24 protein-coding genes and 1 pseudogene (1 of these 25 only partly in view) are annotated in these 57671 nt (G+C 43.7%); 3 read left to right on the forward strand and 22 right to left on the reverse strand.

The features are described from left to right. Positions 1 to 106: 106 nt before the first annotated feature. The 14 genes from G7035_RS03585 to G7035_RS03650 all read right to left on the reverse strand — a co-directional run bounded on the left by G7035_RS03585 (position 107) and on the right by G7035_RS03650 (position 14534). On the reverse strand, positions 107 to 1207 hold the full coding sequence (locus tag G7035_RS03585; protein ID WP_016821463.1) for a toxic anion resistance protein: 1101 nt from the start codon (positions 1205 to 1207) through the stop codon (positions 107 to 109). A 97-nt stretch (positions 1208 to 1304) separates the two neighbouring features. Continuing rightward, complete coding sequence (locus G7035_RS03590) at positions 1305 to 1985, reverse strand: hypothetical protein (protein WP_019686275.1); 681 nt, start codon at positions 1983 to 1985, stop codon at positions 1305 to 1307. 58 nt (positions 1986 to 2043) lie between these two features. Further along, complete coding sequence (locus G7035_RS03595; protein WP_019686274.1) at positions 2044 to 3075, reverse strand: ATP-grasp domain-containing protein; 1032 nt, start codon at positions 3073 to 3075, stop codon at positions 2044 to 2046. 25 nt (positions 3076 to 3100) lie between these two features. Then, entirely contained in the window at positions 3101 to 3928 is an 828-nt protein-coding gene (locus G7035_RS03600) for an HAD family hydrolase (RefSeq protein ID WP_019686273.1), read from the reverse strand. Further along, a complete protein-coding gene (locus G7035_RS03605; RefSeq protein WP_019686272.1) occupies positions 3925 to 5076 on the reverse strand; it encodes a cysteine protease StiP family protein in 1152 nt (383 codons plus the stop codon). Before G7035_RS03605 ends, G7035_RS03600 begins: the two co-directional genes overlap by 4 nt. Then, a complete protein-coding gene (locus G7035_RS03610; protein WP_029514865.1) occupies positions 5073 to 6419 on the reverse strand; it encodes a phosphoribosyltransferase family protein in 1347 nt (448 codons plus the stop codon). Before G7035_RS03610 ends, G7035_RS03605 begins: the two co-directional genes overlap by 4 nt. 52 nt (positions 6420 to 6471) lie before the next feature. Beyond that, positions 6472 to 7659 (reverse strand): HpcH/HpaI aldolase/citrate lyase family protein, encoded by a 1188-nt coding sequence (locus G7035_RS03615; RefSeq protein ID WP_019686270.1) that lies wholly within the window; start codon positions 7657 to 7659, stop codon positions 6472 to 6474. 167 nt (positions 7660 to 7826) lie between these two features. Further along, on the reverse strand, positions 7827 to 8561 hold the full coding sequence (locus tag G7035_RS03620) for a TerC family protein (protein ID WP_013369621.1): 735 nt from the start codon (positions 8559 to 8561) through the stop codon (positions 7827 to 7829). A gap of 26 nt (positions 8562 to 8587) precedes the next feature. Beyond that, complete coding sequence (locus tag G7035_RS03625; RefSeq protein ID WP_019686269.1) at positions 8588 to 9853, reverse strand: TerD family protein; 1266 nt, start codon at positions 9851 to 9853, stop codon at positions 8588 to 8590. Positions 9854 to 9955: 102 nt separating this feature from the next. Next, on the reverse strand, positions 9956 to 10537 hold the full coding sequence (locus G7035_RS03630; protein WP_013369619.1) for a TerD family protein: 582 nt from the start codon (positions 10535 to 10537) through the stop codon (positions 9956 to 9958). 31 nt (positions 10538 to 10568) lie between these two features. After that, positions 10569 to 11144, reverse strand: coding sequence for a TerD family protein (locus tag G7035_RS03635; RefSeq protein WP_016821472.1), 576 nt, complete (start codon positions 11142 to 11144; stop codon positions 10569 to 10571). 46 nt (positions 11145 to 11190) lie between these two features. Continuing rightward, positions 11191 to 11784, reverse strand: a complete 594-nt coding sequence (locus tag G7035_RS03640; protein ID WP_016821473.1) for a TerD family protein — start codon at positions 11782 to 11784, stop codon at positions 11191 to 11193. Between the two features lie 28 nt (positions 11785 to 11812). After that, positions 11813 to 12259, reverse strand: a complete 447-nt coding sequence (locus G7035_RS03645; RefSeq protein ID WP_013369616.1) for a tellurite resistance TerB family protein — start codon at positions 12257 to 12259, stop codon at positions 11813 to 11815. Between the two features lie 490 nt (positions 12260 to 12749). Next, positions 12750 to 14534 (reverse strand): helix-turn-helix transcriptional regulator, encoded by a 1785-nt coding sequence (locus G7035_RS03650; RefSeq protein ID WP_029514859.1) that lies wholly within the window; start codon positions 14532 to 14534, stop codon positions 12750 to 12752. Between the two features lie 146 nt (positions 14535 to 14680). Here G7035_RS03650 and G7035_RS03655 point away from each other — a divergent pair, with 146 nt between their 5' ends. From G7035_RS03655 to G7035_RS03665, 3 genes are read left to right on the forward strand one after another with little or no spacing between them, the layout of a single operon-like run. Then, positions 14681 to 15592 (forward strand): ABC transporter ATP-binding protein, encoded by a 912-nt coding sequence (locus tag G7035_RS03655; RefSeq protein ID WP_017426300.1) that lies wholly within the window; start codon positions 14681 to 14683, stop codon positions 15590 to 15592. Next, positions 15589 to 16524, forward strand: coding sequence for an ABC transporter permease (locus G7035_RS03660; protein WP_017426299.1), 936 nt, complete (start codon positions 15589 to 15591; stop codon positions 16522 to 16524). Before G7035_RS03655 ends, G7035_RS03660 begins: the two co-directional genes overlap by 4 nt. A 35-nt stretch (positions 16525 to 16559) precedes the next feature. Further along, positions 16560 to 17258 carry a DUF4097 family beta strand repeat-containing protein gene (locus tag G7035_RS03665; protein ID WP_019686268.1) on the forward strand — a complete coding sequence of 233 codons (699 nt, stop codon included), beginning with the start codon at positions 16560 to 16562 and terminating at the stop codon, positions 17256 to 17258. Between the two features lie 84 nt (positions 17259 to 17342). Here G7035_RS03665 and G7035_RS03670 read toward each other — a convergent pair whose 3' ends face one another. From G7035_RS03670 to G7035_RS03695, 8 genes and pseudogenes are all read right to left on the reverse strand, one after another. Beyond that, positions 17343 to 18650: an MFS transporter gene (locus G7035_RS03670; RefSeq protein ID WP_019686267.1), complete on the reverse strand. Its 1308-nt coding sequence runs from the start codon at positions 18648 to 18650 to the stop codon at positions 17343 to 17345. Between the two features lie 29 nt (positions 18651 to 18679). After that, positions 18680 to 28666, reverse strand: coding sequence for a non-ribosomal peptide synthetase (locus tag G7035_RS03675; RefSeq protein ID WP_230877821.1), 9987 nt, complete (start codon positions 28664 to 28666; stop codon positions 18680 to 18682). After that, positions 28588 to 31221: a non-ribosomal peptide synthetase gene (locus tag G7035_RS27195; RefSeq protein WP_230877822.1), complete on the reverse strand. Its 2634-nt coding sequence runs from the start codon at positions 31219 to 31221 to the stop codon at positions 28588 to 28590. Before G7035_RS27195 ends, G7035_RS03675 begins: the two co-directional genes overlap by 79 nt. Positions 31222 to 31231: 10 nt before the next feature. Then, positions 31232 to 37705, reverse strand: coding sequence for a non-ribosomal peptide synthetase (locus G7035_RS03680; RefSeq protein ID WP_230877448.1), 6474 nt, complete (start codon positions 37703 to 37705; stop codon positions 31232 to 31234). 9 nt (positions 37706 to 37714) lie between these two features. After that, positions 37715 to 39001, reverse strand: a pseudogene (locus tag G7035_RS27200) (condensation domain-containing protein); the annotation flags it as partial. Positions 39002 to 39017: 16 nt separating this feature from the next. Beyond that, positions 39018 to 54767: a non-ribosomal peptide synthetase gene (locus tag G7035_RS03685; protein ID WP_029514857.1), complete on the reverse strand. Its 15750-nt coding sequence runs from the start codon at positions 54765 to 54767 to the stop codon at positions 39018 to 39020. Between the two features lie 81 nt (positions 54768 to 54848). Then, the gene (gene fabD, locus G7035_RS03690) at positions 54849 to 56060 is read right to left on the reverse strand and encodes an ACP S-malonyltransferase (RefSeq protein WP_019686265.1); all 1212 of its coding nucleotides are present in this window, start codon (positions 56058 to 56060) and stop codon (positions 54849 to 54851) included. A 796-nt stretch (positions 56061 to 56856) separates the two neighbouring features. Beyond that, positions 56857 to 57671, reverse strand: partial view of a WXG100 family type VII secretion target gene (locus G7035_RS03695; RefSeq protein ID WP_016819919.1) — the 3' portion only. Its footprint extends 205 nt past the window's final position; the window shows 815 of its 1020 coding nt (coding positions 206–1020); the start codon falls outside the window, past its right edge — the gene reads right to left on this strand; its stop codon occupies positions 56857 to 56859.

The raw sequence follows: 57671 nt of genomic DNA on the forward strand, positions 1-57671 counted from the left end.
GTTCATCATGTCCTTTATGCTCCGCTGCCAAACCAAAGAAAGACGCCTTTTGGAATCACCCTGGCGTCTTTTTTCATAGATTATTGTGTTTATTGAGTATTAGTTATCAGTTCAAAAACGAACTTAGCCCCTCAGAAGAATGGTTGTCCTTCAGTGGTTTGGATTGTTCTTTCCCTTCGATGCCCAAACGCTGGCTAAGATTGGCATTGATTGCTGTCATTTTACTTGTATAATCGTGGCAACTTTCAATAATTCGACGGTTCGATTTTTCAGACAGATCCAAAGCAGATACCAAATCACCAATCGCCTGATTCACAGCCTCCAATGACATAGAAGGCTTGCTAAGCAGATCCGTTGTTCTCTCGGTCGTCGTTTTGAGAAGCTTCGCATTTTCCTTGAATTGATCCTCAATCGTACGGTTAGTCGCATCAACGGCCGAAATAATTTTATCTTGATCCGCCAGTGCCATCGCGATCATAGCCGATACGGTGATCAGATTCGATGTTTTATCAATCGCATTATTAACGGAATCAATCAGTTTATCATTGTTATCATTAATAATATCCGTTGCTGCAATCGCCTGATTGTATAACAAAATCATTTCAGTCATCGACTGTGTGCGAGTAACCACTTTGCGCAATCCCCGCTCCAGATGAGGCTTACGATTTTCATTTTCCGGCTTGGCAATCTCGGTTTCGAACAGCTCTTTCAAGCGATTACCAAAGGCAATTTTCGTCTGTAAATTGTAGATTTCTTCAATGGAAGCCTTCTTCAACTGTCTCATGCTGACGATATTCTCTTCCAGATTATCCTTACCATCTCTCAAGGCAGTAATGATTTTCTCGATGTTCGTCTTCACCGACTGATACTTGTAGATATAGTTTTTCAACGGGCTTTTACGCAGGAGCTTGCCAAAAAAACCTACATCTTTACTCTGCTGGAGCGTTTCGCATTCATCCCGGAGTTTTAAGATCATATTTGAAACCTCAGCCCGATCACCGGACATGAGGTCGTTTACCGGACGATCCAACATTTTAAGGGTTTGTCCCGCCCGTTCCTGCGTTTTAACCCCCAGCTTGCCAATGTCATCCATTAAGGTATCCAGACTCATAACATCGCTTTGCGATACCTTTTGAATCAGCTGTGAAGCCTCCTCAGTCACCTTTTGTTCATCTTCTTTTTTCAATTCAGCCCATGGGGTCGCCATCATGCTAACCTCCTATTCTGAAAACAACTGTTGCTGAAAGCTAATAGTTATTATTCAGAGCAGCTATGCTGCTGATTTTTTATTCTATTAAAATAACCTACAATTCGGAGCTGCTGTACCGCTGGTGAATAAGCTCTGCTTTGCTCTGTAATTCCATCAGGTCCTTATGCTCCACCGTGGATACAATTACAGATATTTTGCTATCCACATCTCGCAATCCGTTTAGTAGCGTCCTGCGGTTGGTCCGTTTCGCGTCGCCACTGAGCCGAAGAAACGGGTTAATCAGTCCGTTCAAGTCCTTCAAAATCAATCTCCGAACCGTGTGATTCACTTCACTATTGTTCAATTCATGCAAAAGCGGGATGACCCGCTGCAAACGTGCAAATAGAGCCAGCGCCTTCTCGACAATCTCGTTATCAAGCGCATCTTTCTGTCCCTCGGAGATCACCATATCCTCCAGTACATCCAAATACTCCATGACCTGAACAAATTCACTGGTCATCTGGTCCGGCAAACGTGCTTGTCCTGTGATAGACTCTCGCAGAGCGGTAGTTTCCTTTTCATGTTGCTGTGCCTGATCAGCCTGCTCCTGCATCACCGGAATCACGGAACCGGTCAGATTAGGACGAGGATGGCGAACAGCCATGACAGCACTGTATCCTCCGATACAAATGATCGGGATTGCCAGACACACAAACAACGGCAACCAATAACTTAGTAAAAGCGCAATCAGGTAGCTGACCACAGCAATCGTGGCACCCCACATTTTAGAAGTCATAGCTTATACCTCCTGACGTAAACCCTTACCATATTGTAGAAAACAATATTTGCCTATGTCAATGTAAGGATTTGCGTATCGTGATTGGCTGCTCGATGTGACTGGCTAGAATGTCGTATTGCGGGTGTAGTGGACCGATTTCATAACCCAAAGCCGATTTCACTGCCAGATAAGGAAAATTGATACCAGACAAGCACGATACATGAAGTCCTCCAGACATCCGCGGATTGATCTCTAGCAACTTGGCCTGCTCGCCGTTATATTTCACTTGAATGTTATAATTGTACGGAATGTGATACGCCTCAGCGACCTTCTCTGCCACCTTCAACAGCTCAGGATGCTGCTCCAGCAGCCGTAATCGTCCCCCTGCCTTCCTACGCGGAACAGCTGCTAACAATTTTCCGTTTCGGTCAGCCAAGCAGTCGATACTGTATTCATATCCCTCCAGCAGTTCCATCACCATCAAATTGGGAAACGTCTCTGTGGAAGACAATACGCGATAGGCCTCCTCGAACGAAATATGATTCAGTGCATGGCCGAACAGTTCCTCCAGCGGATCACGTTCATTATCAATGATACGAAAGCCCATTCCACCTTCTGCATTACATGGCTTGAAACACACCTTGTGCCCAAGCGCTATTAATGACTCGTAAGCCTGTTTAAACTGCTCGGCATTACTGGCAATGGCATAATCGGGAATGGTGACAATATCCTTTTGACGAATAGATTCATAAAAAAGATCCTTCTCCATCAATTGCTCCAGCAGTTCGGTATCCCGGCACACCATTACTTCTGTACCAATATCGTCGAACAAATAAAGATGCTTGCTAATATCGAGCATATTCCACCGCGGAATAAAGATATCAATTTCATGGCGTCTGCAAAAATCAGCACAAAACTGTGCATACTCCACACCGCTCGTGCGCGGCTCTACTTCAGCTACATCACTGGCCTGCAGTGCCATGTGCTGCGGATCAGAGTGTGTGGCATAGATCTCGAACGGAATACCGTCCTCATTGTTGCGTATAGCATTCATATAATGATACACCACCGAAAACCAGCGGTTAAAATACACTTTGACCTTCTTCACAACGCCACGTCCCCTATTATTTTAATCATGAAGTACGAGACGCTGTCATGCTCCCGTGTACCTCATAGACATATTCCATAATTTCATTTGCTGCATAAACCCCCGACACTTCCGTAAATCGGTAATTGACCTCTAGCTTATCCCGCTGCTGTTCCCGATACAATTCACCATGACGCGGGGCAATCGCATAGTCGGCATAATCCAGCAGACAACGGTCCAGTAAAGAGTCACCGGATGCAACCACAGCTCCCCCATTGGTGAGGTTACGGATATGCGCCACGGCTGCCTGTTTATTCACGGCCGCAGGCACCAGATATACCTTACGACCTTGAATGGATACCTCCCAGCCCATTTCATGCATCATCCTTGCCTTCTCCAGCACCTGTTCCAGCGGCATACGATCCCGTTCAATCACGAAAGCATAAAATAGTTCATCGCAAAAACGCTCGTTTACGACCCAGTCTTCATGAAGAACCTGTCCGAACACCTGGCGTGCCTCTTCCGCATGAGCACCATCGCGGCGTACTTGTTCGTGAATACGTCGATTCCACTCTCGGTCCACCTCGCCTCCGACAATGATGTTTCCGCCATTACTCGTCACGGCATAGGCGGGAACCAGCTCCGTCTGAAACACGGTGATTCGTCTATACTGTTCCATGGTCCGAGTTGTCACAGGCATAAACATGACATCAGCCGGTAGTGTCTTGAGCCATTGCAAAGCTTGTGCAGAAATAAAGGCCGACGTCGCCCCATCGATCTGTTCCGCAGGCAACAGACCAGGGGACTCCAGCGGTACGCCAAGCGAGCGTTTGGAGTAAATCAGCGTCTGATCCAGGTCACTGGCGTAGATCATTCTTGTCCCCCCTTGAGCGGCTTGATGATTCCGCAACAGGAATAGGTCAATCCTTCAAATACCTCAACAGGCACTCCACGATCCTTGGCCAGCAGCATAATATGCTGAAGATTCGGATTATCTTCACGGTCAATCAGAATTTTCCATGGCACCCTGCGGAGCAGTACGCGAGTCGTCTCCCCCACTCCCGGCTTGACCAGATTAATATCCCGAATCCCAAATGCCTGCTGAATCGCCTCAATATCCCGTAAGCCCTGCCACGTCACGACAGGCGGATTCAATGTCATCTGTTCCGCATAGGCAGCCGCCGTTTTAGCCACGGCTTGAAAATAACCGGACACCGTATCCACAAACGTATTGGATTGATCCACCGACCGCCAGGATTCATAAAATTTAGCCCCATGAAAGTCGTCCGGACCTATCAGATCATCGCGTAATACCGTCCGGCTCATCAGACCTGATACGGTTGAATTCAGACAAGCGCTCGGGATCAAATAATCTTCTCGTGTACCAAAGGTCTCCGAGCAGCTACCCGGATCGGCCAGCACCGCCAGATCATCATTTAGGCGCAGCCCGTAATCTGCATTCATCTCACGACAGGCCTCGATCAACACCTGACGAATGGCGCCTTTCCCCGTCCAGCCATCGACAAACTGAAGTTCAATCCCCAGCCCATGCTGCTGTAGAATGTACAAAATAGCATTCCGGTCAATGCCTTTGCCACGAATAATAGAAATACTGTAATGCGGCAAGGATACGCCATACTTCCAGTCAATATAACGCTTGATCAGGATACCAATAGGCGTCCCTGCTCTGGCAAGAGAAACAATCGCCGTGTTCAATCCTCTTTTTCTCACAATCATCTCAGCCACAGAAGCTGCCGCTAATGCAACCTTTTCGGCAGATTGGGCAAGCGTGTCGTGAAACAACTCAATATACTCTGCTGTGGGCTGGTACTCCACTGGCAGCATTTCTGAATAATGGACGCCCGACTGTATCGCCTCTTCCCGATCCTCCGTCCCTTTTTCCAGCGCAACCCGGCTCAAATCCTTTAATAAAAAAGTGACATCTGAGGCAGGATAACTGCCTAGCGGTTCGGGCGGATGAATGTTCTTCTGCTGTATTTGCTCCATAAGTGCTTGCTTCATATCCGCGCTCCTTTACTCTCCTGCCTAGTTAAACCATTAAAATAAACGACATTCACTTTATCACAACCCAGACGGCTCAATGCCTCCAGCATGGGCTTCATTCGCTCTGGGTCCGACTCTCTTTCCAGCAAAACGAATATTTCGTCATACTGACCTGGCTCTACATTATAAATAAAATTGCGTACCGTACTGTCCTCAGGTGAGGGATAGGTCACGCCACTTGCGACGCCATACCCTTCTTCTCTATGGGGATACACCGGGCTGCGTGTGGTGGACTGATAATATACGTTCGGGCCTAACTCCGCTGCAATCCGCATTGGAATGTACATGAATTCCCCCGTACCCATTACCAGTGTTCGTTGTCCTGAACGAAGTTGGTTCAGTCGTTCAGCTGTGTACGCGATTTCTGCATCCAGCGCTGGATTGTCGGCGGATTGTAGACCAAAACGGCCTGAATATTTAAGATAAGGAGCTGTATTGGCGTACCCGTCGGTAGATATGGAGGTATGTGATATCCGCTCAAAAGCGGAAGCATCCTCTTCAAAACAGCGGTCAATTGTTCCAGACAAATCTTTATTAACCTCTGCGGTGCTAGTGGCTGCATGCTCTGCGTTCCCGGTCTGTCCGGCATATTCTGCGTGATCCAGTATCGGTGTTCCCTGTATTTCTATCTTTCCTTTGAGCAAACTTAGAGGCGTAATCCTAATATCTAGCTCTGCTTCCAGATCAGCAAAAGCTCGCTCGTCGCTGTCTGTCCGCCAGTCCAATAACGAAGCTATCACATACTGTTTGCGCGGAAAATGTTCCTGAATATCCCGTATAATATTAAGCGTTGTTTTTCCCGTCGTAATCTCATCATCTACCAGCACAATGGGTCCATCTCCGGCAAAAGCATCCTCATTCAGTGCATAACAACGATGATCAACAGCGTGCGAATGCTCTTCTTCAAACCGAATAATAGGCCGAAGGCCCGGAATATCCTCGCGTGTCGTATGAATATATGTAGCACCGTCATCAAATAACCGATACATGCTGTGCCCCAGTGCTGTAGCCGTCTCGGCAAAACCTACAAACTTGATTGGCTCTGGAAAAGCAAAAGACAAACGTTCATCCATCAGCTTTTGATAGGCCTCTTTTGCATAATTCGGGTCAAGGAGTCCTCTCACGGCCTCTCCAATCAGTTTATCCATCCGTTGTCCTGACTGTGGGACAAGCTCTTTATATAGCAGGATTGCCAGTGCTGCCCCACTTAACAGAGAGGTGTATGGATTTACCGGAATATGCTTGCCCAGCACCTTGCTGACAAACAAAAACGAACGCTTTTTGTTGACCCGTGCCGCCATCGCAAACAGCTTGTCCACAGAAAGACAGAATGGATTATGAGTTTCCGTAATTTTAACGCTGAACTGCTCCAGAATTGGCAGCAGATGTGTTTTCATAGTTGGGTAAGAGACTGACAAAATGTTGTTGTTCATGTAACACCCCGTATACTTTAGATCTATTTATAATACGATAAGCCCAATTCAAATGAGGCTTAATTTCATTCATTTTGTTGGCATAGGTGCTCTTGAATACACCCAGACTACCGTCATTACGTTCAACAATCTCAAGTGCATCCATATATTCTTCATGAGTCACCGCATACATGGCCTGTACCGGCTTAATGTGGGACGGATGAATGATCGTTTTGCCGATAATCCCATTCTCTTTATCCATCATAACTTCGCGAATCAGCCCATCCACTGCATCTGAGATGAAGTCCATTCGCAAGTAGCGCCCCGGCTTCCCAAATGCGTCTTCAAAAGGCGACACTCTTAATTGAGGTTTAAAGATACGTTCCCGGTGAGAGAAATATTCCCATACAGGACCGGAAATGACATAGTCCGAGTCCACGCGTCCGAACAAGTTAATAATATCTGCGATGCAGTCCCGAATGACGGCAATCTCATAAATCGTAATATCCGGGCTGCGTCTCAGCCCATACAGACTGGAGAAATCAGTAGCCCCAATTCGTACATTCAGCACATATTCCTGAACCTCGTCCAAAATTTCTTTAATCGCCAGCAGCTCTTTCCAACGGGTTTCCCGATAAATAATTTTAGAGCTTTCAAGAATCGGCAATCCATACAACACAGGCGTGCGGCTTGCGTCTCCTGCCCCTGTATGCATAGTCCGGTTATATTCAGTAATGAGTGCAAAATACGCCCGTCCATTATCAGAGGAGAACTTGGGGAGGACAAAGCCCGTAAGCAGCTCCAGGGTTTCTCCCAAACTGTTCAGCAGTCGTTCCAGCTGTTCCACAGATCGCACACGTACAAACAGCAAAGGTAATTGCTGTTCACTCATCATCCCTGTCCGTACATAGGACAAGAGTTGAAGCAGTTGCTGTGCCAGCGATTCTTCGGCCTGTCCGACCTGCTGATCCCCTATAGCATCCTCCAAATCCAGAATGACCGTTGTAAGTCCTTCATGCTTTCCATTTTTGATCTCTTCCGCTACTTCCGAGCGGGTCGCCGGCATGTACAAAGCCGCTCCTATGGCATAAGCCAATATACTTTTGGGTGAACGGTTATGAAACTCCATCGGTGGAGTACAGAAGATCGCTTCTACTTCCTCAGAGGTTAAATCATTAAAATATTTCAGGGCCCTTCCCCTCCTCTTGCTCTATCTCGCCTGACTGAAGCCCTGTGCCTCGGGTATAAAAGAAATCCCCCCTTAGTTTCAGGAGGGATTTCGCTATACTTTGTACATTAAGCCTCTTTGTCGGCCTTTTTCTTTCTTTTCGCCGAGCTAAGAATCATTGTGCCTACAAAGACGGCAATCAAAATGCCGAAGAATAATACTTGCGACATATGAAAGCCAAAAGCAGCAGCCAGCATTTTACCCCCAATAATGGCGATCATAATAAAGGCTGTCTGTTCCAGTTCCGGAAATTTATCAATGAGCTTGAGGAACACTTGTGCAACACCACGCATCATCAGAACGCCGAGTATACCACCCAGGAACAGAACCCATACTTTCTCGCTCACACCAAAAGCGGCAATGACACTGTCAATACTGAAGGCAATATCCATCAGTTCGACCATTAATACGGTTTTCCAGAAAGAAGTAGGTTTGTTTTTCACTTCTCCATCACCCTCGGACTTGAATAAGCCCTTGTAAGCGATGTAGAGCAGATAAGCCGCACCCAGTACCTTAATCAGCGTGAACTTAATCAGGAAGGTACCCAAGCCGATGGCCAGAAACCTGAATATATACGCACCTAAAATCCCGTAAAATAAGGCTCTCTTCTGCTGCTCTTTTGGTAAATGCTTAACCATAACTGCGAGAACCAAGGCGTTATCCGCCGACAAAAGACCTTCCAGCAAAATGAGAGTTCCAATAATCCCCCAACTCACCGGGTCAGTAAGCGTACCTACCACATCACTCCATGAAAAGAAATGCCCGTAGTTCTCGCTGATATTTTTAAATAAATCATTCAACATGAAAAGAGTGCCTCCGATAATTCAATTTATTTACTACCCTGCGTCCAGCGCATGCCCCAGTTATATGCCTGATCCATTTCACGATGACCGCCATAAAACTGTACGAGTCTCTCAATACTAAACGTTTCATCGTTCACATTTTGGATCATTGCAATCGCACACATCCCTTTGCGATTGTCATGTTCATTCATATGAACGATAATGTCTGGCCCGTCCTTCTGGTACAGCGTGACTACCCCGTCTGCTTGTGACCAGTTCGTGACTCCTTCATAAATGAAGGTAAACACCAAAATTCGCTTAATTTCAGAAATTTTAGCCCCATTAATACGGAGATTTTCCCCTGTTTTCACAGAGCCCGTACGGTCGTCACCATCCAGAGCAATGTACGGGAAGCGATTTAGAGAACCGAAAACTTCCCCAAGCGCCTGAACGACACCTTTATCCCCGTTCTTCATCTCATACAAGCAGCCCAGATCCAGATCGACACCCTTGGAGCCACGACTGAAAAAGCCCTTACTCTGCTGTACCTGATTCCAGTTCAGATTGATTAGGATTTCACCTAATCCGCCTGAGCCCTTTTTCAGGTTAATGGTATCTCCCTTTTTCTTCAGCTCAATTTTCCGCAGATTCAGATTTACCGGAGTTGCAGATGGCTCTGGCTTTGGAACAGGAGGTGCAGGCGGCGGTGTGGGTACTGGTCGAGGTGCTGGAGGTGGTGTAGGCACCGGCACCGGAGGGGCCGGATTATTTTCCACTTCAATGCCGAAATTTTCACACAACGCATCCAATCCACCGGAAAAGCCTGCGCCTATCGCGTTAAACTTCCATTCACCGTTATGGCGGTACAGCTCGCCTATCACAATGGCCGTCTCGACTGTAAAGCCACTATCCAAATTAAATCGTAAAACCTCTCCATTAACCGGATGAACAAAACGTATAAATCCGCCTTGAACCTGTCCAAAATTTTGCCGTTTCTGATCCGCATCATATATGGTCAGTGTAAACGCAATCTTCTCGATATGGGAAGGTATTCTGGTTAGGTCCAGGGAAAATTGTTTCTTGTCACCAAACTGTTGTCCATCTGAATAGGTGATAAAAGGTGTAGTCGGATTATTGTAAAAGATCAGATCCTCATCGCCTGATACTTTCCCTCCAGGGCCCAGCAAAAATGCAGAAGTATCAAGTTCCAGAGCCGCTGAGGACTCCCAACCGATCCCTATGTTGACATGGCTCAGGCCTGGATTCGTTTTGGTCAAATCCACCTTCTGCCCCTTTACTACGATAACAGCCATGATTGTGTCACCTTTCTGTCCGTTTGTCGTGTTCAGCGTACGCCCTTCAATGGCTTAAAAAGAAAGGGGTAGCGCCCTTTGGACACCACCCCCATGTGGATATTATTGAGCGTCCAAGCCATAGTTTTTAGCAAGCGCACCCAATCCACCAGCAAAACCACTACCGATAGCCTGGAATTTCCAGTCTGCATTGTGACGGTAAAATTCACAGAATACCACAGCTGTTTCGGTGGAGAAATCCTCTCCCAAATCGTAGCGCAACACTTCACGATCCGTTGCCGCATCTACCACACGTACAAAGGCATTGGACACTTGTCCAAAGTTTTGCGCACGTGCCTCATAGTCATAAATCGTAACTGTAATTCCGATACGATGGATATTTGCAGGAATCTTTGCAAAATCAATAATAATTTGCTCGTCATCCCCGTCGCCCTCACCTGTGCGGTTATCGCCTGTATGAGTAACAGCACCCGCTCCACCTGTTGGGTTATTGTAGAATACAAAATCGTCAGCTGCCTTCGCTTTACCGTCCTCATATAGCAGGAAAGCCGAAGCATCCAAGTCAAATTCTGCGCCGCCACTATATTTATTGGTATCCCAGCCAAGACCTACGACAACACGAGTCAAGCCTGGATTCGTTTTGGTCAGATCAATACGTTGTCCTTTGGAAAGACTAATCGTCATACTGCATACCTGCCTTCTTTGTGTAGATTTTTTAAGCTAAGCCGTAATCACGTGTCAAGCCTGCAAGACCATCCTGGTAACCGCTGCCAATGGCATTGAACTTCCACTCACCGCTATGGCGATACAACTCGCCTACCACGACGCCTGTTTCGATCGAAAAATCTTCTCCCAGATCAAAGCGAACCAATTCTTCATTGTTTGCCTCATTTACGATACGTGCGTAGGCACGGGACACTTGTCCAAAGTTTTGGCTGCGTTCTTGTGCATCATAGATCGTAATCGTAAAAGCGATTTTTTCTACGTTAGCAGGTACATTGCTCAGATCAACTTTAATTTGCTCGTCATCTCCGTCACCTTCACCTGTGCGGTTATCTCCGGTATGAACGACAGAACCGTTCTCGTTTTGTGGATTATTAAAGAAGACGAAGTTCTTTTCCGTTTCCACTTTGCCGTCCGCATTCGCCAAAAATACGGATACGTCCAAGTCAAAATCTTTACCGCCATCGTACTTATTGGTGTCCCAGCCGAGACCAACCGTGATTTTGGACAAGCCTGGGTTTGTTTTCGTCAAATCGATTTTTTGACCTTTAGATAAGTTAATTGCCATGAGTAAGTACCCCGTTTCTCATTAGTTTTGTATGAGCAATCTAAAATTACATATAACGCTGAGCCAGCACATCAATATGTACGGCATGGGTGCCTGCACCGATTGCAGCAAACTTCCATTCGTCGTTATGGCGATAGAGTTCTCCGCAGATCAGTGCAGTCATTCCCTCAAAATTATCAGATAAATTAAACGTCACCAGTTCCTTAGAATTAGCACCGTCCAGAATGCGGATATACGCTTTCTCGATCATGCCGAAATCCTGTTTCCGGTTTACGCAATCATATATATTCACAACAACAAGCACTTTATCGACATTGGCCGGAATCCGTGCCAGGTCAATCATAATTTGTTCATCATCGCCGTCACCTTGTCCGGTCAGATTATCACCGGAATGCACGACTGAGCCGCACGGGCTTTTTTTATTATGGAAGCATACTACATTGTCAGATTGAGTTAGTTTCCCGTTGGCATCCAGCAAAATGGCAGAAGCATCACAATCAATATTGGGTTGCTTCTTGAAACCAAAAAATCCTTTGGACTGCACGGGGTCCCATCCCAATCCGGCTATAACCTTGGTTAGTCCTGTGTTTCCCTTGGTCAAATCAATTTTCTGGCCCTTGACCAGATTAATTACAGCCACTGATTAACACACCTCCCTTCCATAAAATTTACAGACTAAATTCAGACGGATTCAAACCAAGCGCACCACAAATCTCAGCAACAATCCGTTGCTCATTGGCATCAAAGTCACCGTCAGCTGCACCAATGGCACTGCATACGCCGACGACAAGTCGACCTACTTCAGGCTTGCCTTTTAATTTACCAATCGCTTTTAACGCTTCCTGTTTGCCGATTTCAGGTGAAAATTCAAAGTTTGCTACATAGTGATTGAAACGGTTGATGACCTCACCCATATCAAACACTTTCAATTCCTCACTGATATTTATGTATCCGGCCATTTTTGTTTTTTCTTCCGGACTAATAGTACCGTCGGCAAATGCCACTAATGCACAACCTGCAACAACAGCTTCCATAAAATCTTTGTTCTTAAATTTCTTAACCTGGTCGCCCAGTCCTTTTTTAGTTGTATTCAACCAATTTTTAAATGTACTCATATTTCCCTCCACAATTACGTATTTGGGTATAATCTATCCTAGTTAATTTCTTCCTTTACTATAACCTGAATTACGATCTTATTCTACAATAATATACAAAAATGCGGTAAATCCGATCTACCTTTTGTAGGTATCCTCTCTATCTTTAGCCCTATTTTTTGTCGAAAGTATCCCTTCCATTATCACCCATTTGATAACGCAAATGCAAGTTTGTAGAATGGTAGACTTCTATGGATATGCAACAAAATACAGTTGCTATTCTACATATACGGTTTTGCTAAGGTAAACGTTGCACATACTTGCGGATCACAGCATACAAAAATAGCGTCGACCAAATTTAGGACGACGCTATTTTCACTTCAATCTATTAGGTTCGGTCGTATATAGCTACTCTTTTAATTCCGAAGCTGAAAACCTCTATCTAATGTAGGATATCTCTTTCACGTTGTTTAAACAAGTGACACACGCAGTCTACCCATCTTGCATTTTATTAATAGTCTGTAAGCAACTCTGTTTTAGCTTTTTCAATTGCTTCGTCACGGCTCTGCACTTGCATTTTTGAGTATATGGTCGAAATATAGTTTCGAACCGTTCCTTCAGACAAGTGAACCTTGCTTGCAATTGCTTTATAACGGTGTCCTTCAGTTAAACAATGCAGAATTTCCAACTCCCGCTCTGTCAGTCCATAAGGATTCTTCATCGTCCCTGTCATTTGCTGAAACAATGTACTTGCTACTTCTTGGGTTATCATCGTTCCTCCGTGATGCACTAGCCGTATTGTATTAGCCAGCTCTCTTGGATCAATTGATTTTAGTACATAACCTTCAGCACCCAAAGCAAGTGATTTCGTAGCATACGAAATGTCATCAAAGGTGGTGATCATAATTACACGTATGTTAGGCCAGCTTTCTTTAATTAGCTTCGTCGCAGTAATACCGTCCATCTGGGGCATATGTACATCCATTAATACAACGTCTGGCGGGTCGCTGGCACATTGATCTACAGCAACGTTTCCGTCTTCCGCCGTTTGAATTCGAAAATCAGGTTCGTTTTTGAGCAACAGGCCTAAACTGTCCCGAATGAGTAATTGATCATCCACCAACAATACCTTGATCTCTGGATTACTAACATCTGTATCCTGAAGCAATGGTATAGAACAGGTCACAATCGTTCCTTCGCCTTCTTTGGAATGAAGGTATAGCTTGCCTTGAAGAGACGAAAGCCGCTCTTTCATTCCTGAAAGACCAAACCCGAACTTAATTTCGTCACTTCCCTTCCCATTGTCCTGCACCTGCAAAATGATCTGGTTATGGTCGTAGTGAAGAAGCACCTGAATAGAATTGGCATGCCCATGTCGGCTGGCATTAGTCAATAATTCTTGTAAACAGCGGTACAAGGTCAGTTTTGACTGTTTTATGACAGGAAGCGGCTCCCCCATCGTTCTGAACACAACTCGAATGGCAGTATTCTTTTTAAATTCATTAATGATATTTAGCAAGGATAGATCCAAAGATGGATCCTCCTCCATAGGGTCCATCTGATGAACTTGCTTTCGGATATCTTCGAGCCCTGTGCGACCAAGTTGAAGAACAGACTGCAATCTTTCAGTCCCCTCTTCAGAAGAGATATAAGGCCGTAATGTTTCCATACCTAAGATAATGGAAGTGAATGTATGGCCAATCGAGTCATGCAGCTCGCGAGCCATGCGGTATCTTTCTTCCAATAGTGTCATTTGTTCAACCTGAGTCGAATACTGCTCCAGGGTTTGATACTGCTTTTTTATTAATTCGAGTTTTTGTTTGATCCGATCTATAGAACGAAATGCCATTTGTAATCCGAAACCAATACCGTATACAAACGAAGCATCCACTAGGTTCTGGAATACGTCTTCTATCGTCCAATGAAACGCCCCTCTTCCTCCCAGGCAAAACATCACCAACGCAAGAGGTAAAGTTACCGCATGTGAACGGCCACGGCTATAAAACGAAATCGTAAAAACAGCTGGCAGAAACAGTCGGACAAGCTCATATTGATGAGCAAATAGCAAAGAAATTCCACCCACTAGAAATACTTCCGCCAACAAATACCAGCGGTAATGAATTCGATCAATGAACAAAGGTATTGAATAGCAAACGAGAACAGAGATAAATACAACAGTGAAAGGGAAAGATGGGCGGTCTTGATACGATAGCAAAACAAAGCAAATCAACCACAAGATTCGGAATACAGCAACAATCCATTCCTGCCAAGACCAGCGCATATTGCATCCAAGCATGTAAGTACCCCATTCTTCTTAAATTAAGGTAATTTTTTCAATCTTTTCACATCATAACAAGGTCATGACATTTTGTCACTAGGGAGTATGACTGCACTCCTGATACTTTATAGACAATCAAACTGTTGGCGGGGAGGGAATCGTTGTTGTCACTATTACAGATTCGTAATTTAAGTAAAAAGATTGGAAAGAAAACCATTGTTGAAGGACTGTCCTTGGATGTAAAGGCGGGGGAAATCATGGGTCTTGTTGGCCCAAATGGAGCGGGCAAGACGACCACTATTCGGATGATCGTGGGGTTAAGTTCAAAATCGGGAGGCCAGGTATTTATCCACGGCCAAGATATTGATCGCTCCTTTGAAAAGGCAATGAGACATGTTGGAGTTATCGTCGAAAATCCAGATCTGTACAAATATTTATCCGGCTATGACAATCTGATTCATTTCTCAAGAATGTCTCCAGGGGTTTCTTCGGAACGTATTCAGGAAGTAATCTCGCTCGTCGGACTTGAGGACAGCATTGATAAGAAAGTGGGAACTTACTCTCTAGGAATGAAGCAGCGACTGGGATTAGCCGTTGTACTGGCCCATAAACCTTCCTTACTTGTACTTGATGAGCCTACCAATGGTTTAGACCCAGCAGGAATAAGAGAGCTTCGGGAACATTTAATCAATCTGTCTCAAAAAGAAGGCGTTGGTGTTCTTATTTCTAGCCATCTTATGGCTGAAATGGAACTGATGTGTGATCAGGTAGCGATTTTAAATAAGGGAAAACTGATTGGTATCCATAATGTAGCTGAGATGATGGATAATCGGCTTGCTCCTGTTCGGTTTGAAGTAGACAGACCCGAATTGGCTCTTCCTGTATTCCAGTCCATGCTGGCGGGGAAAGAAATTATTGCAGATCAACAAACTCTACAAGTTGACATTACAAAGGATCAAATTCCGGGTATTACAAAGAAACTTATGGATACGGGGGTGAACATATACAGCGTTCAGATTACGAAACAGACACTAGAGGATAAATTCATTGAAATCACAGGGGGAATTGAAAAGTGATTCAGTTAATTCGCAATGAAAACATGAAGATTTATAAGCGTAAACGTACCTGGCTTATCATCATACTGCTTATTTTGTATGTATTAATCCAGATGGCTAATTTAAAAAGTTCTGGTATGACTGAGTACAATGAAGGCTGGAAAACACTCTTACAGCATGAAAATTCAAAGCTAACGAGAGATGCAGCAAAGTCAGACGCTCTACCCATTGAGAAAAAAATGGCAGCAGAAAAAATTTTGATGAATCAGTATTATTTGGACCATAACATCGCTCCTCAATCCAATGCTTGGAGTTTTACAGTGAGCCAATCCAGAAATTTAATTGTAGGTATCTCTCTTTTAGCTCTTATCGTGGCTGGCGATATTGTAGCCTCTGAGTTTTCTGCCGGTACAATCAAATTTTTACTGACACGTTCAGCTACACGCTCAAAAATTTATTTTTCTAAATATATTGCAACTCTCTTGTTTGGAATATTTTTGGTTTTGCTTACTTTTCTGGCTGCCATATTTTTCGGTGGATTAATGTTTGGCTTTAAGGGGATCGGCGATCCCTACTTCTTCGTCAAGGATCAAACCATTCAGCAGGCAGATATGATTCAAGCCTTGTTAGGAGGGTTCTTATTTAATATACCTTTTATGGTTATCGTGTTGACATTTGCATTTATGATTTCTGCAGCATTTCGCAGTGTTACATTTTCTATTGTGTTCTCTATGCTGGCAGCTATAGCAGGATTCGTCCTGAGTATCACCATGAATGGATGGCCTTGGACAAAATACTTTGTGTTTTCCAGTACAGATCTCAATCCTTATTTTTTTGGAACGACGCCAGTGGAAGGAATGACCTTGGGCTTCTCACTGTTCCTCCTTCTACTTCATCTGGTCGCTATGCATCTCGTTTCATATCCTATTTTTACAAAACGGGATGTAATCTAAATCTATACTAACTATTCTGAAACGGAGTGATTGTAATGAAATGGCTCACTACTTTAGTGATGATCTCAATGTTACTGTTAATTGCAGCCTGTTCATCCAAACCTGCAACATCTTTAAACAAGGAACTTGAATTATCATCTGCCGGTATTTCCAGCTTAGTTCTAGATAATAGCAACGGTCAAATTGAAGTTGTCGGAAACAAGAATACAGATAAAATACAAGCCAGTGTCGTTGCTAATGGCAGCAACATGGATAAGCTAAAATTAAGTCTGGAGGGAGAAGATGGTATAGCTACTCTTAATACTTTTTTCGAGGGACAATTCATGTCAACAGGTCCCCAAACAGTTGATGTCAAGCTAACCATTCCGGAAAAAATGAAACTAGAAATTAAACATCCGCATAGAGATGGAGATATTCAAGTAACGAATTTAGCCTCGGATGTAAGCATTGAAAATGTGAATGGTAATATCACGCTTAAAGAAATCGGTGGAGCCATTGATTTAACCAACAGAGATGGTGGGATTACTATTCAAAATAGCTCATCTGATGTCAATATTGAAAATGTAAACGGACATATTCAAGCAGATAAAATAGGGGGTACTGCATATATTGAGTTAGGTGACGGCTCTCTGGATATTGATCAAGTTGCAAAAGATGTTGTCATTATTCAGAGCGGCAATGGAAAAGTAAGCATCGGTGATGTGAAGGGGAAAGTGACTCAAAGCAAAAAATAACTGAAAGACCAAAAGGCCAACATAAGTTGGCCTTTCCATTAACATCAGGTCCTTCAATCACATCATCATGGGCAGAAATTCAGTTTATAATGCTGATACTCGTTCTTTTTCACCTACGCTATTAAGGACTGGTTCGGCATTTTGACTGAAAAAGTTACGTAATGCTTTGTTCTTATGAGCCATGATACCCATCACCAGAGCAACTATTCCCGATGCCAGAGGAAGGTATACCCAATGGATTCTATCCAATAGTATTCCGTACAACCCGATTCCGAGCGGAGTTGCTAGCATAGTGATCGAGCTGATTACACCAAACACCCCGGCTCTAATATGTTCTGGAGTATACAGCTGCACATAAGATATCATGGGAACATTGCTCATTGAATTAAAAAATCCGGTTACCGCCAAAATCATAATGAAGATGAACGTCATCTGTATCAGGCTTCCTGATGTTGAGGGAAACAATAATGGGAAACACCATGTTAGGAATAAGATGGCTTGAAGCTGAAACAGGATAAATATTTTGGTAATAACAAATTGATGTACTTTCCGACGTGAAACCACAATGGCTCCCGCGATGACTCCTACGAACCAGGCTCCTTGAATAACAGATAGTTGCTGAGCTGAAAGTTGAAGTTCCTGATAAGTCACATACGGCAGCACAACCTGGACTAATGGAGCGAGCATAAAATTGATACCAACAAAGATAACAAGTAAATACATTATGGCTTTTTGCTTGTTTATATACGCAAACACATCTTTGACACTGTCTAAATAACTTGAGGATACCGTTTGTTCATCAGTTTTCCTAAATTGTAACCATAGTTGCATCAATCCGGCCGAAATAAATGTTATTCCGTTAATCATCACAATCGTTTCCAAGCCCCAAGCTCGATAAGTTATGGCACCCAGGATCGGACCCAGTACATTTATGATTGCTCCTATACTTTGATAGGAAGAGTTTACGCTATGAACGTTGTCTCTTTCCACTAAGTTAGGAATTGAGGCGTTCAGCGTTAAGAACGTAAATGATTGAATAAGGCTTAATATAACGGAGAACACGGCAAGCAACATAACATTGGTTGAATCCAACAAGAAAATGGGTAAAAAGATTAGTAGCGCTATTCCGCTTAATATTTCGGTTATGACAAGCACTTTCTTCTTATTGCTCCGGTCTATAACTACACCTGCAAAAATATTGACAAATACTCCGGGCAGAATGGACAAGCCTAACACCATTGAAAATACAGTGGCCGATCCGGTGATATCCAAAATATATAGACTTAAAGCAAACTTAAAAATCGAACTTCCTAGCTCCGATATAAGCCTGGTTACTGAAAAAATAAATAGATTCCGGCGAGCATAAAACGAAAATTCCTTTGGCTGATTCATGAGATCCCCCTATTCGGTTAGGGCAAGAGTTACAGAACGGTTGCCCAGCGTCTTTCCAATTGCTCCAAGGCACTTTGTAGATGATTCCGTACTATACTTTCGTCTTCTGAAAAAGGTAGAGTTAGTGCCACAAACAGATTAGACTCGCTATCATGCCAAACTTCGCATAAGATTCGTGTTCTTCCTTCAACATTGACATTACCCAGATCTACCGTTTGTAGGAGTTGATGCTCACTTCTCAGCTCACCAAGGAAATTAAATACAATTGGCATTCTATCCAAAGCCTGCTGCAAGTATCCTCCAGATAAAGGATAATCATTCTGTACATCCGGGTTATACATTAAGTTAGCAAAGCTGATATTATGTTCAGCTGCCCGTTGAACACTTTGGCGAACCTGCTGTTCTAGAGATACCAGATTTTGGTCTAAATTAGTTAGTATCGGGATATGATCCACAAATTCACCAATAACATCATAGTAACGCTTCTCTCCAAAGCTTCGACCATATTGCGTTACCCAAATGGGAACCTGACTAAGCTCGAAATACATTTTACAAAAAGCAGTGAACGTAAAGAATGCAATCTCCCAATGACTAGTGTTGTCCAAGTGAATTGCTCTCTCGGAAGATTTCAAATCCCAAATGACAGTTGTATGCCCTTCAAGTACTGCTTTTTGACTTACAAAATCGGTTATACGACCAATTGCACGATCAAACTTATCTAGATTATAGGTAGTAGCTAGTTCCAGATCATCAACACCCTGAGGTCCTTCCATAATATGAGCTGTAAAATCAGAGTAACGATTTTTGCTCCCTTCAGGCGTTTCCTTTCCAGCTCGAACACATTCATAATAAGTGTTGAATTGGTGCTTAATAATCTCACTGCTCATAAAGTCAAAGATCGAGTGCGAAAAAGGTAATATAAGCATGTAGTCTTTCAGATTCTTTTTCACAATCAATATCCGATATAAGAGTGAATTGCTCAGTTCATGCTGCCTGTAAAAATAAGGCCAGACGATATTATTCAGAATCACTTGCTGTGTATCTTCATCGTACATAGAGATATCAACCAGTGGTACAGGAAGATGATCTGGTGCTTCCCTTACTTGCCACTGCAATTCTCCGTTTTCTTTACACAGCGTACTTCTCATCAAATCTTGCTCTCGAATAATCTGCAGAATCGCTTCTTCCACATACTCCATGTTCATATGTTTTTCTAGCGGAATAATCGTGCCAGAAATATCACTGTGTTGGAGATGGTAGCGTTGTGTTGGAGAAACTGGCAGTCTCTCGATCACTCCTGGGCTTAGAATAGCTTTGGAGAAAACGTCCAAATCATTGTCAATTCTTTCTGTCCATATGCTCTTAATGTCTTCAAGATTGGCCTTTTCCAGTCTCAGGGTTTCTTCTCCATGCCAAGTGATGTAATGAGGCTGAATTGATTCATCGCATTTCATGTCCAACAGTTCCATAATCTCTTTTTCAAAAGAAATGGCCCCATCTTCTAGATGCAGAACGATATAAGATTTTCCATTGAATTGCTCTTGTTGTAACCATCCCTTAACGTTCAGCTTTTGATGCAGCAACGCTATAATTTGATCAAATTGTTGGGCAAGTGCAGAAGGGTTTTCTTCCATCCCTTCCACATGTAGTGCCAACTCTCTGACCGTAGGGTATTGATAGATACTGCTCAACCGTAATTCACTACTCCAAATCCCCTGTAATCTGGATGCAAGCTGAATAGCCGTTAAAGAATGTCCTCCCAGTTCAAAGAAATTATCGTCGATACCCACATGTTCAATACCAAGTACACTCATCCAGATCTCAACTAATTCCTTTTCCAGCTCACTGCTTGGCTCCACATATTCCGTTCCGGTACCAAATTCCAGCTCAATCTCTAATAGCATACGACGATTAATCTTACCACTCGACGTGAGCGGCATCTGATCCAAGAATACAAAATAGGCTGGAATCATATACTCTGGAACTGAGACAGATAAATTTTGTCGCAACATTGCCGTTGTCACATGAGGTTCGGCAACAACATACGCCCCCAAACTAGGCATCCCCGTTCGGTCATCAGCACGGGCAAGTACTGCCGCTGCCCGAACTCCATCATGCGCAAGCAAAGCCGCCTCAATCTCACCCAGTTCGATCCGATATCCGCGGATTTTCACCTGATGATCGATTCTGCCCATATATTCGATATTTCCATCCGGCAACCATCTAGCCAGATCCCCTGTTCGGTACATCCGTCCTCCCGGCTCGTATGGATCTTCTACGAACTTCTCTTCCGTCAATTCCTCCCGATTCACATATCCTCGCGCTACACAGTCGCCTCCAATATGCAGTTCGCCAGGTATCCCTATCGGTTGCAAACGGTCCTTCTTATCCAAAATGTACAATTTTACGTTATCAATCGGCTTCCCGATCGGAATGCTCTCCGGTTCATGCTCGACAGGACAGTCATAATACGCCACCTCCACGGTCGCTTCCGTTGGCCCATACAGATTGTGCAGCGTGGCACCGCCGCCTCCTATCAGACAGTTAAACCGACGCACATGCTCTGTCATCAGCGCTTCCCCGCTGGCAAATACCCGTCGTACACTGCGCATTTTCCCCGTAGCTCCGCTGTGTTCCATGTATTCCAGAAACGCGCCCAGCATCGACGGCACAAAGTGCAATGCCGTTACCCGGTTAGACTCAACTGTTTCAGCTATTGTGGCCGGGTCCTTCTCTCCTCCCGGCTCCAAAAAGCATACCGTTGCCCCTTGGATAGCCCACGAGAATAATTCCCACAACGATACATCAAAGGTATACGGTGTCTTTTGCAGGATTACATCCTCCGCTCCAAACGGAATCCGCTTTTGCATCCAGTGCAGACGATTGATCAGCGAGGCGTGCTCAATCATGACTCCTTTAGGCTTACCCGTAGATCCCGAGGTGTAAATCACATACACCAAATCCGTCGAGCGATTGATCGATTCCGGATTCTTTTCTCTTTCTGTTTGCTCCTTTTCCTGTACCAGCAAATCTTCGATAGCGATCAGTTCCCTGGTTGTTCCATGACAGCGAAGCTGCTCCACTAACTCCTGCTGGGTCAATAAAATGGATGCTCCACTGTCCTCCAGCATGAACGTCAGTCGTTCTTCAGGGTCCTCTGGATTCAGCGGCAGATAGGCTCCACCCGCTTTCAAGATTCCTAGTAGTCCGATAATCATCTCCAACGATCGGTGAACCGCGATCCCCACCACACGATCAGGTCCTACTCCTTTTTCCCGCAGCACATGAGCCAACCGATTCGCTTGGGCGTTCAGCTCCCGATACGTTAACTGCCGTCCTTTGTAAAGGGCTGCCGGATGTTCCGGTGTTCGCTCCACCTGCTCCTCAAACAATTGATGGATTGTCTTCGCTCGCGGATAGATCGCTGTCGTATTGTTAAATTCATTCAAAATCACTTCTTTCTCCGGTAAAGAAGTTACTTCAATCGAGGATATACTCATCTCTGGATTATCCACGATTTGTCGGACTACGCCATTTAGATGATTTTTTATACGTTCCACAAATTCTCTACTTAAGGTATCAGCGTTGTACAGAAATTTAATGTTCAGTTCGTCTTTCAGGGAAACAATAAGATTAAAGTCATAGTTTGTCTGTTCATAAAAGGCCATATCTCGCACATGAATTTTCAGATTGTGCTTCTGTAGCGCCTCTTCTTCGCCAAACTCAGGGTAATTTTCAAACACAATAATATGATCTAACAGGCTTTGCTTCAGTGTGGTTACGGACTGAATGTCCGCTAATGATGTGTACTCATACTTAACAGATTCGATGGAGCTTTGTTGAGCTCTCTTGGCCATTTCAATGAAGCTTTCATTCTCCTCGCCATAAATTCGCACGGGAATCGTATTAATGAAAATACCTACCATGCTCTCAATGTCTGGGATTACTGGCGGTCGCCCTGAAACTACGGCTCCAAATACTACATCGTTGGTATTGTTATATCTTTGAAGCAATGCCCCCCACATGGATTGGAACAACGTGTTGACCGTAATCCGATTATGAGATGCAATCTCTGTTAATCGTCGTGTCATTGTTTGGTCTAACGAAAATTCTAGCTGACTCGTGCGGTAACCACCTTCTTTAGCCTGCAATTTGAACGTCTTCGGTATAACTGCACATTGCGTATATCCATCCAAAGCCTGTTTCCAATATTGCATGGACTCCTCTTTGTCCTGCTTTTCCAGCCAACGAATATAAGTTGAATAAGCAGGGGCTGTTTCAGACTTAAGCGGTCTACCATTTTTCAATTCTAGATACATACTCATAAAATCGCGGTAGACAATTCCTACGCACCATCCATCCATAATCATATGATGGAAAGTCCACATCATAAGGAACTTATCAGGAGTTGTTTTTAATACATTTATACGTATTAGTGCCTCATTGGATAAATCAAATCCACGCAGAAGATCTTGTTTTTTGTAATCCTCTAGATAAGCGGTAATTTCTTGCTCATTCATCCCGGTAAGGTCATAAAACTGAAACTCTGCATGTTGATGTTTACGCACGATTTGCCGAGGTTCATGTATACCGGTAAACACAAAATTCGTACGCAATACTTCATATTTTGCCAACAATTCTTGAAAACTCTGTTCCAGAAGCTCCTGCTGTAGTTCACCTTCCATTTCAATCGCGACTTGTTCCACATAAGCTGTAGTTTCCGGCTCCATCATGTAATGGAACAGCATTCCCTGCTGCATAGGTGTTAACGGGTAAATATGCTCTACTTGTTCAGTCCCACCAAACTGCTTGAGAATCTGATCTAACTCAGGGATAGAGAGAGTATGGTCTTGGTAATCAGATGGGGTGAGAACCTTCTGTGAAATGCTTGTACAGTGATTAATTAACATTTTTAAATGCTCAATATACATAAGGGATAATTGTTCAATAGCATGGTCTGCATGCTCGCCACGAATATATCCAAATTCAAGTAACAGTTGGTCTTGGGAAACAATACTGTTGATGTCCAGTGTAAAATGACTTTCTGCCCCTTCACCAACAGAACGTCCCGGAGATAGCGGTGACGATTCAAAGCTCCCCTCTTGCGTACCATCCATAAATTGTCCCAGATAATTAAAACTGATTTGTGGCTGTATGTTAAAATCTAAATCTTGAGTATGTTCCACATCGGTCAAATACTTCAGAACTCCGTAGCCAATCCCTCGATTAGGGATATGCCGAATCATTTCCTTAGTTCGTCGAATAACAGATGAAATATCTTCACTATCCCTCATATCCAGAACAATAGGAAACATCGAAGTAAACCAACCTATGGTTCGAGTAACATCAATCTCCTCCATAATCTCTTCCCTGCCATGTCCTTCAAGATTAATAGCGAAGATTTTACTACCCGCCCATTGCTTAATTGCCAATCCAAGTGCTGATAACAATAAGTCATTAATTTCGGTATTATAGGCCTGATGAGCAGTTCCAAGCAGTAGCTGTGTATCTTGCTTGTCCAACCGGACAGCTATGCTCGTTCTTTCTTTTTTCACTCCAACCTCATCAGTAACTGTGCTCTTCTGAGGAAATGGAGACTCACATTGAACACCTTCAATTTGCTGCCAATATGCCTTCTCCTTCAGTAAAGTCCGACTGTTCGAATACTCTGCAAGCCGGTCGGACCAATACTGAAAAGAGTCCGTTTTATCCGGCAAAGCGATAGCCTTACCCTGTAATGCCTGGGTATATGCGCTCTCCAAGTCTTCCAATAAGATTCGCCAGGAGACCCCGTCAATAACCAAATGGTGAATAGCAATCAGCAAATGCTGGCCTTTATCTGTTTGGAACAAACCAACCCGGATCATCTCACCTGCTCTTAAGTCCATGGTAGCCTGTAGCCGACTCGCCTCTTCCTCAATCTTGCTTTCAGCATCGTTATTTCCTTGTAGATTATAAATATTTAAATGAAAAGGCTTTAACTGCGTTCCCGTATGGTATTGGCAAACAGAACTCTGACCGATTTCATACGCCATTCGTAGGGCATCATGGTGAATAATAATATTCTCCAAAGCAGTCTTTAGGGCTTCTTCATCAAATACACCACTAGTAAATAACATAACTGCTTGATTAAAATGGTTCCGATCATCCTGTACATTTTCGAAGAACCATCTTTGGATTGGAGTTAGCTGTACCTCACCTGTTACCGCCTTCTGGTCAATGATTCTGGAACGACGTTGGACATATGGTGCTACTTGCTGAACAGTAGGGTGCTGAAATATGTCCTTCATATCCAGCTTTAATCCCTCTTGGCTCAACCTTGCGATCACTTGAATGGCCTTAATAGAGTCTCCTCCAAGGTCAAAAAAACTGTGACTAATTCCAATTCCCTCTTGTCCCAGCACGCCTTCCCAAATTTTAACCAACTTCTCTTCCGTAGGGCTTGTTGGTGGTTCATACAGCGTGCTCAAGTCTAAGTTAATATGAGGTTCTGGCAGTTTCTTCTGATCCACCTTGCCATTAGCGTTCAGCGGCAAACTGTCCAACAGGATTAAGCTGGATGGCAACATGTAATCTGGTAAATACTTCGCCAAGTAACGGCGAATAGCTGAAGTATTTAATTCCCCATCTGTCACCATATATGCAGAAATACGATTTTGACCGGATGGATCCGGTTTAGCTACAACTATTGCCTCTTTAATACGTTCATGGGATAGTAATTGGTTTTCAATTTCACCAAGTTCTATACGAAAACCCCTAATTTTCACCAGATGATCTTGGCGGCCTACAAATTCAATATTTCCATCTGGAAGCCATTTTGCAATGTCACCTGTTTTGTACATTTTCTCGCCTGGATTAAATGGATTGTCTATAAACTTTTCGTTTGTAAAATCAGGTAGGTTCAAGTAGCCCTGGGATAGTGCATCCCCTGCTATACAAAGCTCTCCCGGTATACCAATAGGCTGCAATTTAAGACTTTTATCCAGAATGTACACAGTAGTACCTGTAATCGGGGCTCCAATCGGAATTGTACCTTTCCGTTCATGAATCTGATCTACACCATAACACGTAGCAAAGACCGTGCTTTCGGTAGGACCGTACATGTGGAGCATTTTATGGGGCCCGATATGTTCAAATAACTTGCTCACATGCGGTAGCGAAACCCGCTCTCCACCAAAAAGTACTTTGCGAATTGTAGTAAAACATTCAATATTGGTTTCTATCAACGTGTTAAACAAGGCGGTAGTAATAAAAAATACCGAGACACTTTCATTTCGAATTAAGGAAGACAGTTTTTCTGGATTCAGCATATTCTCTTTACGTAAGAGAATCAGCTTAGAACCATTGACCAGAGCGCCGAATATATCGAAGACTGACCCATCAAAGGCATAGTTGGATAACTGCAAGAGAATATCCTGTTCCGTAAGATCGATATAATTGGAGTTTTTAATCAATCTCTCCACGTTATAATGCATGGTCAGATTCCCTTTTGGTTTACCTGTTGAGCCAGAGGTATATAGCACATATGCCAAATCATCCGGTTCATTCACATAAGGTAAGTTACTAGAATCTGAATCCTTAACGATCATATCGAGCTGATCCAAATCAAGGATTTCCCCTGCAAATCCATCTGCTCCTGCCTCTTTTATGAAAGTTGATTCAGTCAGAACATGATGGGATGCCAATAATAGTGTTATCTTGCAATCGTATAGCATCAGACTAATTCGCTCCGCAGGATAATCTGGTGCCAGAGGAACATATGCACCCCCAGCCTTTAAAATCCCTAGGATTCCGACTATCATTTCAAAAGATCGCTCTACCATAATGCCAACAAGCGTATTGGCCTGTACTCCTTTTTCTCTAAGCACTCTGGCAAGCTGATTCGCTTTATCGTTTAACTCGCTGTAAGTCCATTGTTGTTCCTCGAACGATACCGCGACACGCTCCGGCGTCTTCGCTACCTGCTCTTCAAAGAGCTGATGCAGCAATTTTCGGTTCTCTTTCTCGGGAGAAGCGGGTACCGTATTAAATTTCGTTAACAGGATCTCTTCTTCGGATGCAGTTACCATGTTTACGTCGCTAATCCGGAGATCCGCAGAGTCCACAATAGTCTGTAAAATCTGCAAATAATGCTTCGACATTCTCTCAATACTTTCTTTGTAAAACAGCTTATTACAATAATCAATTCGAAAAGAGAGTCCCTCTTGATCCGCTTCTGCTGTTAACGTTAAGTCAACTTTGGCTATGCCAGCTTCAACAGAATAGGGCGATATGGATATCCCGTCAGCTTGTAAGCTTACCGAATCGGTATTTTCTAGAGAGAACATCGTATCAAACAGAGGATTTCGGCTTAAATCCCTGTGAAGTTCGAGCTTATCTACAAGATCTTCTATTGGATAATCCTGATGTTCGAATGCTTCCAGGCTGCTTCTTTGCACCTCCAGTAAAAATTGCTTGAGCGTTTTGTCAGCAGCTGGGCGGTTACGCAGCACAAGTGTATTAACGAACATCCCCATAATATTTTCTAAATCCGTATGATTACGACCTGCTATTGGAGACCCTACCACGATATCTTCCTGGCTTGAATACTTATGCAATAATACGTTGTAAGCCGATAGCAGTACCATAAATAAAGTGGTCCGATTTTCTGTAACAAATTGTTGTAGACCTTCACGAAGTGTCTTATCAGCTTGAAAAGAATACCGGTCACCTTCAAAGCTTTGTACTTGAGGTCTCGTGAAATCAGTTGGTAGATTAAGGACAGGAAGCTCATCCGAAAACAAATCTAGCCAGTATTGTTCCTGCTTAATCAAGTGTCCTTCTTTGATCCACTCACTATTCCAAACGGCGTAATCTTTATATTGAATACGCAATGGTGGCAGTGAGTTCCCGTGATACAATGTCGTGAAATCATTAGCCAAAACGCTCATGGAAACACCATCTGCAACAATATGGTGCATATCTACCATCAAAATATGCCTATTGTCCGAAATACGTACCAGCTTCGCCCGCAATAATGGAGCCTGACCTAAGTTAAACGGTCTTACGAACGTTTTGAATATCGCTTGAATCTGTTTGTCCTGTGCTTCTATTCCGATATCATCAGCCTGTTGGAGACTCAGTTGAAATGGAACCTCACTATGAATTTTTTGTACTGGCTCCTCTGTGCCCCACTCAAATGATGTCCGCAATGCCTCATGCCTATCTATTAGATCCCTGAACACTCGCTCCAGCCGCTGGATGTCCAGTTCTCCCTCCATCAGTAAGGCAAAGGGCATATTGTATGCTGTTTCTGCTCCTTCAAACTGATGTAAAATCATTTGTCTCTTTTGAACGGATGTCACTGGATAAGAATCGCGTAGCTCGGCAGGAGCAATATCCATCATCGTCCCAGCTGCAACCTCTGGTCCGCAGATCAAAACACTCATTTCTTCGATGGTCGGATGTGCAAAAATATTACGGAGTGGAATTTCAACTCGCAGCAACTTATTGATTCGAGACATAAGTCGAGTCGCCGTTAGTGAATGTCCACCCAGTTCAAAAAAGTTGTCATGTATACCGATGGAGGATATGTCCAGCAACTTCTCCCAAATCTCGGCTAGTTTTCTTTCCGTTTCGTTTCTTGGTGCAACGTAGCTGGTGGCTCGCATCCCATGATCCGGTTCGGGTAGCGCTTTACGGTTAACCTTGCCACTGGACAGGTGCGGCATAACATCTAGCCGCACGAAATGACTCGGCACCATGTAATCCGGTATGAGTGCCTTCAAATGTGCCCTTAAAATAGATGTGTTCAAACCTTCTCCGCTTTCGAAATATGCGCATAAATATTTGCCACCATCTCGATCATCAAGGGCAAGTACTGTAGCCGCCTTGATACCTTCGTACGCGAGTAAGGCCGCTTCAATCTCACCCAGTTCGATCCGGTAGCCCCGAATTTTCACCTGATGGTCGATCCGACCCATATATTCAATGTTTCCATCCGGCAGCCATCTCGCCAAGTCTCCCGTTCGGTACATCCGTCCCCCGCCGCATAGGGGTCCGCTACGAACTTCTCCTCCGTCAGTTCTTTCCGATTCACATATCCTCGGGCTACGCAGTCCCCTCCAATATGCAGCTCGCCCGGTACACCTATCGGCTGCAATCGGTCTTTATGGTCCAAAATATATAATTTCACGTTATCAATTGGCTTCCCGATCGGAATACTCTCCGGTTCCTGGTCCGCAGGACAGTCGTAATACGCCACCTCTACCGTCGCTTCCGTCGGTCCATACAGGTTGTGCAGCGTGGCTCCTTCGGTCCCCAGCAAACGGTTAAATCGGCGGACATGCTCTGTCATCAGCGCTTCCCCGCTGGCAAATACTCGCCGTACACTCCGCATTTTCCCGGCGGCTCCGCTGTGCTCGATATACTCCAGGAACGCTCCCAGCATGGATGGCACAAAATGGATTGCCGTTACCCCGTTGGCCTCCACCGTTTCGGCTATCGTTGCCGGGTCTTTCTCGCCTCCCGGCTCCAAAAAGCATACTGTCGCTCCCTGAATCGCCCACGAGAACAGCTCCCACAACGATACGTCAAAGGTGTAGGGCGTTTTTTGCAGGATCACATCCTCCGCTCCAAACGGAATTCGTTGTTCCATCCAGTGCAGACGGTTGATCAATGAAGCGTGCTCAATCATGACCCCCTTCGGCTTGCCGGTGGAGCCTGACGTATAGATCACGTACACCAAATCGCTCGAGCGGTTAACAGGTTCCGGGTTCTTCTCGCATTCTTCTCCTGTAAGCTCCATCCCCTCCATCAGCAAATCTTCGATAGCGATCAGCTCGCGGTCGGCTCCGTGCGGACGAAGGCGGTCCAACTGATCCCGCTGGGTCAGCAGGATAGATGCCCCGCTATCCTCCAACATGAATCCCAGCCGTTCTTCCGGGTCTTCCGGATGTAACGGCAGATACGCCCCGCCTGCCTTCAAAATCCCCAACAGGCCGACGATCATCTCCAGCGATCGATGAACTGCGATGCCCACCATCTGATCGGGCCCGATGCCTTTCTTCCGCAGGACGTGAGCCATCCGATTCGCTTGGGCATTCAGCTCCCGGTACGTCAATTGCCGATCTTGGTATAGGGCTGCCGGATGTTCCGGTGTTCGCTCCACCTGCTCCTCAAACAATTGATGAATCGTCTTCTCCCTTGGATAAGGCGCAGCCGTCCCGTTGAATTTCTTCAAAATCACTTCTTTTTCTTCTGGCAGAATGATATCTATTTCGTGCAAAACTATATCAGCAGACGAAACTACAGTGCGGGCGATTTCCTCAACATGTCGACCTAATCGATCTATATATTCTGGTTCGTATAATAGACCGTTATAGCTGAATTTCATCCGCAGTTTCTCACCGGGGACAACGTTAAGGTTGAACGAATAATTAGTCTGTTCAAAGCCAGCCATCTCCGAAACCGCTAAACTGTTTTCGTTCTCGTGATCGGAAGCTTCCTCCATACCCGGGAAATTTTCAAAGGCCAAAATATGGTGTATCAGATTACTCTTCAACAAACTACCCGCCTGAATATCAGCAAGGGGCACATAATGATGCTGCCCCGCCTCCATAACCGAATGTTGTACATGCTGGACGAAATCCGAAAAAGCAAGATGATCCTCTTCACTCGATATACGCACTGGAATAGTATTGATAAATAGGCCCACCATGTTTTCTGCTCCCGGAATATCTGACGGACGACCGGAAACGACAGAGCCAAATACCACGTCGCGGGTGTTGTTGTATTTCATCAATAGCAAACCCCAGATAGAGTGAAACAATGTACTCAAAGTAACCTTGAGTTCTTTGGCCAGTGATTCCAACTGACCCGTTAATTGCGAATCAAAGCTAAAGATTTGCTGCTGTGGATCGTAATCAACGTGGCTCCCTTTACCACTCGCAGGCAAGATACTCTGCTGTTCAAAACCATCCAAATATCGCTCCCAAAACGTAAGCGCTATATCTGTATCCTGCTTGTCCAACCACTTGAGGTATTTTTCATAAGAAGGAGCTTCCCCCAGTTGAACTGGCTCATTCTTTTGCAATGATGTGTAGATCTGGAACCATTCTTTCAAAACGATTTCTAAGCACCATCCATCCATAATGATGTGGTGGAAGCTAACGATCAGCTTGTATACATCAGGCGCACACTGCAATATGGAGACCCGGAATAACTCATCCCGGGTAATATCAAATCCGTTGGCCTTATCACGTTGAACAAACTGTTCTATATAGGCCACCTGGTCAGATTGCGTTAGTGAAGAAATGTCCTCAAAGTGAATTGCTGGATGCTTCTGCCGAAATACGATCAATTTAGGCTCTTCAATATTGACGTGAAAAACATTGCTGCGCAATATCTCATGGCGCTCAAACAGAACAGAAAGACTTCGATCCAGAAGCTCTACCTCAAGTAAGCCGTTCAAGGTAAGATTCACTTGTTCAAAATAGGCGTACGAAGTTTGATCTAGCAGGCTATGGAACAAGATTCCTTGTTGCATCGGGGTTAATCGGAATATACTTTGAATTTGCAGATCTTTACTCATAATCCACCGCCTAGGAAGATGTATTATTTTTATAGTAGGCCATAATCTCATCCAAATCGTTAATTGAAAGATTCTCATCATCGCTCACATCTGCGGGAGTCCATTCCTTCTCCTTCTTTTCAGAGCAATGCTCAATAATTTCTAGCAAACGACTTTGCAAGAAATTTCCCAATTTTTGAATACTCGATTCAGCATATTCACGACTGCTATACTCGATCTCAAGGGTTAATATCCCCTGTTCGATACTGCCATTAATATCAAGCACAAATGGTGTCTCGGTCTCCTCACTTACTGTCCGGCCCGGAGAATACTTTGATTCGACAAATAAAGGCGCAACGGAGCCTGAATCAATCTGACCGTGATAATTAAACCGGATTTCAGGTGCAAAATGTCCCTGATTAGTACTTTTCAAATCGTGTAGGGTCATATATTCCAGAATTCCGAAGTCAATACCCTTATTAGGAACACGCCGCAACGCTTCCTTGGTCAGCTTAATTTGGTAAGCTAAATCCGCATTATGCTTCATATCCAGATGAATAGGATACATCGTAGTAAACCAGCCGACCGTTCTGGTTATATCTATATCATCAAAGATCTGTTCCCGTCCGTGTCCTTCCAGCAAAATGGTAAATTCATCATTATCAGTCCAGTCTCTCAATGCCAGTCCAAAGGCTGTCAACAGTAGATCGTTTACATTCGTACTATAAGCCTTGTGTACATCCTTCTGCAGACAATCTGTTTGTTGCTTGGAAAGCCTTACGCTGCAGATTTTCAGGTCTTTCCCTCTTCTGTCAGCGACCGGATAGTCTTTATGAAGCGGTTTACTGGCATGACGGATCACATTCTCCCAATAACGCTTGTAACGAGCTGGACGCGCACCCTTTGCATCATCAACCAGGCGATGGGTCCAGTCCTTCCATGAATGGGTCTTCGCCTGGAAGAGAATTTCTTCATTATTTAGCGCCTGCATATACCCTTGCTCCAAATCTTCCAATAGAATTCTCCAAGAAACTCCATCTACCACCAAATGATGAATCGCGAGTAATAAGTGATCACCTTGGGCCGTGTGAAACAACCCTGCTTGCACAAGTGGACCCTCTTCCAAATTCATACGCCGCTGAATCGCTTCGCTAAGGCTTTGGATTGCTTCTTCAATGGATGCCTCATGGCTTACATCCAGAACAGTAAGAGCATATGCCTTTCGATTCGTACCATGAATGACGGGAGTGATCCTGTCCGGACTCGCTGTATATGTCATTCGTAAGGCATCATGATGCTCTGTCAGCTTACACAACACCTGATCGACCAGTTCTTCCTTCCATCCCTTTTGGCTATACAACATAACAGCCTGGTTCCAATAGTTGGATTCCGTGAACTTTTGCTCAAAAAACCATCGTTGGATAGGCGATAACTCAGCCTCTCCTTCAATAATCCCTTGTTCGGCTTGAACACTGACTGCTCTTAGATCCGGAGTCAGGCTACCTATCGTTTGATGACGGAAAAGGTCCTTAATTTCCATACGATATCCGTGCTTACTTAGACGTGTGGAAATTTGAATAGCTTTAATTGAATCTCCGCCCAATTCAAAAAAGTTATGATTTGTTCCGATAGGAGCATAGCCAAGAACCTCTTGCCAGATTTCGGCCATCAACGCTTCAACCTCATTGGAAGGAGAAATATAATCTACCTCAATCGACAGACTGTGATCAGGCTCAGGCAATGCTTTTCTGTCGATCTTACCGCTCGATAGATAAGGCATAGCTTCCATAGATACGATATAAGCAGGCACCATGTACTCGGGTAGAACTTCTTTAATACGAGCCTTTAATGCTTGTATATTGAACTCCTGGGCATGTTCAACATAGGCGCATAAATAACTTCCCCCAGAACGGTCATCACGAGCAAGCACTACTGCCGTCTGTACCCCTTCGTAGGCCAGTATTGCCGCTTCAATCTCACCCAGTTCGATCCGGTAGCCCCGAATTTTCACCTGATGGTCGATCCGACCCATATATTCAATGTTTCCATCCGGTAGCCACCTCGCCAAGTCTCCCGTCCGGTACATCCGTCCCCCTGCCGCATAGGGGTCCGCTACGAACTTCTCCTCCGTCAGTTCTTTCCGATTCACATATCCTCGGGCTACGCAGTCCCCTCCAATGTGCAGCTCGCCCGGTACACCTATCGGCTGCAATCGGTCTTTATGGTCCAAAATATACAATTTCACGTTGTCAATCGGCTTCCCAATCGGAATGCTCTCTGGTTCCTGCTCGGCAGGACAGTCGTAATACGCCACCTCTACCGTTGCCTCTGTCGGTCCATACAGGTTGTGTAGCGTGGCTCCTTCGGCTCCCAGCAAACGGTTAAACCGGCGGACATGTTCTGTCATCAGCGCTTCCCCGCTGGCAAATACTCGCCGGACACTACGCATTTTTCCGGCGGCTCCGCTATGCTCGATATACTCCAGGAATGCTCCCAGCATGGATGGCACAAAATGGATCGCTGTTACCCCGTTGGCTTCCACCGTTTCAGCTATCGCTGCCGGGTCTTTCTCGCCTCCCGGCTCCAAAAAGCATACTGTCGATCCCTGAATCGCCCATGAGAACAGCTCCCACAACGATACGTCAAAGGTGTATGGCGTTTTTTGCAGGATCACATCCTCCGCTCCAAACGGAATTCGTTGTTCCATCCAGTGCAGACGGTTGATCAGTGAAGCGTGCTCAATCATGACCCCCTTCGGCTTGCCGGTGGAGCCTGACGTATAGATCACGTACACCAAATCGCTCGAGCGGTTAACAGGTTCTGGGTTCTTCTCGCATTCTTCTCCTGTAAGCTCCATCCCCTCCATCAGCAAATCTTCGATAGCGATTAGCTCGCGGTCGGCTCCGTGCGGACGAAGGCGGTCCAACTGATCCCGCTGGGTCAGCAGGATAGATGCCCCGCTATCCTCCAGCATGAATCCCAGCCGTTCTTCTGGGTCCTCTGGATGTAGCGGCAGATACGCCCCGCCTGCCTTCAAAATCCCCAGCAGGCCGACGATCATCTCCAGCGATCGATGAACTGCGATGCCCACCATCTGATCGGGCCCGATGCCTTTCTTCCGCAGGACGTGAGCCACCCGATTCGCTTGGGCATTCAGCTCCCGGTACGTCAATTGCCGATCTTGGTATAGGGCTGCCGGATGTTCCGGTGTTCGCTCCACCTGCTCCTCAAACAATTGATGAATCGTCTTCTCCCTTGGATAAGGCGCAGCCGTCCCGTTGAATTTCTTCAAAATCACTTCTTTTTCTACCGTTGTTAATAAATCTGTATCACCTATCGTTTGTGTGCTATTAGCTACAAAAGACCTTAGCACCACCACCATATGATCCAAGAAGCGTTCGACAGTGTCCTTTTGGAACAAAGCACTGTTGTACTCCAAATTTAAATGAAGGTAGCTGCCTGTTTCTTCCGCGCTCAAGGTTAAATCAAATCGGGAAACACCTGGATTGAACGGAAACGGTTTGAATTCCAACCCACTAGATTGTAGGGGTTGCCCTTTTGTATTTTGCATAACAAACATGGTGTCGAAGATCGGGCTTCGGCTCACATCTCTCCGCAGCGCAAGCTTTTCGACCAATTGCTCAAAGGGATATTCCTGATGCTCAAAAGCAGATAAAACCGCTTCCTTAACTTCATCCAAAAAAGCAGAAAGACTCTTCTCCGATGAAGGGCTAGTACGCAGTGCCAACGTATTGACAAACATGCCGACGATCTTTTCCGTGTCTGGATGTCTCCTCCCAGCAACCGGCGTACCGATGACAATGTCATCTTGTCGTGCATGCTTGGACAAAACAACGTTATATACAGCCAGTAAAATCATGAATAATGTACTTTGAGTTTCAGCTGCGAGTTTATGAAGTGGCTCTGTTATATCATCGCCCAGGATTCGAGATACCGTGTTACCTTCATAGCTCTGAATAGACGGTCTTGGAAAATCCGTTGGTAGCTCCAGTACAGGTGGCTCATTTTTAAAGATGTCCAGCCAGTAGGATTCCTGATCTTTAATAAATCCATGATTTACTTGCTCATTATGCCAGCTAGCATAATCTTTGTACTGAACGGATAGAGGCGGAAGTGCTTGTCCATCATACGCTTTTACAAATTCATCCATAATAATAGACATAGAAACGCCATCCGAAATAATATGGTGCAAATCAACCAGCAGCATATTTTGGTTCTCTGTCAACGGAATCAGCTCGCCTCTTAATAAAGGGGCACGGCTCAGGTCAAACGGTTGGACGAATTCACTTAGCACCGTTTCTATTTGCTGTTCCTCTAAATCCTCTTTGCTGGTCAGACTATGAATCTTCAACTCAAATTCTACTTCGTCATGTACGCTTTGAACCGGCTCTCCATTGATCCATGAAAATGAAGTGCGCAATGCTTCATGCCTGTGAATCAGAGTGGTGAATGCCATTTTCAACCGCTCCTGATCCAGATGGCCTTGAACGAGCATGACAGAAGGCATATTGTAAACCAGTTCCGCTCCTTCAAGTTGATGCAGTATCATCTGACGTCTTTGCGAGGAGGAAACCGGATAATAGGCTTGACCAGAAAGTAGAGCAATTTCGGTAAATGTACCTGCCCCTCTCCCGATGGTACGTTCAATGAGTTTGCTCATGCTTTCCACAGTTGGATACTCAAATATTTCACGCATAGGCAACTCGACCTGGAATTCTCGAATAATTTTCCCGATCAGTATTGTAGCCTTCAGCGAATGTCCACCCAGTTCAAAAAAATGGCTGTGTACACCTATTGGGCTCACATGCAGAATATCCTCCCACAAACGTACTAGACGAGTTTCTGTATCTGTACGAGGAGCTACAAACCCCTGCTCCCGAATCACATGATGGGGCTCAGGAAGCGCTCCTCGGTTCACCTTTCCATTATTCGTAAGAGGTATCGCAGCAATCTGTATTAGATGAGCAGGTACCATATACAAGGGCAGAGACGCTTTCAAATAGGATCGTATTTCCTGTGTTAAGAGTTCACGGTCAGACACAATATAAGCGCATAAATACGTTTCGTCCTCTTGGTCCTTTCTAGATAGAACCACGGCCTCTCTGATGTCATGATGAGAGAGAAGGACCTTTTCGATTTCTCCAGTCTCAATACGATATCCACGAATTTTCACCTGATGGTCTGTTCTTCCGAGATACTCCACATTGCCGTCAGGAAGCCACTTTGCCAAGTCCCCTGTTTTATACATGCGCTCTCCGATAACGAAGGGACTATCGGTGAATCTTTCGTCCGTTAGATCAGGTTGATTAATGTAGCCTAGGGCTACTCCTGTACCAGCAATATAAAGTTCCCCCGGAATACCGACAGGAAGCAGTCTCCCCTCCTGATCCAAAATGTACAACCGGTTATTGTCAATCGGCTTACCGATTGGAATACTCTGCAAATCATCTCCATCCGGGCAATCAAACCATGTTGCATCCACTGTTGCCTCTGTTGGTCCGTATAAATTATGCAGAGTTGTGCCATTCGGCTTTCGAAGCAGAGTATTAAACCGTCTGGCTTGCTTTACTGTTAGTGCCTCCCCGCTAGCGAAAACTCGTTTAATACTGCTGAGTTTTCCCTCTGCTTGGTGCTGCTCAACATACTCCAAAAAAACAGACAACATGGAAGGTACAAAATGAAGGGTTGTAATTTTCTGCTCTGCCACCGTGTTCAGCAGTAGCTTGGGATCCTTCTCCCCATCAGGTGGAAGAAAGTAGACTGAAGCTCCGGCTATAGCCCACCAAAATAGTTCCCATACAGAAACATCAAAGGTGTAAGGTGTTTTCTGTAAAATGGTATCGTCCACACCAATCGGATACTTTTTTTGCATCCAATGAAGTCGATTCACTATAGAGGTGTGACGAATCATAACCCCTTTAGGCTTACCTGTAGAACCGGAAGTATAAATTACGTAAGCTACATCCTCCGGCCCACTGTAAGGTTCAAGATTAGTTTTTTCAGTTGCCCAGTCTGCTCCGATCGCAAGCACGCTGATATTCTGTGAAAGATCCTTCAATGTAGATTGGATTTCCTGCTGCACCAGCAGGATGGAAGTTCCGCTGTTACCCGCTATATATTGAATTCGTTCCAGAGGATCCTCTGGATTGATTGGCAAGTAAGCCCCCCCTGCCTTAAGAATAGCCATGATCCCGACTAGCATCTCCGGTGAGCGATAGGCTGCAATCCCAACAATCTGGCCAGTTTGCACCCCTTTCATCCTCAAGACGCGAGCCAATCGGTTAGCCCGTTCGTTCAATTCCAGATAAGTTAACCGCCCATCAGCGAATGCTGCTGCCAAACGATTCGGCGTCAGCGCCGCCTGCTCTTCGAAAAGCTGTTGAATCGTTTGACTTTGAGGATACAAGGCATTTGTATCATTAAAATCTCGCAGGATTCTGTGTTTTTCCTCGCCAGAAAGCAAATCAATATCGTCCACATCCATGTGCGGATTAGAGACTACCTGTTCAGCTATTTGTTTTAGGTGCAGTTCAATTCTTTGAATATCTGAAGCTTGATAAGCAATACTGTTATAGCCAAACTTAACCTTCAATTCTTTACCAGGAATGACTCCAATATTAAAATCATAATTCGTTTGCTCAAAGCCCTCGGTTTCCACAATTGAAACAAGCTGTTCTCCTTCACCACCAGCAAGCTCTTCAGTAATTGGGTAGTTCTCGAACGCTATGATATGGTGGATTAAGCTCTTGCCCAGTGGGGTTAGCATCTGAATATCAGCCAAGGATAGAAAATGGTACTTCCCCGATTCCATCATATTCTGCTGAAATTACTTGATTATCTGGGAAAATGTTTGTGCTTCTTTATGACAAATACGTACAGGAATCGTATTAATAAATAATCCAACCATTTTCTCCGACCCTTCCAGCTCAGCTGGACGGCCGGAAACAACGGAACCAAATACCACATCTTTGGTGTTATTGTATCTTTGCAGCAACAGACCCCATATCCCATGAAATACAGAACTTAAGGTTACCTGATTTTGTTGTGCTATCATTTCCAAACCACGGGTTAACTGCTCGTCCAAGGTGAAAATATGGTTGTTCAGCTTGTAGCTTCCATCCTCAGTTGACTTGCTGCTAAGAGGTAAGCCACTTTGCTCTTCCACACCTGATAATTGTTGTTCCCAATAAGCAAGAGCTGTCTTCTTATTTTGCTGCCCTAACCAACTGATATACCGGCTATATGGAAATACTGCGTCCAATTCTGGCTTCTTCCCGAGGGAATAAGCTCTGTAAATTTGGAACAGATCCTTCGCAATTGTACCAATACACCAGCCATCCATAATGATGTGATGAAAGCTTAGAACCATTTTGCAGCTTGTATCACTTAATGCAAGAACACTTATCCGAATAAGGAGATCCTTTTCCAGATCAAAACGAATTTTCCGATCATTAATCGTAAAATTATCAACATATAAACGTTGTTCTGCTTCATTTAATTCCGTAATGTCTCTATAATCAATCGTTGCTTCTTTATTAGCCAGCACGACTTGTAACGGTTGGTCTGTTTCTTTATAAACAAACACAGTCCGTAACACATCATAACGGTCAATTAGGGTTTGGAAGCTTTCCTTCAGCGTCTCTGCATTCAACCGTTCATTTATGGTAATGACCGTTTGATCAAAATATGCTTCTGAGTGCTCGTCTAAAATGGAGTGATATAGAAGCCCCTCCTGCATGGGTGTCAATGGATAAATGTTTTGAATGAGTGCGTTTCTCATACGGCTCACCACTTTGCTACAAGTTTAGTTTGTTACTTAAAAGTTGGGACAGGTTCTGAAACTCATCGATTGACAACTTGTCATAGAGAAAATCAGTTGGACTTTGTTCCGTTACTTGTTTGCTGCAGCAATGGTCGATTAGATTCGTCAAATGTTTTTGGAATAAAAATAATAGTTGTTCAATGGTTTGTTGCTGGTATTCTTGCTTGTTATAGTTGCATGTAATAATTAATTGTTCGCTTTCATTTATAATGCAGTTGATATCTAACGCTACAGATCTTTCCGTGAAGGGACTAGCCTCTTCTCCAGAGGAAAATTTAGAAAGTGTAAATACATCTGTATCTAGTTCCGTATCAAAACGCCCCATATAATTAAAGGCAATTTCAGGAGCGGCCTGAAATGCAGTCACACCAGACTCATTCACTTGAGCATAGTTTAATACCCCATACCCAAAGCCCTTGTTCGGTATCCTTCTAAGGCTGTCTTTGATGTTCTTAATCTGATATGAAAGATCATGCGCATTGTCCACTTCCAGTAAAAATGGATACATTGTTGTGAACCAGCCAACAGTTCTGGAAATGTTCATTTCCTGAAACACTTCTTCTCGCCCATGCCCTTCAAGATAGATCAACACACGAGACTGCTGAGTCCATTCTTTGATACTTAATCCAAGAGCAGTGAGCAAAATGTCATTAATTTCAGTATTGTAGGCCTGGTGCACCTGTCTTAACAATTTGCTAGTGTTCTCATTATCAAGTGATACACTTCCATTTTCACTATCACGCAACATGTTGGTTTCATAGGAGCTGTCTTTAGGCAACGCTCCAGACTGAGTTTGCTCCAGCTGTGCCCAGTATTCCAGTTCCTGCGCCAGCTCCTCGCTTGTTGCATATTGGCTTATTTCTTGTGCCCATGAGCGGTAAGAATCCGTTTTGTCTGGCAAGTGTAGTGCTGTCCCCTGCTGATATTGCTGATAAAGGGACGTAAAATCTTGTAAAATAATTCTCCACGAAACCCCATCAACTACCAGGTGATGAACCGCAATGAGCAGGTGATCGCCTTCAGCAGTCCGGAATAATCCAAGCTTCATTAAAGGACCGGTGGTGAGATCGAAACTACTTTGAATAGCCGTCGCTTCTTGTTCAATCCATGCTTCTGCTGGTAGACCTTCAGGCAGTGATTTTATCGTCAAGGGTAGTGGTTGATTGTTTAGTCCTTCATTGTATTGAACGATGCGATCTTCTCTCTGACAGAATGTCATTCTTAAGGCATCATGCTGTTTAACAATGCAGTCAAATGCAGCCATAATCCCTTGCTCATCAAAACCGTCTTCAGAAAATAGCATGACGGACTGATTAAAATGCTGAGGACTTACCTTCTGTAGATGGAAGAATCGCTGCTGTATTGGCGTTAAAGGCAGCTCTCCCTCAATCGCTTCCTGACTAATCTTCCGACGGATCACCTTAACGAATGGGCTCAATTGTCTAATCTGAGGGTACAAAAATAATTCTTTAATGCTTAGCTTGTAGCCATGCGTGTTCAAACGTGAGACGATTTGCAGACCCTTAATAGAGTCTCCTCCCAAATCAAAGAAGTTGTGAGTCGCACTTACGCCTGTTACGGCAAGCACTTCCTCCCATATGTGGGCCAGCAATACTTCAGTCTCACCTGTTGGTTCCACATACTCTACTTCTAAGGCACCGCTCCAGTCAGGTTCAGGTAATGCTTTACGGTTAATCTTTCCGCCTGGTGTTATGGGAATCATGTCAAGCGGAACATACACCGAAGGTATCATGTAATCAGGAAGCTCCTTAGCCAACTGTATTTTGATACGATCCGTATCTACTGGATTAGCTGATACCACATACGCGCATAAATAAGAACTTCCCTTATTCTCTTTGACCATTACGACAGTTTCCTGAATATCAGCTATGCCTAAAAGATGATATTCAATTTCACTAAGCTCAATCCTATAGCCGCGAATTTTGACCTGATAATCGGATCTACCCAGGAATGCAATATTACCGTCAGGCAAGTATTTAGCTAAATCCCCTGTTTTATAGAGCTTTTCATAGCCAGGCATTGAATAAGGATTATCTATAAAGCTGGCCTTCGTTTTGATCGGATCATTCAAATATCCAATCCCAAGTGGTGTACCTGCAATATACATTTCTCCTGTGATTCCTACGGGAACCCTCTTTAGTCCAGAGTCCAATATATAAATCTTGGTATTGGCAATTGGCTTTCCGATCGGAATTCTGTCTTCATCTCCTGTCACTCGATAAGCAACACAGCCAATACTTGCCTCCGTTGGACCATACAGGTTCGTGATTTGAACATGAGGAAAAATGGTTAAAAATGTATGAACCGTCGATGGCGTAATTTCTTCACCACCAAGAATAACTTGTTGAAGAGAATCCAATTGCTTGGTTCGAGTTGAATTTTGGTCTAACTGGTTGACAATAGCATTAAATACGGATGGAACGAAGTCTGTAAAAGAAATACGCTCCTGTTCAATAATATTTGTCATGTACGTAGCATCCACCGTCATGCCTGTTTCCGGCAAAACAGTTGTGCCACCGTTCATTAATGGCCAGAACAATTGCCAGACCGCGCTGTCGTATACATGATGAGTCGTCTGGAGAACACTTTGTGCAGCCGATGTTCCAAAATAGTCATTCATCCATAGAAAACGATTGGTGATTCCTTTATGAGCAGCAATAACTCCTTTTGGTTTGCCAGTTGAACCCGAAGTGAAGATTACATAGATTGGTGATTCCATATCTACATCGACTGCCGGGTTACTGATAGCGTTACTCCTCTTTTCGACTACAGAGCAGTCTATAACTAGATACTCTTCAGTATTTATTTCTGAACTGATAGGTGTACTTGGATTGACCAATAGGGTAGAACTTCCCAAATCCTGCAGGGCGCTCTGTAAGCGGTCAATAGGCCACTCTGTATCAAGAGGCGAAAAAGCAGCACCTGTTTTCATAACAGCCAGTATGGATACTACCAGTTCCAGGCTCCGTTCCATGAGTATAGGCACATAACTTCCAAGTCCAATTCCTTTAGCCAACAAATTGCTTGCTATCGCGTTCGCCTGATCATTTAACTCCTTGTAGGTCAGCATCTGATCTTGATAGATAACAGCTTTAGCATCCGGTCTTCTATCAGCCTGCTCCTCAATATAATGATGTATGGGTCTTGGCTGTGGATAAGCTGTATGAGTGCTGTTATACCGTTCCTCCATAGCAGCCGCTTCTGTTGCGCTTAGAAGATTAATATCAGTCAATGCCATATCAGCGTTTTGGACTATTTCCTCTAATACATTTAGGTAATGCTCGACGAGAAGCTCAATGGTTTCTTTTTTATACAGTTTTGTACTGTACTCAAATTCTAGATGAACTCTCCCAGCCTTTTGTTCGGCATTCAGTACAAGATCGAATTTGGAAATACCCGTTTTGAACGGATATAGCTCAAAATTAAGGTTATCGGCTTGCCACTGCTGTGCATCCGTATTCATAAAGGAGAACATCGTGTCAAACAACGGATTTCGACTCAGGTCTCTCTTGATGGACAGCTTATCAACCAGTTCGGCAAATGAATACGATTGATTTTGCAGAGCTTGCAGCGTGTTTTCTTTTACTTCGTTCAAAAAGGTTTTGAAGCTTTTATGACTAGCCGGATGGTTTCGAATAGCCAGGGTATTGACGAATAACCCTACGATCCCATTGGTATCTGCATGCGTTCGTCCAGATGTTGGGATGCCGATTACGATATCTTCCTGTCCCGCATATTTCCCCAGCAGCACATTATAGGCAGCAAATAGAAGCATAAAGAGTGTGCTATCTGTTTGAATACACGTGAGATTCAACTGTTCTATAAGCTTCTCGGACAGTTCGACTTTCACCATATCTCCAACAAAACTCTGCAACTGTGGCCGCTGATAGTCTGTAGGCAGATCTAGAACGGGAAGTTCTCCTTTATATTGATCAAGCCAATACTGTTCTTGCTTTGCATGAATTTCTGTATTCGATCTGAGCCAAGCAGAGTAATCTTTGTATTGAAGCGGTAAAGCGGGAAGTTCTTCTCCCTTGTACAGCTTGTTCCATTCGTTAATAATAGTGTCGATAGAAGTACCGTCAGCTATCAAATGGTGCATATCAATAAGAAGCATAAATTTATCACGATCCATTTGAAGAAGCTCCGCCCGAAATAGTGGGGCTTTACCAACATCAAAAGGACGGATGAAATTATGGATCAATGTATCTATGCCCTTTGTCGTAATATCACCAGCAGTCCGGGCAAAGCCAAGTTCAAAGCTTACCTCTGGTTGTACAAATTGCACCGCTCTATCATCCACGTATCCGAACGAGGTCCGAAATGCTTCATGCCGGGCTAATAATTGTTCAAAGGTACGCTCCACTCTTCTTCGATCTACATGACCTTCGATCATCAATGCTGCCGACATGTTGTAAGCCACACCCGTCTCATCTAGCGGTAGCACGGCCAACAATCTGGATTGTGCTGGAGAAACCTCATAATAAGCTCCCTCAGTCACTGCCTCAATTCGTTGGTAATCTGTGGGTTTGGCAGCAAGAATCTTCTTGGAGAGCGCTTCGATTGTTGGTGCCCCAAATATATCTTGAGTTGAAATTTCGATATGAAAGACCTCGTTGATTTTCGCAGTCAACAGGGTCGCTTTCATCGAGTGCCCACCTATTTCAAAAAAATGATCGTGTATACCAATCGGAGAAATCTCCAGCAGATCCTGCCACATTTCGATCAATAGCTGCTCCGTTTCATTATTGGGCCCAACGTGCTGTAATTCTTTGTTGAGATGATCACCTGGTTCAGGCAATGCACTTTTACTAACTTTACCATTTGCTGTCAGCGGCATCGCATCCAACAAAATTACATGGGCTGGTACCATATAGTGAGGCAGGCTTGACGACAAATAGTCTTTCAAAATATCTACTGTAACTGATTCCCGCAAAACGGCATAAGCGCATAAATACGGATTGTCATCTGTTCCTTTAATCACTACTGCTGCCTCTTTTACCGCTCTGTGAGCCAACAATGTGCTTTCAATTTCACCTGGCTCAATCCGGTAGCCTCTGATTTTAACTTGTTGATCTGCTCGGCCAAGATACTCTAGCGTTCCGTCAGGTAACCATCTCGCCAAATCTCCTGTTCTGTAGAGCTTCATATTGTCCAAATAAGGATGCGGAATAAATTTCTGCGCCGTAAGCTCAGGACGATTACGATATTCTCGCGCAATTCCTTTACCCCAAACACATAATTCTCCTGGAAGTCCTATTGGTCGCAACTGCAAGTATTGATCCAGAATGAGAACGCCCGTATTAGGAATCGGCTTTCCAATACACCCCACTTCTTCAGGCCCCATATCTCGTAACATCGTTGTAACTACGCTATTTTCTGTTGGGCCATATTCATTGAACAATTGAATGCCAGGATGTTTGGCTTGGCTGGCTTCTACCAACCGTTTCGTTGCTTTCTCACCGCCTAACGTTACAACCTTGAGAGACATGGCTTCATCTGGAGCCAGACCCTCTATAACAGACATGTACATGGAAGGAGTACACACGAGATGTGTAATATGACTTGATAAAATTAAGGTCTTCAGAGCCGATAATTCACTCAATTCCTCATTCGTAGGCAGCACCACCGTACTTCCAGACAGCAGCGGAGTAAAAAAGGCACCCACAAAAGCATCAAATGAGCTAGACAGCAATGGCAGGATACGGTCTGTTGCTTCTAGTGCGTATTCATTTATTCTCCAAGACAACGTATTTAATATCGCTCGATGCTCAATACAAACTCCTTTAGGAGTACCGGTTGAGCCCGATGTATAGATCACATATGCCAAATGACTTGAATCCGATTCCCACTTGGAAGACAACTTGCTTTCTGTTTTATACCACTCATCATCGTCCATATTTAGGACTAAGCCTTCATAAGTAGTAGCATTGTAATTAGATGAGTCATTCAACAACAGGAGCGGAGCCCCGCTATCCTCAAGCATAAAGTGAATTCGTTCTTCAGGATAAGAACTGTCGATTGGAAGATAGGCACCACCGGCTTTTAAAATAGCCAACATACCCACGGCCAAATCTAATGAACGGCCCGCCATTAATCCGACTACAGTGTCTGCCCCTACTCCCCGCTTCATTAATGCCCTCGCCAGCTGATTTGATTTCTCGTTCAGCTCTTTATAAGTAATCACATGTCCCTGATGAACTACAGCTACATGATCCGGACTTTTGAGGGCTTGCTCTTCGAATTGCAAGTGCAGCGTTTCTTGTTTCTTCACTATCGATGAAGAGGGCAGATCAAAAGTGTTAAAGCCGTGTATTAGCTGTAACTTCTCTTCCTCAGGTAACCATTCCAACTTCCCAATCTCGCTCCAAGGTTGTTCCAAAATGGAGCGTAGTATTTGTATATAGAGACTAGCAAGGCGATCAATCGTTTCTGATCGGAACAATTGGGTACAATAATTGAAGCGTAAGGCCAGACCCTCCTGCCATTCGTCAGCACTTAGTACAAAGTCGAATTGGGAAATCCCTGGATTGAATTCACTTGGATGAAATTTTACTCCATTGGCTTCAAGCGAACTCATCTCAAAATTCTGCATGACAAACATCGTATCAAACAAAGGATTGCGTCCTTGGTCACGACGGATATCCAGTCTCTCAATCAATGCTTCAAAAGGATAGTCTTGATAATCCATAGCTCGTAGAGTCGTTTCTTTGACCTCTTGCAAAAATGAATGAAAACTACGCTGAGGAGACGGACGGTTCCGCAAAGCTAACGTGTTGACAAACATCCCCATCATCGTTTCCGTGTCCGGATGCTGACGCCCTGCCACCGCTGTTCCTACAATAATATCTTCCTGACCCGTATACTTTGCGAGCAGTATATTATAAGCCGCAAGCAGGATCATAAAAGCTGTAGTCCCCGTATTTTTGGCAAGTTTCTTTAATTCTTCTGTCATCGCTGAAGTGATGTTATACGACAATACAGCCCCTTCGTAGCTTTGATGTAATGGTCTAGGGAAGTCCGTAGGCATTGCCAGTATAGGTAATTCTCCGTTCAAAACATTTTTCCAATAATGTTCCTGTTCAAACAAACGATTACTGGTATACTGTTCCTTTTGCCATGCAACAAAATCTTTATATTGAATTTGGATCGGAGCTAAAATTTCACTCCGGTACAGTTGTACGAATTCATTAAGGAAAATGGATAACGAAAGCCCATCTGCAATAATGTGATGCATATCCATGACCAACATATGTTTATTAGCCTCAAAGCGAAACAATTCTGCTCTGAAAAGTGGCCATTGGCGCAGATCAAACGGACGGACAAACAAGCGACTCATCTCGTCTGCATCTTTCTCCAATATTTCTGTGACTTTGATTTCAAAAGTCGGCTCATCATGAATAACTTGTACAATTTCGTCATCCACGATATTAAAAGAAGTACGAAATGATTCATGACGCCGGATCAAATCCAGGCAAGCCTTCTGAAGACGGGGGATATCTAGATCCCCATCAATACGCACCTGACCCGTAATATTGTAGGCTGTACCTATCCCCATATCCTGTAAGACAAACATACGCCTTTGGGCATCTGATACTGCATAATGCGTACATTCTTCGAGCTTTTTAATAGAAACGGCTGTTCCTTGTTTGGCTCCTTCGATCACCTTGGTCAAGGTCGAAACTGTCGGTGAATGGAAAAGTACATTCAAAGGGATTCGTTTGCCAAACTCTTGATGAACTCTGGCAAGCAAGAGAGTCGCCTTCAACGAATCTCCTCCTAGATCAAAGAAATTGTCATCAGATCTAACACGATTTAATCCCAGCACCGTTTCCCAAATTTCTCTTACTTTTCTCTCCGTGCTACTAACTGCCTCAACAGATTCTTTGCTAACAACTTGTTTCATAGTAGAAAGCTGCGACAAGTCTACATATCCCTGCGAATTTAAGGGCATGTTTTCAAGCTGAACGATCTGTTGAGGTACCCATTGGTCTTGCAAATGATTTCGCAATTGCTTGCGTAGGATTTCCTCTACTCCATCATTAAGACTCGTAACATAAGCAACCAAAAGTGTGTCTGCTCTGCCGTCTGTGCTCTGGGCTATCACTTGGCATTCGCTAATTTGTGGAATAGAGGTAATAAATCGTTCAAGCTGTTCAGTATATATGGCATGTCCTTTTATATAGACTCGTTTCTGAACAGGTCCCAACAATTGTAATTCACCGTTTGCGGTTCGCAAAGCCAGGATTCCTGTCGGTAAATATACTAAATTTTCGGAAGGCGATTCGTTTTCCTGTACTACATGCAATTCCCCGATCGTCCCCACAGGCGCAGGTTGCAGATAATGATCCAGTAAATAGATGGCTCTTGGTGAATCATTGTCCGTAATGTCGCTGGATTCGAGTTCCACATAGCCCTTGTAGTTTCTAGTCCCATATTTCAATTCATCCTGATTTAAGAGTGAGATATCTACAAAATCCCGTTCCTGCCCATCAGCAATCGTGTTCAGGATGTGCAAAAAGTACTTTGCCCAAATCTGCATTGTTTCTGATGCGGCCAAGCTAGCTTTAATATCAAAATCAAACCAAAGCTCTCCTTCAACCTCCATCACATTGAGAAACATGTCATATTTGGAGTACAGGATCGGTGTCGGTATCAATTCAACATCCAGTCCATGAAAATGAAAATTCTGCATCGGTCGATCCATGTTAAAGATGACATTCATTTCAGGTATCAGTATGTTTTCAATACGCTCAATCAGATCAGCAAAAGAGTAGTTTTGAAGCGGTTCGACTTCCTGCATGACTCGCTTAACTTGTGTCATATACTTAAATAATGATTCTTTGCTGGTAATATGGCTCACAATCGGCAGCATATTAACACAGTTTCCGATCAAATTAACTTGTTCCATTCTAGACTGACCAGAAGTAGGAATGCCTACTACTATCGTGGTGTTTCCCGTTAAGCGGTGCAGAAATACTTTATATGCTGTCAAAAGTGTGACAAACAGACTGTTACCCGCTTTAATACTAAGTTTTTTCAATTTTCTCGTCAGCGTACTGTCTGCCCGAATATTTATTCTTCTTCCACTATACGCTGGTTTCTTCATACCACCGTCCTCTGACGGAATGTCCATGGCGACAGAGACGGAATCCAATGTCTGTGTCCAGTAAGAAACTGCCTCACTCACTCCTGCACGCTCTAGTTCCAACTGTTGCCAAGCTTGAAATTCCCTGAATTTTGGCGGTACAGGCAGCTTTACTATATTTTCTCCTTTGCAGAAAGAAGTGTAGACTTGCTCCCATTCACGGATAAACACTGCCATTGACCAACCATCCGCAATAATATGATGAAACGTGAATACTACAATATGTTCATCCGGTTTTAAACGTAAAATGTGAGTTCGGAACAATGGTTCTTTGGACGTCAGATCAAACGTCCTTTGCCCCTCTTCCTCAAACCATTGCTTGACCTTTTCTTCATGCTCTGATGGAGGAAATCCTGAGAAATCATTCAGTGAGATGACCACATTCACATTCTCAAGAACATGCTGTTCTTCACCATCGGGGTCAATAACCGTCCGTAGCGACTCATGCCGATTCACAATTGTCTGTACTGAACGTTTTACAGTATCAAGCTGCAGTTGACCCTGCATTCGCAATGCTGCTATCTCGTTGAATGCAGTAGATGAATCACTTCTGGATTGCGTAGCAAACCAAATTTGCTGCTGCTCCTTTGTTAAAGGGAACGATGAGGATTCGAGGGGAACCACATCATTTTTTCGGCTTCCATTTCCATCTGGTGATGGCGTATGGTCAGGTAGGAATCCCCCTTTTCTCAATTCCTCCACACTTTCCTTTACAGCCTGTGTAATTTGTTGAAGGTCTCCATCTGTATGAGAAGTCGATAAAAAGCAATTGCGACCTTCCCATATGTAAATTCCCTTGTCAATCAGCAGATGGAAAAAGAGCTCAATGTCGCCAAACGAAACAAACCGGAATAATGAGCCATAGTTCACCATGTGGATAGGCACACTATTTTGCTTAAAATAAGTATTCAGCTCTGCTACCCATTCGTTGGTTCTTCGGTTCAGTTGTTCCTGAAGATTCGGCCCTTCAGACTTCAAATATTTCAAAGTGGCTAGAGCCGTATGCATGGTCAGCGGATGTGTACAGAAAGTACCACCTACGAACGTTTTAATATTCGTGTTTTCTGGATAGGAGTTATCTCCGAACGACCACACACCTCCATCTACGGTGTCCATAAATTCTGAGCTTCCGGCGACTATGCCAACAGGCATACCTCCGCCCGCCACTTTTCCGTAAGTAACTAAATCAGCTTTAATTCCAAACCAGGCCTGAGCACCTCCTGGATGAATTCTAAATCCTGTGATTACTTCATCAAAAATAAGTGCCGTTCCCGAATGTGCTGTTATTTCGCGAATTTGCTCCAAAAACTCCTTTGGTTGCAAATCCGGTCTTCGACTCTGTACAGGCTCCACCAATACGGCGGCAAGTTCATGTGCATAATGTTTGATAGCTTTTATAGAATCCGGGTGATTATAAGGGAGTACAATTACATCCTCCATCATGCTCGAAGGGATTCCCGGTGCCATGGGCAAAGCCTCTCCCCCACTTGAGTTCGGATCAGACACGGCAAGTACACCATCGAATGTTCCATGATAAGAACCAGCAAATAGTACTATTTTGGAGCGTCCTGTAGCTGCTCTAGCCAAACGTAAAGCGACCATAACAGCTTCTGACCCCGAATTGTAAAAGGCAACACGCTCCACACCTGTCAGCTCGCTAATCAAGGCAGCAACCTCACCTGCTGTATTCGACATAGGGCCGATCGAAGGCGTACGGTCGTGCACATTGCTCCGTAAAGTATCGGTTAGCCAAGCTGGATTATGACCCAATAAATGAACCCCGAAACCCATAGTTAGATCAATGTACTCGTTCCCATCCACATCCCATATCCTTGAACCCGAAGCGCTCTCTGAAATGATAGGATATACAATTTCTTTCCAATAGGATCGAAACCCAGACACATGACGATTATTAGCATGAACCAGTCGACTTTCCTGTGTGTATTTCTTGGACCCAAGGGTTCGTTGAGTATATCGTTTAATAAAACGCTGTAAGAAATCATTTTGCCGCGCACTGTATCCACTTTCCTCACCGATCAGTAGAGGTTGATAGGGTACAAAGGGTTTGGATTCAGTAGTTGGATTTACTTTAATTGTAGAAGTGATAGGCACGTCAGTTGCCACAACATGCAGAGATGTAGGCTGAACACTGACTGTGTCTTTGTTTGTGGTTAACGGTGCTGCCTGAATAGTTCCTCCTTGACCGCCACTAAGCATCTCCAGTTGTTTGGTCAACACTTGAGTAAGTCCCAGCTGTTGGTTGTTCAGTAATTCAATTTGTTGAGAGAGTAACTTTTCCAGGCCACCCAACTCGGACGAAGGCTTTGCAGCAACCGTATTTTCCGGATTGACTTCTGTCCGATCATCGACCGTATTTAGAGCATCCGCAGCCGCAACTGATTGGGTGGTATATGTCAAATCTGAAATAAACGTTGTTAGACGATCCAGGTTTATGACACTTTCAAAAAAGTGGTTCATGGGAACATCCACATTAAATTGTTCTCTAATTTCTTTTTGAACTTGAACTAGCATAATTGAATCCAAGCCCATTTCTAGAAAATGCATCTGCTCATCCAGTTGTTCCACCGTAAAACCAGAAACTTTACTGATTACATCTTTTAATACTTTGGAAATATTCGCTGTGTAGTCGATCTGATCTGTAGCTTGCAGCTCTTTTGGATACGCGGACTCCATACGTCTCTCCTCCCTGCCTACGTTACTTATCTGCACTACTTTTGGAGTAAACCAGCAACGATTTCGTTCAAAAGGGTACAAAGGCAGCGACTGGATTATTTTGATCTCATCCGTATAAAGCGCTTGCCACGGAATAGCCATACCTTTGACATACAGTTCACCCAATTGGCGCAGAGCGTGAATATCTGTATGTGCACTTGCTCTGATAGCTGTAATCAATCGACCTACCGTATCATCTTTTTCCCGTTTATGATCAACGCTCTGTTTATGAGAACCTATATACATATCAGGTACATTCTCTTGTTGGTTCCCGGAAGTCCATCGCTCCAACTTGTGTAATAAATCCTCTAAGCTGGAAGTGATAACTGCTAATTTATGTTCCATATGAGCTCTGCCGATATGTGTGGTATAGCACATCTGCTCCAAGGAAACCGCTGGATTTAGGCGTAAATAGTCCACATATTCCTCAACCAAATGATGCAGGCTTCGCTCATTTTTTGCAGAAACCGTAAAAAGATGAACACCATCCGGCGTGTTTACAGATTCCTCATGTGTTCGCGTTTCTATAAATTCCTCCATAACAACATGAGCATTGGTTCCACTGAAACCAAAAGAACTTACTCCGCAGCGAAGTGGGGCATCATTTGAACTTAAATCGGCTACTTCTGTCGTCAAATAAAACGGCGACAATTCAAAATTAATACGGGCGCTAGGTTTCTTAAAATGAACCAACGGAGGATTCTTCCTCGTTTGCAGCATCAGAACTGCTTTAATAAGACTGGATACTCCTGCTGCTTCAAATAAGTGACCAATATTGGGTTTGACGGAACCGATTGCACAAAATTGTTTTTTGTCCGTATATTTTTCAAAAGCTTGTGTCAATCCCGCAATCTCAATAGGGTCCCCCAGTTTAGTTCCCGTTCCATGGGCTTCGATAAATGACAGAGTTTCCGGGTGAATAGCCGCATCATTCCAAGCCGCCTCCACCACTTCTGCCTGTGCGGAAGGACTAGGCGCAGTAATTCCTACCGTTGTACCATCCTGATTCACCGCACTTCCTTTTATTACTGCATAAATACGGTCTCCGTCTTGCAAAGCTTGATCGAGAGGCTTCAACAGAACCGCTGCAACCCCTTCTCCTACACCTGTTCCATCCGCTTCTGCATCAAAGGTACGAGCTCTGTAATTTGGCGATTCCATATCTAGTCCCAGCTTCACTGGTAATAGCATCGTTCGGATTCCTCCGGCAATCGCCATCTTGCAATCCCCTGTCGCTAACGCCTTGCAAGCCATATGAATCGCGACAAGTGAAGAGGAGCACGCCGTATCCACTGTTACTGCTGGACCTTTTAAATTAAGAAAGTAAGAAATTCGACTTGCCAGCACTGACGGTAAATTTCCAACAATATACTGGTGAAATTTGTCCGGTTCTCCTTTAGAGAGCATCCGCTCATAATCGTAGCCCACTTTTGAGAAGCCGACGTAAACTCCTACCTTTTGTCCATGAATCCGATCTCCTGCATAACCCCCATCTTCAAGTGCATGCCATGCGCTCTGAAGGAACAATCTCTGATTAGGGTCCATATAGCTAGCTTCCACAGGACTCAGCTTGAAGAACGCATAATCAAATTTATCAATTTCTTCTAGGAAGCCGCCTTCTATAAACTCTTCTGCTCCCTTCCTTTGATCCACAACCGATAAATAATCGATGGCGTCTTGCTTACGTTGAGAGCTTAAGTTCCCGATACAGTCATCGCCTTGGACAATATGATCCCAATACTGTGACACAGATGAAGAACCAGGTAAGTCCAAAGAGAGCCCAACAATAGCCACGTCCTTGCTATGATTGTGATCCGTATCATCCGTAGGAATATGCTGTTGTTCAGAATCAGTAGGGCTCGCTAAAAATTCTGCCAAGTGAGCTATTGAGGGATGATCAAACAAATCGGTAACTGCAAGCTTAATCCCCAGCTGATTTTCAATTTTGTCTGTAATCTGAACCAGTTGTAGGGAATTGGCTCCTAAATCAAAATAGCTGTCTCTCGTATCAACCTCTTGCCTAAGTAATACCTCGCAGCAAATATCGTGAAGTACTTTTTCGATCTCAAACGAAAGTGTAGGCAATTTTTGATTTTTGTTTTCTTGCTCCATAATCCCTTTTAAAACTAATGAAGTCTCCTGATAATGTCCCGCTTCATACTGAGCCGCAAGCTTATACCTCTGCAACTTCCCACTGGTCGTTTTGGGCATTTGCTTAATAGGTATAATATCGTGAACCGCCCATCCTCCATGACGATACAAATGTTTTTTTAATTGAGTTGCAATTGGAGAAAATTTTTCTATCGTCTTTTTGGATACGACAAATACCACAATTTCCTCTGATTCCATCCCATTAACACGAACTCCACACGCCGCCACACGATTAAGTTCGACTCCTTCTACTTCCTCAGCGATACGCTCGATGTCATGAGGGTAAACGTTCTGTCCATTTACAAATATGATATCCTTTGCTCTCCCTGTGACGACTAATTGACCTTCACGGAAGAACCCCAGATCGCCAGTTCTCACCCATCCGTCTAGCGTCAAAAGTTTGGATGTCGAATTCTCGTTGTTATAGTATCCCTTTGTAACATTTTCACCTTTGATTTGTATATGCCCAATAACGCGATCTGCGACTTCCTCATCCTCGTCATTGCATATTCTGATTTCACAATAATCTAACGACTGACCGACTACAACAAATGGCAGAGCATTATGAAAAGTCTTGTCTACCTCCAAGACAGACTCTCCAATGTTTAAGTGCTTACGATCAACATAAACGGTTATATAGTCAGCATCAATTGGCGGGATAGCAACTCCAACCGATGCTTCTGCTAAACCATATGATGCTCGCATACTCGTTCTTTTTAATCCAAAAGGAGCTAATGTCTCAAGAAATGCGTCACATAATTCAGTAGAGATAGGTTCAGCACCATTGATGATGGTACGGATCTTGGACAGATTCCAGTTCATTGCTTTTTCGGGTTTGAAAAATTGCATGAAATACTTATATCCGAAGTTTGGCGAGGATATAATGCTTACTTGATGTTCACTAGCTTTTTTTATCCAAAGTACTGGCTGACGAATGAACAGCGAAGTCGGCATAATGTACTGATTCACTCCAGCAACTAATGGGGTAATATGATTGTAAATTAAACCCATATCATGGGTTAGAGGCATCCACTGCAAGAACGAATCTTGCTCTGTGACGACCGTCCTATTTATAATTCCACTTGTGTTATGAATGAGATTATGATGTGTAAGGATGACTCCCTTAGGATCACCTGTGGAACCGGAGGAAAACTGAATAAATGCTATATCCTCCAATTGAGGGGTGTGTATCTTTGCAAAGGATTGCTTAGGTTGTTCATGGTCTTGAAGAAGTAATTGATGACGATGGCGGATATTTTCGAATAGGTTATTCTGATTGGTTTTCAAGGTATATTTCTCAAGGTCTTTTAATATTTTGGGCTCGATGAGTAAAAAAGGATCGTTAAGAACATCCCAGATTTTAAAAAGCTTCATTCTATGCTCATCATTGTTACCGATGCTGACAGGTACCGGGATCATACCACCAAGAATGCAAGCCCAAAACGCTTTCACAAAATGACGATTATTTTCTATTTGAAATACGATTTCCTGTCCCTGCTTCACTCCTGCATTCTGAAGATTCTCCAGAAACGCTAGAGCTTCCCAATATAAATCTTTATAAGTAAGTGTTGTTTCGTTTTGATCCGACTCAATAAAGGTTATAAATTTATGGTCACTCTTTCCCCGTTCTGTAATAACATCAACCAGGGTTTTGAACCTTTTTGTATACATGCTATTCCCCCCGTATATCGTAAGATTTATTAGCTTCCAGTTAATAAATTTACAATTTCCAACATCATTGATGAATCTTATTTAGATCATATTAAGAATCGTCTGTTGTTCTTGCTCGGGCACTTGCTTGGTAGTGAGAATAGTACGAATGAGCTCTAACACCTCTGTATTAACCGCATTATAAGCGGTGTCATTTTTATGATTTTGAAGTTGATTGATCCTATTTCGGATCTGCTGACTAGGGTAAACAACTCCCTCCATATGTTGTTTGTAATCCCCGTTTCGATTTCGTGCAATAAGCGCTGCTGCAAAGCCTTCCTCCAGACGCTCAAGTGTAAATTTGCGTGTAGTTTGCTGCTTACTTAGCCACTTGTCCGCTTCTTTTAAAGAAGAACTGGTATTAATAGAAAAAGTAGAGATACTAGGATATCTTTCTTTCATTAGCTGTCCAAGTACTTTTCTCGGACCTAATTCTAGCGCAACAGTAATACCGTTCTGGTATAAATAATCCATCGTATCTGTCCAACGTACAGGGCTTATCATTTGCTTGTACAGCAAGTCATAAATTGAGAATTCATCATGTGGTAAGGCTGTTACATTGGAAACAACCGGCCACCTTCCCTTGCGTAGCGGGATTTTTTTTAGTTCTGCGGCAAGCTTATCTGCTGCAGGCTTCATCAGAATACTGTGAAAAGGCCCGCTTACTGTTAAATAGTTAACCTTACTATGTTCTAGACGTTTGATTTGCTCCACTATTCGAGCCATAGGTTCTGTATGTCCCGATAGCACGTACTGATTGTTTGAATTGTGACAGGCAATAGATATAACATCACGATCCGTAGATATCTCTTGACATAAGCTCTCCAGAATAGAAGCAGAAACATTCGCAACAGCAACCATAGTCCCTACCCCGTTGGCTGTAGCCTGCTGCATGAACATTCCTCGTTTTCTCACGATTTGAAGTCCATCTTGAAGGGAGAAAAAACCGCTGCACACCAATGCTGAGTATTCTCCTAAACTATGACCGGCCAACAGTTGAGGTTCCAGTTCCAGTATTTCTCTGCTAGCATAGTATGCAGCAAGACTGGCAGTAAGTAAGGCTGGTTGGGCATTCATGGTCTGAAGAAGCTCTTGGGAATCTCCTTCAAAGCAAAGTTTTGAGAGTTTTACACCTAAGATATCATCCGCTTCATCAAATAAACGCTTTACCACAGTAAAATTATCCCATAGTTCTTTACTCATTCCTACATATTGCGAACCCTGCCCAGGAAAAATAAAAGATACTTTATTCATCTGAAAACCTCTTCTCCAGTGAGCTTCCTGAATATGTGTACTTTTCAAATTTAACTTCTGTTGCAAGTTATAACCTTTATAGTATTAAAGCAGAAATTTATGATCGACATAATTAATGAAAAAAGAATCATTTAAAAACAAATTAAATCATATGTAATTACCGTGCACTAGCATTTAATAAGCTTGTATTAATAATTTATCAATCGTTATTCCAACCCATGTTTTACTCCTTTTACGAATTAAAATAACGATTTATTTCAACAAAGTCAATGAATAAGTCAACCTTAGAATGTTACATTTTTGTAAGTAAAAGGTCGCAAAATGTAGAAATTTGTTGATTATCATTAGATAAAGTCGTTTTCTTGAAAGAATAGCTTTTTTCATTATTTTCACTACATAAAAATAAATAAAATTAAATTATGCAATTGTTAAATATTTTTAAAAGATAAACAAATATACACTCTTATTATATTATTGTATTTATCCAAATTATGATATTATACTCTTTTTTGAACCTTGCTCTTAAGCTCAGATTGCTCTATGTTTGAAAACATAAATTAAAGACACTACATGAGTCAGATGTCCTTTACCCCATGAAATTGCTGCTTAAATCATAAATACTATGTAACAACTAAATAACTCTAATAGAATTTTAGAAATATACGCACGAAAAAATCTACAGATTTTACCAACTGATGAGTTTCGCAGTCTTCCACTGCCGCTCGCTTAGTCTTGAAAAAGTCTGTAGATTTTATAGATACTCGTATTCACGTTATGATCTCTCACTGCTCAAGACCTAGTTATAATCCTCCCAATAGCGATACTTCATTTCATTCTCACCTTTGGTGACGATAATCATGTTCTCGACATGTCCAGTTTCTTTATTTGTCCGGTAGATCATGGTACGGGTTTCTCCCTCATCAGGAACAGAGAACAGCACCTTGTCACTGATCATACCGCCACCAATGCCGACAACGTGTTCCCCCCAGCCGGAGGCTGCACCCGAACCTACTCCACTGACGCCAGTCCCGCGCGACAAAATAAGACCCATTCCATATCCGGTAACGGTCTGGGCCGTTTTACCTAGAGCGTGTTCTCCGGCTGATTGAGTATGCTTTTGGACCCAGTAATCGTATTTGTCCGTATTTTGCTCATAACTTATAATATTTCCTTTTTTATCTATAGATATATCTGTTTTGCTCCCGTCTTTACCTGTCAGTTCAGTGACGGCAACAAGGGAATCGGATGTGATCTTGGAAGTCTCTCCTGTATTGTAATCTGTACGAGTAACCGAGTCCTCGTATTGCAGCCTCAGGACATTCATCTGGTCGTGGATTTTCTGCATGACTTGCTTGTCGCCGATGGTCTCCGCGTTTTTCAATAGTTCCTCATATTGATGATATTTATCCGCGTCTGCCTGCTCCCACTCGTCTATATTTTTGGGTGAATTCACGATATCTTCAGCATGATTTCCAGCCTCTCCGCTGCCCGCCAGCGCTGCACTAGCGTTCATCGCTGCTGCCAAGGCTGACCAGAAGCCACGTGTGCTCCCAGCATCCGCATTTCTAAACTTCAATGCAATGCTTTTCAGCTCAATTTCAATGGATTGAA

It is taken from the genome of Paenibacillus polymyxa (assembly GCF_015710975.1).
In the GTDB taxonomy this organism is placed as follows: Bacteria; Bacillota; Bacilli; order Paenibacillales; family Paenibacillaceae; genus Paenibacillus; species Paenibacillus polymyxa.

Excerpts from the sequence above, each read along its gene's own strand:
- G7035_RS03585 (WP_016821463.1), bottom strand. The coding sequence starts at position 1,207 with ATGGCGACCCCATGGGCTGAATTGAAAAAAGAAGATGAACAAAAGGTG.
- G7035_RS03590 (WP_019686275.1), bottom strand. The coding sequence starts at position 1,985 with ATGACTTCTAAAATGTGGGGTGCCACGATTGCTGTGGTCAGCTACCTG.
- G7035_RS03600 (WP_019686273.1), bottom strand. The coding sequence starts at position 3,928 with ATGATCTACGCCAGTGACCTGGATCAGACGCTGATTTACTCCAAACGC.
- G7035_RS03605 (WP_019686272.1), bottom strand. The coding sequence starts at position 5,076 with ATGAAGCAAGCACTTATGGAGCAAATACAGCAGAAGAACATTCATCCG.
- G7035_RS03610 (WP_029514865.1), bottom strand. The coding sequence starts at position 6,419 with ATGGCGGCACGGGTCAACAAAAAGCGTTCGTTTTTGTTTGTCAGCAAG.
- G7035_RS03615 (WP_019686270.1), bottom strand. The coding sequence starts at position 7,659 with ATGGAGTTTCATAACCGTTCACCCAAAAGTATATTGGCTTATGCCATA.
- G7035_RS03620 (WP_013369621.1), bottom strand. The coding sequence starts at position 8,561 with ATGTTGAATGATTTATTTAAAAATATCAGCGAGAACTACGGGCATTTC.
- G7035_RS03625 (WP_019686269.1), bottom strand. The coding sequence starts at position 9,853 with ATGGCTGTTATCGTAGTAAAGGGGCAGAAGGTGGATTTGACCAAAACG.
- G7035_RS03630 (WP_013369619.1), bottom strand. The coding sequence starts at position 10,537 with ATGACGATTAGTCTTTCCAAAGGACAACGTATTGATCTGACCAAAACG.
- G7035_RS03635 (WP_016821472.1), bottom strand. The coding sequence starts at position 11,144 with ATGGCAATTAACTTATCTAAAGGTCAAAAAATCGATTTGACGAAAACA.
- G7035_RS03645 (WP_013369616.1), bottom strand. The coding sequence starts at position 12,259 with ATGAGTACATTTAAAAATTGGTTGAATACAACTAAAAAAGGACTGGGC.
- G7035_RS03650 (WP_029514859.1), bottom strand. The coding sequence starts at position 14,534 with ATGCTTGGATGCAATATGCGCTGGTCTTGGCAGGAATGGATTGTTGCT.
- G7035_RS03665 (WP_019686268.1), top strand. The coding sequence starts at position 16,560 with ATGAAATGGCTCACTACTTTAGTGATGATCTCAATGTTACTGTTAATT.
- G7035_RS03670 (WP_019686267.1), bottom strand. The coding sequence starts at position 18,650 with ATGAATCAGCCAAAGGAATTTTCGTTTTATGCTCGCCGGAATCTATTT.
- G7035_RS03675 (WP_230877821.1), bottom strand. The coding sequence starts at position 28,666 with ATGTACCGAACGGGAGACTTGGCGAGATGGCTGCCGGATGGAAACATT.
- G7035_RS27195 (WP_230877822.1), bottom strand. The coding sequence starts at position 31,221 with ATGAGTAAAGATCTGCAAATTCAAAGTATATTCCGATTAACCCCGATG.
- G7035_RS03680 (WP_230877448.1), bottom strand. The coding sequence starts at position 37,705 with ATGGATGTGGACGATATTGATTTGCTTTCTGGCGAGGAAAAACACAGA.
- G7035_RS03685 (WP_029514857.1), bottom strand. The coding sequence starts at position 54,767 with ATGTATACAAAAAGGTTCAAAACCCTGGTTGATGTTATTACAGAACGG.
- fabD (WP_019686265.1), bottom strand. The coding sequence starts at position 56,060 with ATGAATAAAGTATCTTTTATTTTTCCTGGGCAGGGTTCGCAATATGTA.